Origin of the sequence: Stappia sp. TSB10P1A (assembly GCF_900185725.1) — a bacterium.
Classification (GTDB): Bacteria; Pseudomonadota; Alphaproteobacteria; order Rhizobiales; family Stappiaceae; genus Stappia.
This window is the reverse complement of record NZ_FYAU01000035.1, coordinates 169,695-225,709: the sequence shown is the minus strand read 5'-3', so window position 1 is coordinate 225,709 and position 56,015 is coordinate 169,695. Positions and strand designations below refer to the sequence as shown.

Below are 56,015 nucleotides of genomic sequence, written 5' to 3'. Positions count from 1 at the left end.
ATCGACACGTTGAAGCGCGCCAACCGCAGGGCGGCGGAGATCGAGAAGATCAGCGCCGCAATCCAACCGATCGAACTCACCTCCTGCAGCAGCCACGAATAGAGGATCAGGGCCGGAGCGACGCCGAAATTGACGAAATCGGCAAGCGAATCGAGCTCGGCGCCGAACTTCGACGTGCCCTTGAGCAGCCGTGCCACCCGTCCGTCCAGCGCATCCAGCACCGCGGCGATGACGATGGCGCCGATGGCATAGTCCCAGCGCTCCTCCAGCGCCATGCGGATGGCGGTGAGGCCGGAACACAGGGCGAGCAGGGTCACCAGGTTGGGCAGGATCAGGCGCAGCGGCACCCGGCGGAACCGCGGGGCACGGCCACGCCGGCGGCGTGTCGGACCGGGATCGTAAGGGGCGAAGGGACCTGTCATCTGCGACTGCTCGCTCAACTGACGCGGGTCAGGACGGTGCCGCGCGTCTCGGCGCCAAGTTCCGCAACAACGGTCTCGCCGCCCACCATGGTCTGGCCGACGGCCACCTTCACGCCGGCGTTGTCCGGCAGGTAGACATCGAGACGCGAGCCGAAACGGATCAGTCCAAACCGCTCACCTGCGCCGATGTTCTCGCCCTCGCGCACGAAGCAGACGATGCGCCGTGCCACGAGGCCAGCGATCTGCACCACGCCGATCCGGGTCTCGCCGCTCTCGATGACCAGGCCGTTGCGTTCGTTCTCCTCGCTCGCCTTGTCGGATTCGGCATTGAGGAAGCTGCCGGCACGATAGGCGACGCGGGTGATGCGGCCACCATAGGGGGCACGGTTCACGTGGCAGTTGAAGACATTCATGAAGATGCAGACGCGCATCATCGGCGCGCTGCCGAGATCCAGTTCCGGCGGCGGCACCGCCTGCCCCACCTGGCAGACCACTCCATCGGCGGGCGAGACGACGATGTCGTCGTCGATCGGCGTCACCCGCTGCGGATCGCGGAAGAAATAGGCGACCCAGGCGGTCAGGATCAGGCCGATCCAGAACACCGGAGAGGAAAACCAGCCGATGATCAGCGTCGCCGCGCCGGCTCCGGCAACGAAGGGCCAGCCCTCACGGTGGATGGGGACGAAGGTCTTGGTGATCGTATCGGTCAGCGACATGAGCGGTTCCGTTTGTGGCGGCCCGTCGCGGAAGGCGTGTCCCGCAGACAGGGCGAACCCGCCCCTTGTGCACCGGAGCGGGCCGGAAAATCAATCCATGCCGGCGTCAACGCCTCATTGAGGCGCCCTTCTCCCCCTATTCCGCCGGCCCTATTCCGCCAGCACGTCCTCGCCGGCGCGCGCGCCCCGGACGACGAAGCCGTCGCTGTCGGCGGTTACCGCCCGCAGCCGCTCCTCCGCCTCGCTCGCCTCCTGCTGACGCGCCCACATGGAGGCATAGAGACCCTCCCTGGCCAGGAGATCCTGATGCCGTCCGCGCTCGACGATCCGCCCCTTTTCCAGCACCAGGATCTCATCGGCATTGACCACGGTCGACAGCCGATGCGCGATCACCAGGGTCGTGCGGTTGCGCGAGACCTGGTCGAGCGCGGCCTGGATTTCCCGTTCCGTGTGCGTATCGAGCGCAGAGGTCGCCTCGTCGAGGATCAGGATCGGCGGCGCCTTCAGGATCGTGCGGGCGATCGCCACGCGCTGCTTCTCGCCGCCCGAGAGCTTGAGCCCGCGTTCGCCCACCTCCGTGCGATAGCCGTCCGGCAATGCCTCGATGAAGCCCGCGATCTGCGCCATGCGGGCCGCCTCGCGTATGTCCGCCTCACTCGCCCCGGGCCGGCCGTAGCGGATATTGTAGGCGATCGTGTCGTTGAACAGCACCGTGTCCTGCGGAACCATGCCGGTTGCCCGGCGCAGGCTCTCCTGCGTCACGTCCCGCACGTCCTGTCCGTCGATGGTGATGCGCCCGCCACTGACGTCGTAGAAGCGGAACAGCAGCCGCGAGATGGTCGACTTGCCGGCCCCCGAGGGCCCGACGATGGCGACCGTCCGCCCGGCCGGAACCTCGAAGCTGATGCCCTTCAGGATCGGCCGGTTGGCATCGTAGTGGAAGGTCACATCCTCGAAGCGCACGGTGCCACCCGCGACAGCGAGCGGCGCTGCGCCCGGACGGTCGGTGATCTCCGCCGGCTGACCGAGCAGTTGAAACATCGATTCCAGGTCGGCAAGGCCCTGGCGGATCTCGCGATAGAGAAACCCGATGAAGTTGAGCGGGATCGACAGTTGCAGCAGCAGCGCGTTGATCATCACGAAGTCGCCCAGCGTCTGCGTGCCGGCCATCACCGCCCGCGCCGACATCACCATGCAGATCGCGGTGGCGACGCCGAGGATCACCGCCTGGCCGAAGTTGAGCCAGGCCAGCGAGGTCCAGGTCCGGGTCGCCGCCCGCTCGTAGCCGGCCATCGACCGGTCGAAGCGTTCCGCCTCCATCTGCTCGTTGCCGAAATACTTCACCGTCTCGAAATTCAGCAGGCTGTCGATCGCCTTGGAATTCGCCTCGGTGTCGTTGTCGTTCATCTCCCGGCGGATGGCGATGCGCCAGTTCGAGGTATGCACCGTGAACCAGGTGTAGGCGACGATCATCACCGCGACGACGGCGACGTAGATCCAGCCGAACTGGTACCAGATCACCGCCGCCATCACGCCGAATTCCATCACGGTGGGGATGCCGTTGAGGATGGTGAAGCGAACGATGTTCTCGATACCCTTGACGCCGCGCTCGATCACCCGCGACAGGCCGCCGGTGCGCCGGGCGAGATGAAAGCGCAGCGACAGCGCATGCAGGTGGCGGAAGGTCAGGAACGCGAGCTGCCGCACCGCGTGCTGGCCGACACGGGCGAACAGCGCGTCGCGAAGCTGGTTGAAGCCGACGAACAGCACCCGCGCGACATTGTAGGCGATCACCAGCATCACCGGCGCCACCAACCAGGCCGGCAGCACATCGAGGCCGAGCGTGCCGCCGGCTGCCGACGTATCGCCCTGCTGCAGGGTGAGCGCATCGGTCGCCCATTTGAAGAAATAGGGCGAGAGCACCGTGACGATCTTCGCCACCACCAGCGCCAGCACGGCCAGGGCGACCCGCGCCTTCAGGTCGGGACGGTCGGAGGGCCAGATATAGGGCCAGAGCTGGCCGAGGGTGCGGAAGGTGGAGACCTCGTCCGCCGATATGCGCGGGGCGGGGCCGGAAACGCCGGAGCGGCGGCTGGTCATTCCGTGTCCTTTCGACAGGCTCCCATGCGTGCGGCGCGGCCGCCCGCCTCTTCCGGCTCGCCGCAGCAGGCGGCGGCGAAGAGCCCGGCCACCGCGCCCTCCACCAGCGCACGGGCGCCGGCGGTCAGACGGTAGTGGCAGCAGCGGCCGTTTTCTTCCGCCTCGATCAGCTCCGCCTCGCGCAGGATGGCGAGATGCTGCGAGACGGTCGACTGCGCCAGCGGCAGGCCGCGCACGATGTCGCCGCAAAAGGCGCCGGAGCAGGCGGCGAGCGAGGAGACGATCTCCACCCGCACCGGATGCGCCAGGGCCTTGAAGATGCGGGCGAGACGCTCGCTCTCGACGGCGGCGGCGGGATAGCGTGCCGGCCCGTTGCGGAGCTTGGCGGCGGCGCGGCTTTGCATGGGATGCCCATTCATCGTTATTTACCGATGAATGGGTTCTAGCTCTCCCCGCCGCCCCCGGCAAGCGGCAACAGGGCTTTTGTCTACCCGCGCGAGCGCTCGTGCCGCAGGATGGTGTCGGTGGTGAAGATCGCCAGCGACACCCAGATCAGGGCGAAGGTCGCAAGCCTGACCGGCTCGACCTCCTCGCCATACACATAGATCGCCAGAACGAACTGGATGCTGGGGGCGATGTACTGCATCAGCCCGACGGCCGTCAGCGACAGCCGCCTTGCGCCGGCGGCAAACAGCGCCAGCGGCACCGCCGTCACCACGCCCGTGCCGATCAGCAGCAGGAACAGGCCCGGCCGGTCCACCGGCAGCACGTCGGCCATCGCCGCCCCGCCCCCGGCAATGCCCGCATAGACCAGATAGGCGAAGGCCAGTGGCGCCAGCACGATCGCCTCGACCATCAGCCCCGGCGAGGCGCCGACCGCCACCGTCTTGCGCAGATAGCCATAGGCGCCGAAGGAAAAGGCCAGCGCCATCGACACCCAGGGAAATCCGCCCAGCGCCACCGCCTGCACCGCCACCGCGACGACGGCAAGCGCGATGGCGATCGACTGCCAGCGGCTCAGCGTCTCCTTCAGCACGATCAGGCCGAGAGCGACCGAGACCAGCGGATTGGCGAAATAGCCGAAGCTCACTTCCAGGATGCGGCCGCGCTCCACCGCCCAGATGAACACCAGCCAGTTGATCGAGATCACCGAGGCGGACAAGGCCAGCTTCGACAGGGTCGCCGGGTCGCGCAGGATCGCCCCGACCTCGCCGAGCCGCCCGCGCAGCCCCAGGAAGATCGCCAGGAACAGCACCGACCACAGGATCCGGTGGGCGACCACCAGATCCGCCGGGATCGCCGCCGTCCACTTGTAATAGGCCGGCAGGAAGCCCCACAGCAGGAACGCAGAGAGGGCGAAGGCAAGCCCGAGGCGCCGCTCGGCATCGGCCGCCGCGGCTGTCGGTTGGGAGGTCATGATCGCGTGGTCCGCTGGGCTGCGAGGCTGCCCGTCAGAGCCCGGCCTTCAGCAGCGTGTAGGTGTGGGAATCGATAAGCGCCTGGAACGACGCATCGACGATATTGCCCGAAACGCCGATCGTGAACCAGCGTTTGTGCGTCTTCCTGTTGTGGCTCTCGATCAGCACGCGTGTCACCGCATCCGTGCCGCCATTGAGGATACGCACCTTGAAGTCGGTCAGTTCCATCTCATCGACGACCGACTGGTAGCGGCCGAGATCCTTGCGCAGGGCCGTGTCGAGCGCGTTGACCGGGCCGTTGCCCTCGCCCACCGACATGTGCACCTCGCCGTCGATGTCGATCTTCACCACCGCCTCGGAAACGGTGACGAGTTCGCCGATGGCATTGAAGCGCCGCTCCACCATCACCCGGAACGACAGCACGTCGAAATAGCGCGGCACCTCGCCGAGCCGCCGGCGCGCCAGCAGCTCGAACGAGGCATCCGCCGCTTCATAGGCATAGCCCTGCGCCTCGCGCTCCTTGACGTCGGCCAGCAGCGCATCGAGCCGCGGGTCGGCCTTGTCGACGGCGATGCCGAGCCGCGCGAGTTCGCCGATCAGGTTCGACTTGCCGGCCTGGTCGGAGACCAGCACCCGGCGCCGGTTGCCGACGCTTTCCGGCGGCACATGCTCATAGGTCTCCGGCTCCTTCAGGATCGCCGAGGCATGAATGCCGGCCTTGGTGGCAAAGGCACTCTCGCCGACGTAAGGGGCGTGCCGGTCGGGGGAGCGGTTGATGATCTCGTCGAAGGCGCGCGAAATCGCCGTGATCTCGGCCAGCGCCCCCTGGCTGACCCCGAGCTCGAACGTCTCCCGATAGGGCGCCTTCAGCATCAGGGTCGGCACCAGGGTGATCAGGTTGGCATTGCCGCAGCGCTCGCCGATGCCGTTGAGCGTTCCCTGGATCTGGCGCACGCCGGCCGCGACAGCCGCCAGCGAATTGGCGACCGCATGCCCCGTGTCGTCATGAGCGTGGATGCCCAGATGCGCGCCGGGCACATGCTTGGCAACCGCCGCGACGATCTCCATGACCTCCTGTGGCAGCGTTCCGCCATTGGTGTCGCACAGCACCACCCAGCGCGCGCCGGCCTCATAGGCGGTCTTCGCACAGGCCAGCGCATAGTCGGGATTGGCCTTGTAGCCGTCGAAGAAATGCTCGCAGTCGATCATCGCCTCGCGGCCGCTCGCGGCCACCGCCTGCACGCTCTCACGGATCGAGGCGAGATTCTCTTCGTTGCTGCAGCCCAGCGCCACGCGCACATGATAGTCCCAGCTCTTGGCAACGAGGCACACCGCCTCTGCCGCCGAGCCGAGCAGCATCTGCAGCCCCGGATCGTTGGCGGCCGAGCGCCCTGCCCGCTTGGTCATGCCGAAGGCGGTGAAGGTCGCACCCGCGGTGCGCTTGACCTCGAAGAAGGCCGTGTCGGTCGGATTGGCGCCCGGATAGCCGCCTTCCACATAGTCGACGCCCAGCCGGTCCAGCAGTTCGGCAATCACGATCTTCTCCTCCACCGAGAAGTCGATGCCGGCCGTCTGCGCTCCGTCGCGCAGCGTCGTGTCGAACAGGTAGAGGCGTTCGCGGGTCATGGTCTGGTCCTTGGGTCGCCGGCCTTTGCGGCCGGTCTTCGTGGATGGGGGCCGGCACCTGGCCGGTCAGGCTTTCCCGGGGTTGCGTGGCAGGTGAGAGGGAGCGTTCGACCAGGCGTCCTGCGGCCACTCGGCGGGCGGCCAGCTTTCGGTCTCATGGTCGGGATGCTGGTTGGAGCGGATCGAGGCGAGGAAGGAGGCCGCCTCCAGGTCGTCGAGCGTATCGCGCCGCGGCAGCGCCGAAACCGTATCGACGTAAGGCAGCTTCGCCTCGACGCCGAACTGGATCGTCGGGACGATCTCCTCCGGATGATCGAAGGCGCCGATGGCCAGCGCCAGCTTGTCGTCCGGCTCCTCATAGGTGAGCGGCGTCCCGCAGGACGGGCAGAAGCCGCGCGTCACATGGTTGGAGGAGCGGAAATGCGCCGGCTCCCCCCGCGTCCATGTCAGTTGCGGCCGCTCGATCGCGACCAGGGGCGCGTAGAAGCCGCCGAACGCCTTCTGGCACATTCGGCAATGGCAGACAGAGGCCGTGCCCAGCGCGCCCTCGACCCGAAAGCGGATCGCCCCGCACTGGCATCCGCCGGTATGAACCACAGCGTCATTCATCTGCTGTCTCCTCTTCGGCTCCGCCGGCATCTCCCCCTCAAGGGGGGAGACTGGCGCGTGGGTCCAGCATGAGACTTTTCGGCGAATCTTGAGCGAGATGCCACGATCATTGCGCCAGTTCCCAGGTCGTCACGCGCTTGCCGGTCGCCGGGTCCTTGCCGTCCTTCAGCAGGACGCCGGCATCGGCCAGCTCCGCGCGAATGCGGTCGGCCTCACCCCAGTCCTTCGCCTCGATAAAGGCGAGCCGCTCGGCGATGCGCGCGTCCACCTTCGCCACCAGGTCCGGATCAGCCGCCGCTTCCTGCGCCGCTTCCACCGCCGCACGGATTTCGGCAAGGTCGAAGCCGAGAAAACCGAGCGCATCGGCAAGCGCCTGAGCGGCGGCCGCATCCCCGCCGCGTGCCTCACGGGCAAGCCCATGCAGGGCGGCGATCGCGCGCGGCGTGTTGAGATCGTCGCACAGCGCCTCGATCAGCGCCTCCGGCGGCCGCGCCTCCGCTGCCGGCTGCACGCCGGCACGGGTGATCAGCTCGTCCCAACGCTGCAGCAGCCCTTCCGCCTCCTCCAGAGCTTTCTCGGTGAAGTCGAGCGGCTGGCGGTACTGGGTCATCAACAGCACCAGGCGGATCGCCATGCCCGGCCAGGTGCGCCCGCCCACCTTCTCCGTCTGCAGCAGGTCGTGCAGGGTGATGAAGTTGCCGAGCGATTTCGACATCTTCTCGCCTTCCACCTGCAGGAAGCCGTTATGCAGCCAGTAGCGCGCCATCAGCTTGGTGCCATGGGCGCAGCAGGACTGGGCGATCTCGTTCTCGTGATGCGGGAAGATCAGATCGAGCCCGCCGCCATGGATGTCGAAGACAGGGCCCAGGTGATGGGCGCTCATCACCGAGCACTCGATATGCCAGCCGGGGCGCCCGCGCCCCCACGGGCTTTCCCAGCCCGGCTCCTCGTCGGACGAGAGCTTCCACAACACGAAGTCGCCGGGGTTCTTCTTGTGGGCGTCGACCGCGATCCGCGCGCCCGCCTTCTGGTCCTCCAGATTGCGCTTGGAGAGTTCGCCATAGGCCGGCATCGAGCCGGTATCGAACAGCACCTCGCCTTCCGCCTCGTAGGCATGGCCCTTGGCGATCAGCGTGCCGATCATCTCGATCATCCCGCCGATATGGGCGGTGGCGCGCGGCTCGTGGCTGGGCGGAAGGCAGCCAAGCGCCTTCACGTCGGCATGGAACTGGTCGGCGGTCTTGCGCGTCACCCGCGCGATGGCCTCGTTCAGCGGCAGCTCGGGATAGTCGCGCAGCGCCCGCGCGTTGATCTTGTCGTCCACGTCGGTGATGTTGCGCACATAGGTGACATGGGCGTCTCCATAGAGATGCCGCAGCAGGCGGAACAGCACGTCGAACACCACGACGGGCCGGGCGTTGCCGATATGGGCGTAGTCGTAGACCGTCGGCCCGCACACATACATGCGCACGTTCCCGGCGTCCTCCGGCTCGAAGTCCTCCTTCGCCCGGGTCAGCGTGTTGGTCAGTTTCAATCGATGAGCGGACAGCATGATCGGTCGTCTCCTGGCCGGCTGGCCGGGGCGTCCGTCTCATCTCCCTTGTCGGAGAGCTTCGCGCATGAGGGGAACGGCCACAGCCAGCTTTGTCGCTAGCTGCAAATAATGAGAATCGAAATGATCTTCCGATGGGCCGTGTGCATGGCAAGTGTTCTGACCGGTTTGCCCTGCCCGGTCAAGCGGCAATAGACGTCTTCGCGCGCCCCGGCAGGGCTTTTTACTGGCGTTCGCCGCGTGTCCTGCATCACACTGGCGTTGAGGAGGCTGCGTCATATTAGGGCTGCGGCTCCGCCGTATGACGGGGGCCATATGTGGGAGAATGTGATGAGCCCGATCGCCAGTGAAACCCGGTTCCGGCCGGGTGTTTTTGCGCGCCTTGCCCTTGCCGGCACCGCGCTTGCCATGACCGCCCTGCTGACGAGCGCCGCGACCCCGGCGCGTGCCCAGTCGACCCTGCCGGTGGAAAGCACCTCGATCGTCGTTGGCGAGGCGCATTTGCCGACCGACCCGCTCGCCATGGCGATCGCCCGTGAGCTTTCGGTCAACACCACCGTGATGCTCGACGCGGCGATCAATGCCGGCAGCGAGGACGAGTTGGAACTCGGCATCCAGGGCTTTTACCAGGGCCGGGTGTTCCAGCCGCTCTGGGTCAGCGAGCAGGGGCTCAACCCGCATGGCGAGATGCTGCTCGCGGCCTTCGAGCGGGCGGGCGAGCATGCCCTCGATCCGCAGGACTACGCGCCCGACCGGCTGCGCGACCTCGCCGGTGCGGCGCGAGACACCGCCGCCCTCGCCGAACTGGAAGTGGCGATCTCCAACACCTTCGTGATCTATGCCAATCACCTGACCGCCGGCCGGGTCAAGCCCAACGAGGTCAACCGCTCGCTCAACCTCTTCCCCAAGGCCCCCGATCCGTCCGTCGTGCTGGAATATGTCGAAAGCTCCGAGGACTTCGCCACGGCGATCGACGGCCTCTCTCCCAATACGCCCAATTATGCCCGACTGAAGACCGCGCTCGCCGACTATCGGGCAAAGGAAGCCGCCGGCGGCTTCACCCCGGTCCCCGAGGGCGAGACCCTCAAGCCCGGCATGACCGACGCGCGACTCGACACTCTGCGCCAGCGCCTCGCGGAGCAGGACCTGTTTTCGCCCGGCAGCCATTCCGGCGCCGTCTATGACGGGGCGCTGGTCGAGGCGGTGAAACTGTTCCAGGAGCGCCACGGGCTGGAGGTCGACGGCATCATCGGCAAGGCGACGCTCGCCGAGATCAACGTGCCGATCTCGACGCGCATCGGGCAGATGGAGCTCAACATGGAGCGCCGGCGCTGGATGCCGGACGATCTCGGGCCCCGCTATGTCTTCGTCAACCTCGCCGACCAGAACCTCAAAGTGGTGGAGGACGACAAGACCGTCCACACCACCCGCGTGGTCGTCGGCAAGCCCTTTCATGCCACGCCGGTCTTCTCCGACGAGATGACCTATGCGGAGGTGAACCCCTACTGGACGGTGCCCTATTCCATCGCCACGACGGAATACCTGCCGATGCTGCAGCGCGACCCCGGTGCCTTGCAGGGCAAAAACATCCGCGTCTTCTCCGGCAACCGCGAGATCGATCCCTGGTCGGTCGCCTGGAGTTCCTACAGCCGCGCCAGCTTCCCCTTCACCCTGCGCCAGGATCCGGGCGAGGGAAACGCGCTCGGGCGCATCAAGTTCATGTTCCCGAACAAGTTCAACATCTACATCCACGACACGCCGTCGAAGTCGCTGTTCTCCCGCGCCCAGCGCTCGTTCAGCCATGGCTGCATCCGCGCCGAGGCCCCGTTCGACCTCGGCGAGGCGCTGCTTGGCCCCGACGGCTGGACCAAGGCCAAGCTGGAGACGGTGCGCGACAGCGGCGAACGGCGGGTGATCAAGCTGTCGAAGCCGCTGCCCGTCCACCTCACCTATCTGACCGCCTGGGTAAACAAGGACGGCTCGGTGCATTTCCGCAGCGATATCTATGAGCGCGACAAGGTGCTGGCCAAGGCGATTGCCCAGCTCCGTCCGGCCAATCTGTAGCGACGGCGTTCGCCCGCCACTCGCAGGACCGACCAAGGCAAACTCAACGGCGTCGCCCACCGGGCGGCGCCTTTACCAATCTGAACGGCGCATAAAGGCGCGCCTCAGCACGGGTTCAGTCGCCCCGCTGCATGATCGGCACAGTTCAAGGCCAGAGTATTCAAGGCCCAGCGTATCGGAGCCCGTGCCATGCAGACGACCTTCTCGACCCGTTCTTCCAGCGCCCGCAGCGCCCTCCTCCGCCAGATCGTCGCCGCCTCGCTGTTCGGCGCGCTGATGCTGGCGCCTGTCGCGGGCTTCGTTCTCGCCACCGACTTCACCGCGCGCGGCCACGACCGGATCGCCCTCAGCACCCAGGGCGCGAACACCTATCCCCTGTGCCGCGCTGGAGAAATCGGCTGCGTCACACATCAGTCGGGTCGAAGCCTGACTTTTAGCAATCGCTGATATCTTGCACTGAAGGAATTGTTCCCGTCTAATGTCGCGACTTCGAATTGCAGACGATAGGGATTCCCCTTAAGGGAATTCCAGTATCGTTGCGGCTCGAAGCCGGTGTGTCGCGCAGGTGCGGTATCGGGACCGCCCCTTGCCCCCATCGGCATTCGGGAAGGAAAGACATGATCGACGCGCTTCAGGAACGGGCTGAGGACGCGGCGAGTTTTCTCAAGATGCTCGCCTCCGCTCCCCGCCTCATGCTGTTGTGCCACATGGCCAATGGCGAAACCAATGTCGGCCAGCTTGCCGAACTTACCGGCATGCGCATGCCGACCGTCTCCCAGCAGCTAGCGCTGCTGCGGGCCCAGGGACTGGTGCGCACGCGCCGCGAGGGCACCACGATCTACTACACGCTGGACAGCGAGATTGCGCAGGACGTGCTGTCGCTGCTGGAGAAGCATTTCTGCCCGCCGGAGACGACCGCGCGGGCACGCAGGCGGCTGGAGACTGCGGGCGCCGGCTGACCGGCGCCGCAGACGACTTCTCGCCGGGCCCGCCCTTTCCCCCTACCTCGACAACCAGTCGGCGCAGCGCGGCGCCTCCGCCTCGCCCCAGGGCATGATCGGCACGGTCGAGGTCGAGTTCTTCGGGCTGCCCTCGATGATCTTGTCGGAATAGACGAGATAGACCAGCACGTTGCGCTTGGTGTCGCAGCCCCGCACGATCCGCATCTTCTTGAACAGGAACGAGCGGCGCTGGCGGAACATCTCCTCGCCCTGCTCGAATTTGGCCTTGAAGGTCACCGGCCCGACCTGGCGGCAGGCCAGCGAGATATCGGAGACTTCCTCCGCGACCCCGAGCCAGCCCGAGACGCCGCCCTTTTCCGGCACGGTGAAATGGCAGGCGACGCCGTCGACCAGCGGATCGTCCACCGCATAGGTCGCCAGCTTGTGGTCGGGCGTCAGGAACTTCCACACCGTCGACTTCTTGAAGATCAGATCCGGCTCGTCGGCGGAAACAGCCGGCTGCGCCAGCGCCGCCAGCGCGGTCACGGCAAGAACGGCGGCACCCAGGAAGGATTGCATCGTCTCGATCTCCAGATCTGTCCGACCGGCATATGGGAGCCGCCGCTCCCGGCCGCAAGCTCGCTCACCTCAGATCAGGAGCTTGCCCACGTGCACGACCGCCACCAGCGGCGACGGCGTCGAGAACAGCAGAAGAGCGGCAAGGCTGAGCAGGCCCAGCCCCAGAGAGGCCGCGGCCAGCCGCCTCTCCCCGGCGCGCGCCGCAAGACGCCAGCACGCGCCGTGGGTCAGCACGACAAGCAGCCCCAGCAGCGCTGTGATCAGCAGGCCGTCGCCATGCAGAAGGCCGGCGCGAAACGCCAGCATCGGCGCGAATGCGCCCGCCAGCGGCAACAGCAGCACATGATTGAGGACAAGCCAGACCAGCGCCGGGCTCTGCGGCTTGGGTGCCGCCGGCGCGCTGTCCGTCTGCCGTGCCGCCCTGCCCTTCCGTCCTGCCGCCTTCGCCATCCTGCCTGCCATCCTTTCGCGATTTCCTGCCGGGTCATCTGCCCGCGCATGCGTCTGACTGCCACGCCGCGTCGCCGGCCGCAAGCAGGACCGGCGCAACCCTGTGTCGCACCTTGCCGGCCCTTTCCCGATCGTTACAATCGCAATCACCTCCGCGGGGCGCATCGCAGCGGCCCGTCGCGCCTCCCCTGCAACCGCTGAAAGCGAGCCCTCGATGCGCAACGACGACAGGCCTCTCGAGCTGGAGGGCTTTCTGCCCTATCGGCTCAATGTGCTGGCCGAGACGGTCAGCCAGTCGCTGGCCGGCATCTATCGCCGGCGCTATGCGATCAGCGTCCCGGAATGGCGCGTCATGGCGACCCTCGGCCAGTTCGGTACGATGACGGCCAAGGAGATCGGCGAGCACAGCCGCATGCACAAGACCAAGGTGTCGCGCGCGGTCGCCAGCCTCGAGCAGCGCCGCCTGATCCTGCGCACCCCCAACACCCGCGACATGCGCGAGAGCATCCTGCAGCTTACCGATGCCGGTACCGATGCCTATCGCAAGCTGGTGCCGGAGGCGCGCCGTTTCTCCGACGCCTTGCTCGCGCCCCTCGATCCGTCCGACAGGGAGGTGTTCGACAAGGTGCTGGACCAGCTCGCCAGGCGCGCGCAGGACCTGAGCCTTCACCTGCAGCGCGACGACCCGCCCGCCGCCGGTTAGGCGTGAGTTTACTAAAAGTCGAGCATTTCCTTGTGCCGGGGCGGAGCCTGGCGCCATAGTCGAGCGCAGGAGACCCGGCCCCGGCCGGGCCAGTGTGTTTGCGTGGACGGATCCGGCCGATGGCTCTTGGACAAGGCAGAGGACAGACGCTGCTGCGCGGCCTTGCGGTCGCCGGCGCCCTCCTGGCCGCGCCCGGCCCGGCCCAGGCGACGACCTGCGCGGATCTTGGCGCCGAGTTGCGGCAGGTGACGGCCGGCGCGTCCCGCTCGCCCGAATATGCCAGATGGGACGAGGCCCATCGCGCCCAGTCGCAGGCCCTGTCGCTGGCCGAGCGCGACTTCCGCCACCTCGGGTGTTCGGGCGCGGCGGCGGCGCCCTCCTGCCAGGGGCTCGGCCCCAAGATCGAGAGCATGCGCGCCAATCTCGCCAAGATCGAGCGCCAGCGCGCCCGTCATGCCGGCGCGCGGACCAACGCCCGCGAGGCCGAATTGCGCCGTGCCATGGCCCGGCAGAACTGCGATGCCCCGCGCACGGCACAGGCCCCCGCCCCAACCGGCATCCGGGCGGCTCCGCCGTCCGGCGGCGGCTTCCTGTCGCTGTTCGGCATTGGTCGCGGCAATGAGGCCATCCCCCAGCAGGTGAGCGTGGACGCGGCCCGCAACGAGCCTCGCATGCGCTCCACCGTGCGCGTCGGCTCCAGCGACAGCAGCGCCACCATCGCTCGCCGGCCCTCCGGCCCGACCTATCGGACCATGTGCGTGCGCATGTGCGACGGCTTCTTCTTCCCCGTGAGCTTTGCGACCGGCGAGGAAGGGTTCGGCCGCGACGCCGCCGTGTGCCGCTCCATGTGTCCGGGCGCCGAGGCAGAGCTGTTCGTTCACCGCAATCCGGGCGAGAGCGTCGAGAACCTCGTCTCGGTCACCGGCATGCCCTATGGCGATCTGGAGAATGCCAACCGCTTCCGCACCGCCTATGTCGAAGGCTGCGGCTGCCAGCCGAGCGCCGACCGCCAGACCATGGCGAGCCTGATCCGCAGCGGCGACGACGAGGCCGCGTCCTACCTGCGCGACGTCACCGCCGGTGCGTCCCGCGACTTGCGCACCGGCCTTGCTCCCGACGGCCTTGGCGAGGACGCACAGGACGCCATCGAGGCCCTGCAGCTCCAGGATCCGGACACCCGCCTCAACATGGAACTTGGCTATTCGCCGGTGCGCCAGGGGCCATCGCTGCCCGTTCTCGGCATGCCCTCACGGCGGACACCGCCCGAGGCCGCCCGGGAGCCGGAGACGGCCACATCCGATGCGGCAGACCCGTCCGAGGCGCCGCAGGAGCGCACCGTCAGGATAGTCGGGCCGCGCTATTTCGTTGCCCAATAAGCGGTAGCAACGCCTTCATGTCCGGCCCGTGCTCCTCGCCCGTCAGCGCCTTGCGCAAGGGGAGGAACAGCCCCCGCCCCTTGCGGCCCGTCCGTTCCTTAAGCGCGCCGGTCCAGGCGCCCCACGTCGTCTCGTCGTAAGGCTCCTGCGGCAGCAGGTCCGCCGCCTCGACAAGAAACGCCCGATCCTCTTCGGCCACCGGCAGTGGCTGCGGCGCGGTCACCGCACGCCACCAGCGCGCGGCATCCGCCACCGTCTCGCAATTCTCCCGCACCGCCAGCCAGAAGGCTTCGCCTCCCGGAGGCGCATCAAGGATGCCCATCGCGGACAGCCGCGCGGCGACATCCGCATAGGACAGGGCATGCACCAGCTTCGCGTTGAGCGGCCGCAACTCCTGCGGATCGAACTTCGCCGACGAACGCGACACGTCGGCAAGGTCGAAGACCTCCGCCAGCCGCGCCAGGCTTTCCGCCGGCTCCACCGCATGACTGGTGCCGGTCAGAACCGCGAGCGAGGCGACCGCCATCGGCTCGACCCCCTCCTCGCGCAGCGAGCGCAGCGACAGCGCGCCCTTGCGCTTCGACAGGCCCTCGCCGGACACCGTCGTCAGCAGGTTGTGGTGCCCGAAGGCCGGCGGCGCTGCCCCCAGCGCCTCGAAAATGGCGATCTGCACACCGGTGTTGGCGACATGGTCCTCGCCGCGAATGACATGGGTCACCCCGGCGGCGATGTCGTCGACGATGGAGGGCAGCGTGTAGAGATAGCTGCCGTCCTCGCGCACCAGCACCGGATCGGACAGGGAGGCAAGGTCGATGTTCTGCGCCCCGCGGCACAGGTCGTCCCAACTGCGCTCCACCCGCCGTGTGACGAAGGGATCGCCGTCATGGTTCGGCAGCAGGAAGCGCCAGTGCGGCCGCCGCCCTTCGGACTCCAGCCGCGCCCGTTCCTCATCGCCGAGCTTCAGAGCGGCCCGGTCGTAGACCGGTGGGCGACCGAGCGCCCGCGCCCTGGCACGCCGCCGCTCCAGCTCGTCCGCCGTCTCAAAGCAGGGATAGAGCAGCCCGGCCGCCTTCAGCTTTTCGGCCGCCGCATCGTAGAGCGGCAGCCGGTCCGACTGGCGGAAGCTCTCATGCGGCGCGATGCCGAGCCAGCCGAGATCCTCCGCGATCGCGGCGGCGAATTCCTCGCTCGAGCGCTCCTTGTCGGTGTCGTCGTAGCGCAGGATGAAGCGCCCCTCGCGGCGCAGCGCGAAGAGCCAGTTGATCAGCGCCGGGCGGGCGTTGCCGATATGCAGGAAGCCCGTCGGTGACGGGGCGAAGCGAACGGTGACGGTCATGGCCCCCTCTTAGCCGGAAGCCGGAGCGCTCGCAACGGCGCCTTCCCCCTGCCGCTGGCGCACATGGCGCGAGACCAGCGTCAGCGCCAGCGCCGCCAGCAGGCAGTAGAGCGCCATGGCATAGGCCTGCAAGGAATAGGACACGCCGGCATCGATCAGATAGCCGGTGAGGCCCGGCCCCAGCGCCGAGGCGAAGACCATCATCGCCACCGTCACCGAGCGGATCGACCCGAGGTGGCGGACGCCATAAATCTCCGGCCACAGCGCGCCGAACAGCGTCGAGCTGAAGCCATAGCTGATGCCGAGCAGCGCCATGAAGCCGAAAGCCGCAAGCGGGTGCGCCACCGCGCCCAGCAGCACGCAGGCGAGCCCCAGCGGCAGCAGGAAGGTCGGCAGCAGTCGCAGCGCCGTCACCTTGTCGACGAGGTGGCCGGCCAGCAGAGCGCAACTGATGGTCATTGCCGACATGGCCATGAAGGCGGAGGCGAACAGCTCCATCGACCAGCCGCGCAGCTCCACCAGATAGACCTGGTGGAAGAAGATCGTCGTGCCGATGAAGGGCGGCGCCAGCGTGCCGGCGGAGATGATCCAGTAGGCCGGATCGCGCAGCACCTCGGCGCGGGTCCATTGCCGCTGCGCCACCGGCCGCTCGTCGGTGAGCACGGTCCCGCGCGGCACCCGCTCCACCTTCAGCAGCAGGAGCAGCGCCGGCAGCGCCACCAGCACCAGCACGGCGACACCCAGCCACCACGTGCCGCGCCAGCCGAGCAGCCCCGCCAGCGTCACGAAGACCAGCGGCAGGCTCGCCTCGCCGCACTGGATGCCGAGCGAGGCGATGGAGACCGCGCGGCCGCGCTGCGCGTCGTACCAGCGGCCCATCGCGGTCATAGCCACATGGGTCATCATGCCCTGGCCGAACAGCCGCAGCCCGTAGAGCACCACGAACAGCATGGCGACCGAGGAGACGCTGGCCATGCCGGCGGTGAACAGGGCAAGCCCCGCCACCACGCCGCCGGCGACCAGTGCCAGCGGGAAATTGTCGACCGCCTTGCCGACAAAGGTCAGCGACAGCGCCGAGCACAGCGTCGCGGCCATGTAGAGCCCGCCGAACGCGCCGTGGCTGAGGCCGAATTCGGCCCTCAGGTCGCCTGCCACCAGCGAGATGAAATAGGTCTGCCCGAAGCTGGAAAAGAAGGTCAGCAGCAGCCCGGCACTGAGCCAGCGGAGATTGTCGCGCAGGAAGATGAAGAACGGCATGGCGGCGATCCGCGGCAAAGGTGGCAGGTGAGCAGGCCGGCACGCCCGCGCCCGCGTCAGCCGGGGCCTGGCGCGAGACGAAAGGCGGTGCGACCGCAGTTCGATCAGGTGGAGCGCGGGCCGGCGGCACCGGTCGCAGGACCAGGAAAGAGCCGTCAGGATAGAGAAGTTTCTCCCCCGGCGAAAGAGAGGGCGCTTTCCGACGAGGCGCTCCGGCACAGCCGCTTCAGACCGGGCTTGCGCCTGCCGGCTGCTTCCATGCCAGGACGGTGAGGCAGGCAAGCGCGGCCAGCGCCAGCATCGCCAACCCCGAAGCGTAGAGCACCACACCCGCCACACCGGCGCCGTCCAGCACCACGGTCACCAGCAGCGGCCCCGTCGCCATCGCGATATTGCTCGGCAGCGACAGGTTGGCCGCCGCCCGCGCATAGCGGCTCGCTGAAAAGAAGCTGAGCGGCAGCAGCGCCCTTGTCAGCGCCGAAATGCCCGATCCGAACCCGTAGAACGCGATGAACAGATAGAGCAGCGAGGCCTGCCCGTCGGCGAGGAGCAACAGCACGGGAGAGCCCACCAGCAGCGCGGCGGCGACAAGGCCGGAGGTCAGCGGCGTCGCGAACCGCCCCGCCAGGACATCGGCAAGTCGCGCCGTGATGCCGAGCACCGAGCGCAGCGCGCCGAGTTCCAGGGCCAGCGCCGGCGAGGCGCCCGACATCTGCAACAGGGCAATCAGCGAAGGCGCGAGACCCGTGGTCACCAGGCTGAAGACGATGGAGACCAGCGCGATCAGCAGGAAGGCAAGACGCGCCCGCGCCTGCGTCAGCCGCAAGGGTTCCACCGCGGCCGCCGCGGCCCGTGCGGCGCCTCCGTCCTCGTCGCGCGGCGACGGCAGGGCGAAGAGATAGAGCGGGCACAGCACGAGTTGGGTACCGGCGGCCGCCAGCATCGCCATGCGCCAGCCGATCGCCCCTTCCAGCAGGCTCCACAGCGGCCAGGCGACGGCGGCCGACAGGCCGGTGAAGATCATCAGGATGCCGATGGAGCGCCGGGCGCCCGCCCCTTCCCGCTCGACCACCGCCGCATTGCACGGCACGGTCAGGCCGAGTGCGCCGCCGATCCCCATCACCAGCCAGGCGGCGTAGTAGATCAGAACGCCCTGCGCCAGGCTCATGGCGAGCAGCCCCGCCGCCATGGTCGCAGCTCCCGCCGCCAGCACCCGTGCAGCGCCATGCCGCTCGATCAGCCGTCCGGTCCAGGGGCCTGCAAAGCCGCCCAGCAGCATCATCGCCGTCAACCCGCCGAAGGCGAGCGCGTTCGACATGCCGAGCTCGGCGGCGATCTGCCGCCCCAGCACGCCGGGCATGTCGAAGGTCGTTCCCCAGCCGACGATCTGGCCGGCGGCAAGGATGGCGACCAGGCGGAGCCTGTCGAGGCGCATGATCCCTCGCGTGAGGGCTCGTGTGGCGGGAACGGCGGCAGCCCGGTCCGGGATGTCGCCGCCGGAAAAGCGGCCTAGCTGCGGTCGCGGAAGCGGTTGGTGATCGGGTAGCGGCGGTCGCGGCCGAAATTCTTGCGGGTGATCTTCACGCCCGGCGCCGACTGCCGGCGCTTGTACTCGGCGATATAGAGCAGGTGCTCGATGCGGTGGATCAGCGCGCGGTCATGGCCGCGCGCCTCGATGTCGCCGACCGACATCTCGTTCTCCACCAGGCACTCGAGGATGTCGTCGAGCACGTCATAGGGCGGCAGCGAATCCTGGTCGGTCTGGTTCTCGCGCAGTTCCGCGGTCGGCACTTTGTCGATGATGTTGACCGGGATCACCTCGCCCGCCGGCCCGAGCAGCCCGTCCGGCCGGTTGGCGTTGCGCCAGGCGGCGAGCCGGTAGACCTGCGTCTTGTAGAGATCCTTGATCGGGTTGAACCCGCCATTCATGTCGCCGTAGAGCGTCGCGTAGCCGACCGACATCTCCGACTTGTTGCCGGTGGTCGCGACCATGGCGCCGAACTTGTTGGAGATCGCCATCAGGATCGTGCCGCGCGCCCGCGACTGGAGATTTTCTTCCGTCACGCCGCTTTCGGTGCCGGCGAACAGCGCCGACAGCCCCTCGGCAAAGCCTTCCACCGCCGGGGCGATCGCCACCGTGTCGTAGCGCACGCCGAGCGCCTTCGCACAGGCCTCGGCATCCACGAGGCTCTCCGTCGAGGTGTAGCGATAGGGCAGCATCACGCAATGGACCTTGTCAGCCCCCAGCGCGTCGACGGCCATGGCCGCAACCACCGCGCTGTCGATGCCGCCGGACAGGCCCAGCACCACGCCCGGGAAGCGGTTCTTGTTCACATAGTCGCGAAAGCCGAGAACGCAGGCCTGCCAGCGCGCAGCATCGTTGTCCGGCAGCTCCGCCTTCGGCCCGCTCTCGCAGACCCAGCCGCCGTCCGCATCGCGATGCCAGTCGGTGATCGCGATCTCCTCGAGGAACTCAGCCATCTGGAAGGCAAGCCGCCGATCGGCCTGCAGCGCGAAGGACGCCCCGTCGAACACCAGTTCGTCCTGGCCGCCGAGCTGGTTGCAATAGACCAGCGGCAGGCCGGTCTCGACCACCCGCGCCACCATCACCTGCAGCCGCACATCCGGCTTGCCGGCGTGAAAGGGCGAGCCGTTCGGCACCAGCAGCAGCTCCGCGCCGGTCTCCTCGAGACACTCGCAGACCTCCTCGGTCCACGCGTCCTCGCAGATCGGCAAGCCGAGGCGGATGCCGCGAAAGCCGACCGGCCCCGGCAAGGGACCTGCCTGGAACACGCGCTTTTCGTCGAACTCGCCATAATTCGGCAGGTCATACTTGAACCGCACGCCCTCGATGCGCCCGCCGTCGACCAGCGCCACCGCATTATGCAGCTTGTCTCCCTCGCGCCAGGGCAGGCCGATGACGATGCCCGGTCCGCCGTCGGCCGTGTCCGCCACCAACTCGTCCAGCGCCGCCCGGCAGGCGGCAACGAAGGCCGGCTTCAGCACCAGATCCTCCGGCGGATAGCCAGACAGGAACAGCTCGGACAGCAGCAGCAGATCGGCTCCGCCGGCGGCGGCCTGCGCGCGGGCACGGCGCGCCAGCGCCAGGTTGCCCTCGACATCGCCGACGGTCGGGTTCATCTGCGCCACCGCCAGGCGCAGCCTGTCAGGGAGGGCCGAAGAGCCGGTTTTCGGGGAAGATTCGGTCGGGGTCGCGCTCATGCCAAACGGTGTAGCCCGGCCCTTGCGCCTGCGCAATCGGCGAGAACACACGCCGCGGCCAAGTTCGCAAGCGACCGGCAGGCTCAGAGAAAATAGGTGTTGCGCGCCGCCGGTGTCGCCAGGGCCGCTGCCGCGACGGCCGGAGACGGCCGTGCCGACGCCCGCATGCAGCCGCGCGGTGCCGGCCGCAACCGCCCGCCGCTGCGCAGGAACGGACGGTGCTCGGTCAGCACCCGCTGCAAGCGGTGGTACAGCATGGCCGGCGCCAGCGGCTTTGCCAGAAACTCGTGGATGCCAAGGTCGACCGCCTCCAGCACCACCGGCTTGCGCGCGTCGGCACTCGCCAGGATCACCGGGGTGGTCGCCACGCCCATGTCGGCGTCCGCGCGCAGGAGCGCCAGAAACTCGGCACCGCTCAACGGAGACATTACCCAGTCGCAGATGACGACGTCCGGTTTCCTGTCCACAGTTGTCGCGAACCCTTCCGCTCCATCCACCGCATCAAAGATGCGGCGCACACCGAAGCCGCCAAGGATCGCCCGAAACAGGCTGCGCATATGCGAATTGTCGTCGATGACGAGCACCGACACTGCTGAAAGATCTAAAACCATGCCGCTCGGTCCCCTCCCGATGCGCCCATACTTAAAAATATGCGAAATACGGAAAAATTTCCTTACGTAAGTTTTTCCGGTGCAACCCCGCCGTGAAATGTCCGGCGCGGCGCGCATGACCCTTACCTCAGGACATGTTTCCGAAAAACTACCAAGGGTGGGAAACGAAACCGCCGCCGGCTGCAAACCGGCGGCGGGTATCGTTACCTCGGCTTCACGGGCCGGCTACAGTCAGGCGATGGCCGCCTCGCGCTCCGGATTGCTCCGCTGATCGCGCTCCTTGCGGACGTTCTCGGCCACCATAAAGGCAAGCTCGATCGCCTGCTCGGCATTGAGCCGCGGATCGCAATAGGTGTGGTAGCGGTCGGCGAGATCCTCCGCCGTCAGCGCCCGGGCCCCGCCCGTGCACTCGGTGACGTTCTTGCCGGTCATCTCCACATGGATGCCGCCGGCATAGGTGCCTTCCGCCCGGTGCACGGCGAAGAAGGCCTCGACCTCGCGCATGATCCGCTCGAACGGCCGCGTCTTGTAGCCACCGGCGGTGACCGTGTTGCCATGCATGGGATCGCAGGACCACACCACCTTCCTGCCCTCGCGCTCGACCGCGCGCACGAGCTGCGGCAGGTGCTCGAACACCTTGTCGGCGCCGAAGCGGCAGATCAGCGTCAGCCGGCCGGCCTCGTTGGCCGGGTTCAGCATGTCGATCAGGCCCAGCAACTCGTCGGCCTTCAGGCTCGGGCCGCACTTCAGCCCGATCGGGTTCTTGATGCCGCGGAAGAACTCCACATGCGCATGGTCCGGCTGGCGGGTGCGGTCGCCGATCCACAGCATGTGGCCGGAGGTGGCGTACCAGTCGCCGGAGGTGCTGTCGACGCGGGTCATCGCCTGCTCGTAGCCGAGCAGCAGCGCCTCGTGGCTGGTGAAGAAATCCGTCGAGCGCAGTTGCGGCGCACTGTCCGGATCGATGCCGCAGGCCCGCATGAACTCCAGGCTCTCGGAGATGCGGTCGGCCAGCGCCTGATAGCGGTGGCTCTGCGGGCTGTCCTTGACGAAGGACAGCATCCAGCGGTGCACATGGTCGAGATTGGCGAAGCCGCCCTGCGCGAAGGCACGCAAGAGGTTCAGCGTCGCGGCCGACTGGCGATAGGCCATGACCTGGCGCTGCGGATCCGGCTCGCGGGTCTCCGGCGTGAAGGCGATGTCGTTGACGATGTCGCCGCGGTAGCTCGGCAGCTCCACGTCGCCCTGCTTCTCCATCGGCGCGGAGCGCGGCTTGGCGAACTGGCCGGCGATGCGGCCGACCTTCACCACCGGCTGCGCCGAGGCATAGGTGAGCACGACGGCCATCTGCAGGAAGACGCGGAAGAAGTCGCGGATATGATCCGCGTGATGCTCCGCAAAGCTCTCCGCGCAATCGCCGCCCTGCAGCAGGAAACCGCGTCCTTCGGCCACTTCGGCGAGCTGGGCCTTCAGCTTTCTCGCCTCACCTGCAAAAACGAGCGGCGGAAAGTCGGACAGGCGGCGCTCCACTTCCGCGAGCGCGTCCGCGTCGCGATACTCGGGCACCTGCACGATCGGCTTCGACCGCCAGCTATCCGGTGTCCAGTTCTGCGCCATTGCTCCAACTCCGTGTAAAAGACCTTCGGCAAGATCTTGTGCCAGCAGGCATCCGCTCCGGTTGCGTGTTTCGTTTGCCTCGTCCGTCCGCTCGCCATGCCAAACGGATGTCGCGCGGACGGCAGGTGCCGGGCGTTATACACGCGCCGGCGAGACGAGGCCACAGATAACGTCGCGGGCGCCTGCCACAACGCCGCACCGCGCTTTTGCGCATTGCCCGCGAGCGCGCGACCTGAAACTCTCTGCAAGGATCAGCAAGCCACGACCTGCCAGCCACCCGCAGGAGAGCCAGCCGGATGCCACTCGAACACGATCACTCCGCCGCCGCCATCGCGGCGCGCCTTGCCCGCGGCCCGCGCATCAGCTACCTGCGCGACTGGATCTATGGCGGCATCGACGGCGCCATCACCACCTTCGCAATCGTCGCCGGCAGCGTCGGCGCGAACCTTTCGGCCCGCGTCGTGCTGATCCTCGGCGTCGCCAACCTGATCGCCGACGGCTTCTCCATGGCCGCCGCCAACTATTCCGGGACCAAGGCCGAACACGACGACTACCGCCGGCTCAAGGCGATGGAAGAGCGCCATATCGACAAGGTGCCGGACGGCGAGCGCGAGGAAATCCGCCAGATCTTCCGCGGCAAGGGCTATGACGGCGCCGAACTGGAGCAGATGACCGAGCTCATCACCTCCCGCCGCGCCGTCTGGGTCGAGACCATGCTCGCCGAGGAACATGGCGTTTCCGGGGGCCTGCGCGATCCCTTGCGCGCCGCGCTTGCCACCTTCTCCGCCTTCGTGCTGTGCGGCGCGGTTCCGCTCGTCCCCTTCCTCGCCGGACTGGAGGCCTCCGCCACCGCCGCCGTGGTGGCGACCGGCGCGGTCTTCTTCGCCATCGGTTCGGCCAAGTCGATCTGGTCGACGCAGGGCTGGCTGCGCTCGGGCGCGGAGACGCTCGCCATCGGCCTTGGCGCTGCCGCCCTCGCCTGGGCGATCGGCTTTTTCCTGGAGCGGCTGCTGACCTGAGCGGCCCTGCGACCCGCCTCAGACGGCGATGCGGCGCAGGCCGGTCTGGGCCAGCAGCCGGTCGAACAGCCCGAGCAGGTCCGGCTCGATCTGCTGTGCGCGCGGATAGCGCGGCGCCGCCCGGTCGGCCAGCATCGGCGCGTCCCAGCCGTCCGTCGTCTCGATGAAGTGACGCACGCCCTCCTCGCCCCAGAAGGCGTGAAAGCCGGCGAGCACGCAGTCGACATAGCTCTGCAGGATCGGATGATCGTCGTCGCCGGGACGGCGGATCTCGCTGTCCGCCTCGTAGAGGAAGGCCCCCGCCGCGCCGCTCGCCCCGTCGCCGTCGCGGCGGAAGGACGGGCCGATGCCGTCGATCCGGCGATAGCGCCGCTCGCGCGCGTCGAGCTCGGCAAGCCGCTCGGCCGGCTCGCTCACCATCACGCCGCGGATCGTCGTATCCTCCGCCCGGCGCACGGTCAGCGTACACACCTTCGGCAGGTTTTCCGCCCCTACTGGGCGCCACCAGGCGCGCCACTCGCGCCGCCAGCCTGCGAGCGTTCCGGCCTCCGCCCGCGCCTGCGGACCCAGCGTCCGGGTGTTGACGAGCGATCCGTAACCGAAATACGTGATGGTCATGCGTTTCGTTCCCGTGGCGCACCGCCCCCGCGGCTCCCCCCGCGCGCCTCTCCCTTCTGCCTAAAGGATCGCCCGGCCGATGACCACCCTTCCCTATGTGCAATCCCATGGCTGGACCGACGCCGATACCGCGCGTCTGCGGATCGACACGCCGGCCGCCAGCCGGCTCGTTCATTTCAACAACGCCGGCGCCAGCCTGCCGCCCGCCCCGGTCCTTGCCGCCGTCAAGGCGCATCTCGATCTGGAGGCGGAGATCGGCGGCTATGAGGCCGCCGACCGGGCGGCGTCCATGGTCGCCGACTTCTATCCGGCCGTTGCCGCGCTGCTGGGCGCTGCCCCGCACGAGATCGCCTATGTGGAGAATGCCACCCGCGCCTGGGACATGGCCTTCTACTCGATCCCGTTCCGCCCCGGCGACCGGGTGATCACCGGCCGCGCCGAATATGTCTCCAACTATGTGGCGCTGTTGCAGATGAAGGCCCGCGCCGGCATCGAGATCGACCTGATCGACGACGATGAGACCGGCCAGATCGACCTGAAGGCGCTGGAGGCGGCGATCACCCCGAAGACCCGGCTGATCGCCCTCACCCATGTCCCGACCTTCGGCGGGCTGGTCAATCCGGCCGAGGAGGTCGGCGCCATCGCCCGCCGCCATGGGCTGCTCTATCTGCTGGATGCCTGCCAGTCCGCCGGCCAGATCGCGCTCGACGTGACGCGCATCGGCTGCCACATGCTCTCCGGCACCGGGCGCAAGTATCTGCGCGGGCCGCGCGGCACCGGCTTCCTCTATGTCTCGGATGCCGTGCTCGACCAGCTCGAGCCCGCCTTCATCGATCTGGAATCGGCCGAGTGGCTCGACGCGGCGAGCTACCGCCTCGTCGACGGCGCGCGCCGCTTCGAGAACTGGGAGCGCTATTTCGCCGGCCAGATCGGCCTCGGCGTCGCCGTGCGCTATGCGCTGGAAGTGGGCGCGCAGCGGCTGGAGGACCGCATCTGCGCCCTTGCCGCCCTGCTGCGAGAGGAACTCGTGAAGCTCCCCGGCGTCGCCGTGCATGACCGCGGCACGCGCCGCTGCGGCATCGTCACGCTGACGGTGGCGGGCGAGGCCCCGGCCGCGACGAAGGCCCGTCTCACGGCTGCCGGCATCAACACCTCCGTCTCCACGGCCTCCTCCGCGCGCATCGACCTGCCGCGTCGCGGTCTCGACGCGGTCCTGCGCGCCTCGCTGCACGCCTACAACACGGAAGTGGAGATCGAGACCCTGCTGAAGGCACTGCGGGAGGGCTGAGAAGGTCAGTCAGGGTTTACGGAGAGGTGGCGCCCAGGCCCCGGCGGACGGAGGCGCGGCTCCGACCACCCCTCCCCGCGTCCTCCTGCACGCAAGCCTCTCTTTCGTCACCCCGGCCAAGCGAAGCGCGAGCCGGGGCCGGCGAGCCGAGGGCCTGTCGGCCGCGCTCCGGAAGGACACCACTGGCGCCGTGGCTCTCCGGTCCCGGATCGTCGGCCTTCGGCCTCGTCCGGGAAGACGCAGGCGAAGGTATGTGCGACAAACGCTCGCTGAGGGTACCTCTGGTTCCCGGCTCGGCACTACGCGCCGTCCGGGAGGACGCAAGGAGAGGTTCATGCCCGCCCTCCGGCGCCGTGCTTTTGGGCCGTTCGGCATCGCGGCCGGGAATGCAAGCGCAAGGCTTACTTTCAGGCCCCGAACGCCTCAGCGTCGGCCTCTTTCAGCGAGACGGATTCGCCGCAGCCGCAGGCGGAAACCTCGTTGGGATTGCGGAACACGAAGCCGGAGCGGAACTTCGTCACCTCGTGATCCATCTCCGTGCCGAGCAGGAACAGCGCCGCCGACGGTTCGATGAAGATCCTGACGCCCTTGTCGTCGATCACGTCGTCGCCCGGCTTTGCCTCCTCGACGAGGCTCATGTCGTATTCCATGCCGGCGCAGCCGCCCTTCTTGATCCCGACGCGCAGGCCGAGAACGGGCCTGGCCGAATTGTCGATGATCTCGCGCACGCGCTCGGCGGCGGCGTCCGTCAGTTTCAGGACCTGGAATCTGGAAGCCATATCCGTTCCCCGGTTCTACTAGCGTTTGGCGGGGCCCGAAGCCTCCGCGTTAGCCGTCAATATAGGGCCGAGCGGCGCTCAATACCAGTTGAGCGCCACCTTGGCCTCTTCCGACATGCGCTCGGGCGTCCACGGCGGATCGAACACCATCTGCACGTTGACGTCGCCGACGCCCGGAACCGCGCTGACGGCGTTCTCCACCCAGCCCGGCATCTCGCCGGCGACCGGGCAGCCCGGCGCGGTCAGCGTCATGTCGATGGCGACCGAGCGGTCGTCCTCGATGTCGACCTTGTAGATCAGGCCCAGCTCATAGATATCACAGGGAATTTCCGGGTCGTAGACGGTCTTCAGCGCCCCGACGATGTCGTCGGTCAGGCGCTTCAGCTCGTCTTCGGAAAAGGCGGAGCCGGTCGCCGAAATCTCGGCCTGGGCGTCCTCGTCCTGGATCAGTTGGTCTTCGATCATCTCGCCCTCATGCGAAAAAGTCGTGGGCCTTCTGCAACGCCTCGACCAACCTGTCGACCTCGTCGAACGTGTTGTAGAGGCCGAAGCTCGCCCGGCAGGTTGAGGTCACGCCGTAGCGCGCCAGCAGTGGCTGCGCGCAGTGTGTGCCTGCCCGCACGGCGACGCCCTCGCGGTCGATGACCATCGACACGTCATGAGCATGCACCCCCTTCATCTCGAAGGCGATGATGGCGCCCTTGCCCGGCGCCTCGCCGAAGATGCGGATCGAGTTGATCTGCTTCAGCCGCTCCTGCGCATAGTCGCGCAGCGCCGCCTCATGCGCGGCGATCCGCTCGCGTCCGAGCCCGTCCATGTAGTCGAGCGCGGCGGCAAGGCCGATCGCCTGCACGATCGGCGGCGTTCCGGCCTCGAAGCGGTGCGGCGGGCTGTTGTAGGTCACCATCTCCTCGGTGACGTCGAGGATCATCTCGCCGCCGCCGTTGAACGGACGCATCCGCTCCAGGTGCTCCATCCTGCCCCACAGCACGCCGATGCCGGTCGGGCCGTAGACCTTGTGGCCGGTGAAGACGAAGAAGTCGCAGCCGAGGTCCTGCACATCGACCGGCATGTGCACCGCCGACTGGCTGCCGTCGACCAGCACCGGAATGCCGCGCGCATGGGCGATGCGGCACAGGTCACGGATCGGCACCACGGTGCCGAGCACGTTCGACATCTGGGTGATCGCCACCAGCTTGGTCTTCGGCGACAAGGCCGCCTCGAAGGCCTCAAGGTCGAACGAGCCGTCCTCGCGCACATAGACCCATTTCAGCACCGCGCCCTGCCGTTCCCGCAGGAAGTGCCAAGGCACGATGTTGGAGTGGTGCTCCATGATCGATAGCACGATCTCGTCGCCCGCCCCGATCCGCTCCACGCCGAAGGTCTGGGCGACCAGGTTGATCGCCTCGGTGGTCGAGCGGGTGAAGATCACCTCGTCCACCGACGGCGCATTGAGGAACCGGCGCACGGTCTCGCGCGCGGCCTCGAAATTCTCGGTCGCCGTGTTCGACAGGTAGTGCAGCCCGCGATGGACATTGGCGTATTCGTGCGAATACGCCTTCGTCACCGCGTCGATCACCGCCTGCGGCTTCTGGGCCGAGGCGCCATTGTCGAGATAGACGAGCGGCTTGCCATAGACCTGGCGCGACAGGATCGGAAAGTCGCGGCGCACAGCCATCACGTCATAGGGGGCGCTTGCAACGGCACCGGGATCGGGCATCGACGTCATCTGCGTTCTCCCGCTTCGCCGGGGCGCCTGCCCCGGCCTGTACGGTGCTGCCGGGGCTTTGCGCCCCGGAAGCCTTTGCGTCGGGGCCCTGTGCCCCGGAAGCACGCCGGGCCAGGGCTTACGCCCCGGCGGCCAGCCATGCGCGGATACGCTCCTCGAAGGCCTCCACGACGATCTCCTCGCCGATCTCCTCGACCGCTTCCGACAGGAAGGCGAGCACCAGCAGCGTGCGGGCCTCGGCCTCCGGAATGCCGCGCGAGCGCAGGTAGAACAGCAGATCCTCGTCGATCTGGCCACTCGTTGCGCCATGCGCGCACTGCACGTCGTCGGCGAAAATCTCCAGCTCCGGCTTCAACGACATCTCCGCGTCGTCCGACAGCAGCAGCGACTGGGTCATCATCTGGCCGTCGGTCTTCTGCGCATGCGGGCGGACGATGATCTTGCCCTGGAAGATGCCCTTGGCACCGTCTCCGACCACGGTCTTGAACAGCTCGCGGCTGTCGCAATGCGGCACCGCATGGTCCACCACCAGCGTCTGGTCGACGTGCTGGCCGGCCCGCACCATGGTGATGCCGAGCAGGTCGGCGCGCGACCCCTCGCCGGTGAAGGCGATGAAGGACTGATGCCGGGCAAAGCCCGCGCCGATGCCGGCGCCGATCAGCTTCACCTTGGTTTCGGCTCCGAGCGTCACCACGGCACTGCCGACATGGGTGGTGCCGGCCGCCTCCGCCTGCAGGCGGGCGACGGTCACCTCCGCCTCGTCGCCGGCGCGAATGTCGGTCAGCGTGTTGGAGAAGCTCCCTTCCGCCCCGCCGACGAAGGTCTCCAGCACGGTCGCCCTGGCACCCTTGGCGGCCGCCACGATCACCCGCTCGCTGGTCGAGACGGCGCTCGCCGACAGCGCGTGGACGATCTCGACCGGCTTGTCGAGCGAATTGCCTTCCGGCAGCGACAGCACGAGGCCGTCGGCGCAGAAGACGGCGTTGAGGCCCGTCGCCGCATCGCCGGCGGCGATCTGCGGCAGGCGCATCAGGCTCTCGCCCTCCTCGACAAGCGCCTCGGCGAGCGGGCACACGCGCACGCCGGCCTCGGCCAGCGCGGCAACGTCGGAGAGGCCGGCATGGAAATGGCCGTCGACGATGACGAGCCGGTAGCGGTCGGCCGCGCCATAGACGTCGTCGAGCGCGGCGAGCGCCGCCTTGGCGTCATCGTCGCTGCGGCGCGCGGCGAAGGCCGGAACGCTCTTCAGCCTCGCGCGCAAGTCGGAGTACTTCCACTCCTCGACCCGGCGATGCGGCAGCCCGCTCCTGCGGAAGGCGTCGAAGGCCGACTTGCGGATCCCGGCGACCGCCACTCCGCCCGGCAGAGCGTCGCGGTCGCGGTAATAGGCCTCGGCCAGGTCGGTTTCGGCCCTGGTCTCCAGGGTGCGTGGTTCGATGGTCATCTCGTGTTCCTGACCTCTCACGCGGCCGCGTCGACAAAGTCGGCGTAGCCCTTCTGCTCCAGTTCCAGCGCCAGCTCCGGGCCGCCGGTCTTGACGATGCGCCCCTTCGACAGGACATGCACCACGTCCGGCACGATGTGGTCGAGCAGGCGCTGGTAGTGGGTGATCACCACGAAGGAGCGATCAGGCCCGCGCAGGCGGTTGACGCCGTCCGACACCACCTTCAGCGCGTCGATGTCGAGGCCGCTATCGGTCTCGTCGAGCACGCAGAGCGAGGGCTGCAGCAGGGCCATCTGCAGGATCTCGGCGCGCTTCTTCTCGCCGCCGGAGAAGCCGACATTCAGCGGCCGCTTCAGCATGTCCATGGTGATCTGCAGTTCGGCCGACTTCTCCTTGACCCGCTTCATGAACTCGGGCGTCGACAGCTCGTCCTCGCCGCGCGCCTTGCGCTGCGCGTTGAGCGCCGTCTTCAGGAAGGTCATCGTCGCCACGCCCGGGATCTCGATCGGGTACTGGAAGGCGAGGAAGACGCCGGCGGCGGCGCGCTCGTCCGGCGCCAGGTCCAGGAGGCTCTGGCCGTTGTAGACGATGTCGCCTTCGGTCACCTCGTAGTCGTCCTTGCCGGCGAGGATATAGGACAGCGTCGACTTGCCGGAGCCGTTCGGGCCCATGATGGCGTGCACTTCTCCCGGCTTCACGACAAGGTCGATGCCGCGCAGGATCTCGGTGCCGTCTTCGGCGATGCGGGCGTGCAGGTTCTTGATCTCAAGCATTTTGGTATCCGTCGGTCTTTCAGGATGTTCGGTATGCGAGGCGGTCGGCCGGCGTTAGCCGACCGAGCCTTCGAGCGAGATGGAGATCAGCTTCTGCGCCTCGACGGCGAACTCCATCGGCAGTTGCTGGATCACGTCCTTGACGAAGCCGTTGACGATCAACGCCACCGCTTCCTCGTCGGAGAGCCCCCGCTGCTGGCAGTAGAACATCTGGTCGTCGGAGATCTTCGAGGTGGTCGCCTCGTGTTCGAACACGGCCGTCGCGTTCTTCGACTCGATATAGGGCACCGTGTGGGCGCCGCAATCCTGGCCGATCAGCAGGCTGTCGCACTGCGTGAAGTTGCGCGCGTTCGACGCCTTGCGATGCGCCGAGACGAGGCCGCGATAGGTGTTCTGCGACTTGCCGGCCGAGATGCCCTTGGAGATGATGCGGCTCGACGTGTTCTTGCCGAGATGGATCATCTTGGTGCCGCTGTCGATCTGCTGATAGCCGTTCGACACCGCGATCGAGTAGAACTCGCCGCGCGAATTGTCGCCGCGCAGGATGCAGGACGGATACTTCCAGGTGATCGCCGACCCGGTCTCGACCTGGGTCCAGGAGATCTTGGAGTTCTTGCCACGGCAATCGCCACGCTTGGTGACGAAGTTGTAGATGCCGCCCTTGCCTTCCTTGTCGCCCGGAAACCAGTTCTGGACGGTCGAATACTTGATCTCGGCATCGTCCAGGGCGATCAGCTCGACCACCGCCGCGTGCAACTGGTTCTCGTCGCGCTGCGGCGCCGTGCAGCCCTCCAGATAGGAGACATAGGCGCCCTTCTCGGCGATGATCAGCGTGCGTTCGAACTGGCCGGTGTTCTTCTCGTTGATGCGGAAATAGGTCGACAGCTCCATCGGGCAGCGCACGCCCTCCGGCACGTAGACGAACGAGCCGTCGGTGAAGACCGCCGAATTCAGCGTCGCGTAGAAGTTGTCGGTAACCGGCACCACGGAGCCGATATACTTGCGCACCAGTTCGGGGTGCTCGCGCAGCGCCTCGGAAATCGAGCAGAAGATGACGCCGGCCTTCTTCAGCTCTTCCTTGAAGGTGGTGACCACCGACACGCTGTCGAACACCGCATCCACCGCAACCCGGCTCTTCGGCTCGACGCCGGCCAGAATCTCCTGCTCGCGCAAGGGGATACCCAGCTTCTCATAGGTCCTCAGCAATTCCGGGTCGACCTCGTCGAGGCTCTTCGGCCCCGGCGCGGACTTCGGCGCGGCGTAGTAATAGATGTCGTTGAAGTCGATCTTCGGGTACTCGACGCGGGCCCAGGTCGGCTCGGTCATGGTCAGCCAGCGCCGATAGGCCTCCAGCCGCCATTCCAGCATCCACTCCGGCTCGTTCTTCTTGGCCGAGATGAAGCGGATGATGTCTTCGTTGAGTCCCTTGGGAGCCTTTTCGGACTCGATGTCGGTGATGAAACCGTACTTGTATTGATCGACGTCGATCGACCGGACACGGTCGATCGTCTCCTGAACTGCAGCCATGCGTGTCTCCATCCACTGCGGTGTCAAGGACCGCGGGTTGTCGCACTATGTGATGGGCGCGGCCGCCGGCCGCTCCCGGTCATTCTTCCGTTCTGGACGCGGCCAACGCCACGTCCGGGTCTTGCTGGACGCAGCCGAGCCGCGTCCGGGTCGTGACGGGGCGCAGGCCGCGCCCCTTATCGCTCGTGTGGTCCGGATCCCGTCAGGCGGCGCGGCCCGCGCCTGTCTGCCTGATCCGTCCCGATATCCGCCGCCATGCGGCAAGAAACATCTCGATCTCATCCGGCGCGGTGTTGCGCCCGAGGCTGACCCGGATGGCGCCGCGCGCCAGATCCCGCTCCACGCCCATCGCCGACAGCACCGGCGAGACACCGACCTTGCCGCTGGAGCAGGCGGAGCCGGACGACACCGCGATGCCCTCCAGATCGAGGGCGATCAGCGCGGTCTCCGCCGCCACGCCCGGCACCGCGAAGCAACTCGTGTTGCCGAGCCGCGGTGCGCCGGCGCCGAAAACCACTGTGTCGGCCCATATATGGCGAAGCTGCCGCTCCATGCCATCCCGAAGGGCCGTAATTTCGTCCCATCCAACCAGTTCCGCCGCCGCCAGTTCCGCCGCAAGGCCGAAACCGGCGATCGCCGCGACATTCTCCGTGCCCGCGCGGCGCCAGTTTTCCTGTCCGCCGCCGGTGAGCAAGGGGGCCGGGTGCAACCCTGCCCTGCGCACCACCAGCGCGCCCGCGCCCTGCGGGCCGCCGATCTTGTGGGCCGACAGCGCCAGGCTGTCGGCGCCCCAGGCCTCCATGTCGATGGCGATGCGGCCGGCCGCCTGCACGCCGTCCACATGCAGCACCGCGCCGCTGCCCTTGAGCGCCGACGAAATCTCGCCCAGCGGCTGCAGCACGCCGGTCTCGTTGTTGGCCGCCATCACCGCCACCAGCAGGCTCTCGCCCGCCGCCGTCAGTTCGCCGACGCGCGCGCTCAGCGCCGCGACATCGACGAGGCCCTCGCCGTCGACCGGGACGCTCTCGCGCGCCTCGGCCGGAAAGCGTCCGCCGGCCGCGACCGAGGGATGCTCGCTCGCCGCCACCAGCAGCCGGGTGAACCGCCGCTCGCCGCGCCCGTCCTTCCAGACCGGCGACAGCGCCGTCACGTTCGCCTCGGTGGCGCCGCTGGTAAAGGTGACCTGCGCGCCCGGCACGCCGCACAGCCGGGCGACCTGCGCCCGCGCCGTCTCGATCGTGCCGCGCGCCCGCCGGCCCGGCCCATGCACCGACGAGGCGTTGCCGGTCTGGGTCAGCACCCGGCAGACAAGCTCGGCCACCTGCGGGCGCAATGGCGCGCCTGCATTGTGATCGAGATAGATGCCGGCCCCTGACGTCATGACCCTCGTACCGTCTGCGCCGAAAACACGCCGCCCAAAACTGCTCCGCCGGACCGTCCGTCCGACAAAAAAACCGACCCGGCTGTCATCTTGCGCGATGCAATTCTTGCAATTCCGCGTGGAGATCGGTTTAAGACATCCCTATATACCACGCTGGCCGGACGGACAGATCGACACGACTGGTCGACCGGGCCGCCGACGTGAACCGGACGAGACGCGGCCTCCGCCGTCAACTTTCGAACGATTCTAAAGAAGTTGTAGGAACCAGGGCCAGCCGAGTCAAGTCGGACTACGCAATTGCCCTGAGCTTCGCAACCCCGCGCGGCCCGGCGAACGGCAAGAAAAGTTAAGGAACGAATGCCCCATGAACGAGGTGGTCCATGCCTGAAGTGATTTTCAACGGTCCGGCCGGCCGGATCGAAGGCCGCTTTCAGCCGGCGAAATCGCGGACGGCCCCCATCGCCCTGATCCTGCACCTGCATCCGCAGTTCGGCGGGACGATGAACAACCAGATCGTCTATCAGCTCTACTACATGTTCGCGAAGCGCGGCTTCGCCGTGCTGCGGTTCAACTTCCGCGGCGTCGGGCGCAGCCAGGGCTCCTTCGACCATGGCCAGGGCGAGCTTTCGGATGCGGCGGCCGCCCTCGACTGGGTGCAGACGGTGCATCCGGACGCGCGCTCCTGCTGGATCGCCGGCTTCTCCTTCGGCGCCTGGATCGGCATGCAGCTCCTGATGCGCCGGCCGGAGGTGGAAGGCTTCATTTCCGCCGCTCCGCCGGCCAACCTGCATGATTTCTCGTTCCTGGCCCCCTGCCCCTCCTCCGGCCTGATCGTCCATGGCGATGCCGACAAGGTGGTGCCGTCGAAGGACGTCCAGACCCTGGTCGACAAGCTCAAGACGCAGAAGGGCATCGTCATCGATCACAAGGTGATTCCGGGCGCCAACCACTTCTTCGAGAACCATATGGAAGAGCTGATGGCCGAGTGCGGCGCCTATCTCGACAAGCGCCTCGGCGTCACCAGCGAGATGGCCTGAGCCTCAAAAACAAGCCAAACCCTTGAAACGCCGGCCGCCTTGGCCGGCGTTTCGCTTTCGGGGCGCGCCCCAGAATTTGCGACGGATTTTGCAAAATCCCGTCTCAAAACGGCCGAATCTTGCGACACTCGCGCAAAGGCACAGGGCCCGGCCGGAGGGCGCCCTGTGCGCCTGTCGCCGCCGGGCCGCCGCGACGCCGCCCCGTTATCCCCCTTCCCCACGGGCAAGCGGCGCGGGTATAAGCCCCCGAACAGCCGTCGCAGCCTCCAGGAGCCGCCCATGCCCTCGCCCGCCCTCGTCTTCGATCTCGACGGCACCCTGGTCGACACCCGCCACGACCTTGCCGCCGCGGTCAACGGGGTGATGCGCGAGGAGGGCCTCGGAGAAGTCGGTCTCGATACGTTCGGACACCTCTATGGCGTCGGCGCCCGGCCGCTGCTCGCCAAGGCGCTGCTGGAGAACGGCATCGCCGACCCCGATCCGGCCGAGATCGAGCGGCTGTTTCTGCGCTTCATCGCGCTCTACCGGGCCGACATCGCCGGCCTCAGCCTGCCCTTTCCCGGCATCCTGGATCTGCTGGTCGCCTTCCGCGCCGAAGGCTGGCGGCTGGCCGTGTGCACCAACAAGTCCGAGCCGATCGCCCGCCAGCTTCTGGAGCATCTGAAAATGCTGGACCTGTTCGACGCGCTGGTCGGCGGCGACACCTTCGCGCGGTCGAAGCCCGACGCCATGCCGGTGCTCGGCGCGATCGAGCGCGCCGGCGCGCGGCTTGCCGGCTCGGTGATGATCGGCGACAGCCGGGCCGACATCGACGCAGCCCGCGCCGCCGGCATTCCGGTGGTCGCCGTCACCTTCGGCTACACCGCCGTGCCGGTGCGCGAGCTTTCGCCCGACGCGGTCATCGACCATTTCGACGAATTGCGCTCCGCCCTCGACCGGATCGGCATCGGCCTCGACCTCGCCGTCGGCTGAACCCCGAGCCCAGGACCGGGCGCCGGACTGGTGCCGGACTGGTGCCGCTCCCGTCAGAAATCGGTGAGCAGGCGCGACCAGCTTTCGGACGACAGGCCTTCCGCATAGAGCAGCTCCTGTTCCACCGCCCGGTGCAAAGCCGGCAGCCGGCCGGCAACGCAGAAAAAGCCGCGATGGCGGAACGTTACGTGAGCCATCGCCTGCAGCGCCGGCATCAGGAAGGGCTGCGTCATGCCGCGGGCCTCTGCATATCCCTGCCGGTCGAGATCGGCCAGCAGCGCCGCGACGCTCTCGCGCTCCCGCCCTTCGAGACACAGGAGGTTGAGCACGGTCGCCCGCCCGCGCCCGCTGCCGCAATAGGCGGCGGCGCCGATGATCGCGCCGCCGGCATCGGTCACCAGACAGAAGCGCAGCGCTCCAAGGCCCGGATTGCTCTCCACCATCCGCATCAGCCAGGCGAACTCCGCCGGATCCCAGTCGGGACGGACGCTGAACCGCCCCAGCATCGGCCGGGCCTCGAACAGGAAGCGCGCCGGGCCGACGGCCTCAACGGCAAGGCCCTCCGGCATTCTGGCGACAAGGCGCCTGTGGCGGCGGCGCAGGCCCGCATCGAGCAGTCGGAGCGGCGCCAGCGCGATCTGCCCCGCCCTGCTCCGCAGGGCGCGGTGCAGGCGCGGCACCTCGGCGGCCAGCGGCCGGAACAGGCGGCGCCACTCCAGGCTCTGGATCGGCAGCACATGCCCCCCGGCGGCCCGCCAGTGGTGGGAACTGGTCTCGACGGCCGTATCCGAGAACAGGAAATCGTGCCGCTTGCCGCGAAAATAGCGGGAGAGGCTGGCCGCCCCGCGCGACCCCGCCTCGCCGGAGGCCATGAAGTTGCACAGGAGCCGCGCCGTCACCAATTGGCCCTCGACGCGAAAACGCATCGGCACCGACAGGATTGCCGCGCGGACGGTGCCGCTCTCGTCCTCGAACACCCGGCTGCCGTTGTCGGACGACAGATGCGGGCTGCCGAAGCACAGCGCCTCCAGATAGGCCTCCAGCCCCGGCGCCTGCCGGCCGTTGCGAAAGGCGCTCGCGAAAATCGCCGCGACGCCGGCCACGTCCCGTCGTTCCATCGGCCGACTGCACTGTTGTGTCGCGCTGCGCACCATACTGCTTCTGACGATATGTCCGTGCATTCGCAAAACCGCCCTCTGTTTCCGGCGACTATGCCGGCAGGGCCTTGAACGAGACTTTATTCCGGGACCAAAAACGCCCTGCGGCCTAAAAAAATGCCGATGAAGTAAACCATTCGCAAATGCGGCCGCGCGGCGCACAATGACGCAGGCACCGTCTGCCCGATCGCGGAAGACTGCGCGTTGAGACCGCAGCCGCAAGGCTGGTCGCGAAAACGATGAAGGACAGGACGCCCGCGAGCGCCGGAGGACGGCCGAAACGGCCGGGCTGCGGGAAGGTCCAAACTGCGGGAAGGACCACACGGCGGAAACAGCCAGGCTGCGGGAAGCAGCAGACTGTGGGAAGGACCAAAATGCGGGAAGGAATGGTGGGCGATACTGGGATTGAACCAGTGACCTTTCCGGTGTGAACGGAACGCTCTCCCGCTGAGCTAATCGCCCATGGCCTGTCGGCTGGTGAGGGGTATCTAAAGGAGCGGGCCGGCTTGCGCAAGGCGGAATTTGGACGCCTGTGGATTTTCCCCATGCCCGACGCCGGCAGCATGTCGCACCCGCGCATCGCCATGACGTTTTGTTGACCCCGCCCCGCTTTATTTCATGTCTGCCGGCATAATTTCGCCATACATGTATTCGCCGCCGTTTTTATTTGACAAGATTGACGGCTACTCACAAACTGCCCGCAAATAGAAGCAAAAACCTTCCATTGGACTAGGGGTCAGCCCCTCGCAGCCCGGGCACAGTGCGCATGGCAGATCAGACCACCTCCACCGAACAGCAGACGGTGGCCCTTATCCTTCTGGATCAGTTCTCGCTGATCGCCTTCACCTCGACGATCGAGCCGATCCGCATCGCCAACCGGGTGCTCGGCCAGGAGTTCTATTCCTGGAAGACCTATTCGGTGGACGGCAACCCGGTGCAGGCCAGCAACGGCTGCCATCTCTCGGTCCAGGGGTCGATCAACGACCTTGAGGACGCCGACATCACCTTGATCTGTTCCGGCGTCGACGTGGAGCGCGTGCCGCTGCCCAAGGAACTGGGGACGCGGCTGCGCAAGCTGAACGCGCGCGGGCGCACCTATGGCGCGGTCTGCACCGGCTCCTATGTGCTCGCCCGCTACCATCTTCTCGACGGCCGCCGCTGTACGATCCACTGGGAGAACCTGCGCTCCTTCCGCGAGGAGTTTCCCGAGATCGAGGTCTCGGGCGACCTCTTCGCCATCGACCGCAACTGCATCACCTGCGCCGGCGGCATGGCCGCGCTCGACATGATGCTGCGCGTCATCGCCATCCAGCACGGCGCCTATCTGGCGCATGAAGTGGCGGAGGTGGCGCTCTATCAGAACATGCGCTCGGGCGAGAGCGCGCAGCGCCACGATCTGGAAAGCCGCACCGGCATTTCCAACGTCAAGATCCTCGACGCCATCCGCATCATGGACCTGCATATCGAGGATCCGCTGTCCTGCCAGCAACTGGCGATGACGGTCAACCTCAGCCCGCGCCAGTTGGAGCGGCTGTTCCGCCGCCATTTCGACTGCACGCCCGGCCAGTATTATCTCAAGCTGCGGCTGGAGACGGCGCGCGACCTGCTGCGGCGCACCAACCGGCCGGTGCTCGACGTCGCCATCGCCTGCGGCTTCGCCTCCACCTCGCATTTCACCAAGTGTTACCGGGAGCGCTACAACTGCACTCCGACGGAGGAGCGCCAGTCCTATTTCTGGGCGCAGGGCGGGCGCAAGCAGAGCGCCCGCATGGCCGGCCGGGCGCGACTGGTCACCTCGCACTGACCCGCCCGCGACGGGCGGGACGAGCAAAGGGGCGGCGGCCACGCATCGGCGCGCGGGACGCGCCGCCCTCCTTTTGCGTCCTCCCGCGCTCGTCCGTCTCCGTGCGTCCTCCCGCGCGCCCTCGCGTTCGTCATCCCGCGCGCCGCCTTCGCGTTTCGTCCGCCCGCGCGCCCTCTCTTTTCGTCATCCCGGGCAAGGCGCAGCCGCGACCCGGGACCGGCGAGCCGAGAGCCTTTCGGCAGCACTCCCGGCCCTCCCCACGAACGTTCGTGGCTCTCCGGTCCCGGATCGTCGGCCTTCGGCCTCGTCCGGGAAGACGCGGGGAGAGGCATGTGCGACAAATATCCGCTGAGGGCGCCAATGGATCCCGGCGCTGCGCTGCGCGCGGCCGGGATGACGGCCTGAGAATGAGGCGCGACCTCGCCCCATCTCGGAGGTCTCCCCCGGTCGCGCGCAAGCACGCGCCGGTCACCCAACCCACGGATGTCACCCCGGCCGCAGGCGAAGCCGGAGAGCCGGGGTCTATTGGCTGCCAGAGCGGCGGCGAGGACGCGCCCGCACTAGCCCCACACTCGGCCTGTCGTCCCGGTTTCGGCTTGCCGAAGACCGGGACCCAGTAACCACAGGTCGCGAGGCTCAAGCTTCGGCGCTGCCGCCGGGCGGTCGGAGGCTGCCGCCGTCACGCCACCACCAGCCCCAGCGGATACTGGATACCTGCCTTCGCAGGTATGACAGCCGTGGAATGGAGCGAACGCCTTCCGTCTCACATCCGCCTGACGGCGCTTGCCGTGTCCGTTCCTGCCCCCCTTCATCCTCCGGCACAGCCCCTCCCCGCGTCCTCCCGGACGGCGCGTCAGCGCCGAGCCGGGACCGGCGAGCCGAGGGCCTGCCCGAAACGCTCCCGGCCCTCCCCAAGAACGTTCGTGGCTCTCCGGTCCCGGATCGTCGGCCTTCGGCCTCGTCCGGGAAGACGCTAGAAGAGAGGCATGTGCGACAAATGTCCGCTGAGGGCGCCAATGGGTCCCGGCGCTGCGCTGCGCGCGGCCGGGATGACGGCCTGAGAATGAGGCGCGACCTCGCCCCATCTCGGAGGTCTCCCCCGGTCGCGCGCAAGCACGCGCCGGTCACCCAACCCACGGATGTCACCCCGGCCGCAGGCGAAGCCGGAGAGCCGGGGTCTATTGGCTGCCAGAGAGGCGGCGAGGACACGCCCGCACTAGCCCCACACTCGGCCTGTCGTCCCGGTTTCGGCTTGCCGAAGACCGGGACCCAGTAACCACAGGTCGCGAGGCTCAAGCTTCGGCGCTACCGCCAGGCGGTCGGAGGCTGCTGCCCTCGCACAATCATGCAGCCCCAGCGGATACTGGATACCTGCCTTCGCAGGTATGACAGCCGTGGAATGGAGCGAACGCCTTCCGTCTCACATCCGCCTGACGGCGCTTGCCGTGTCCGTTCCTGACCCCCTTCATCCTCCGGCACAGCCCCTCCCCGCGTCCTCCCGGACGGCGCGCCGAGCCGGGACCGGCGAGCCGAGGGCCTGCCCGAAACGCTCCCGGCCATCCCCACGAACGTTCGTGGCTCTCCGGTCCCGGATCGTCGGCCTTCGGCCTCGTCCGGGAAGACGCCGGGAGAGGCAGACGCCGGGAGAGGCAGGCGCGCATGGCGGAACGGCGGGCACGCGCCCACCCTCGCAGGTAGGACGCGGACGGAGCGACACGCCCCCCCACCGGCACCGGAGGAAGCAGTGAAGAACGGCAGCCAGCCGGCGGTCATGCAGAACGCATTAACGATTGGCTGTTTAGGCTCGCTGCCGAGTTGGCTGGACCGCAAGATCGGGTCCGCAGCGGGAAATGGACGCCGAATGATGAAATCGTTTCTCGGTTTCGCCGAAAATATACGGTTCTCGCTGCAGGAAGCGTTCATCGCGCTGGTGCCCATCATCGTCCTGATCTCGGCGCTGCGGCTGATCGATTTCGCGCTCCTGTATAGCGGCCTCGCCATCCCCTTCCTGCCGTCGGAGACGCTGGCCGAGGTCACCAATGTGCTCGACATCGCCATGCCGGTGGTGCTGGCGATCTCGGTGGCCTACCAGCTCTCCATCCTGTTCAGGATCGACCGGGTGACCGGCGCGGCTCTGGCGCTCGCCGTGTTCTTCTTCGACAGCTACGGCACCACCGGGATCAGCAATCCGCAGGCCACGGCCCTTGCCTCCCTCAACGCGGTGGTCGCGCCGCTGCTGGCGCTGCTGATGCTGCGCGCCTGCGCCCGGCTGCCATTCCCGCGCCTCCAGCACGGCGCGCTGAGCTACAACCTCCAGAACGCGCTCAACATGGCGCTGCCGGCGCTGATCGGCTTCATCGCCACGCTCGGCCTCCTGAACCTGCTGCACGAGGCGGCGGCCATCGCCTATGGCTGGCTCGCTCCGAGCTTTCTCGGCTTCGGTTCGGAACTGGCGCTGACGCTCTATCTCGCCGGCTCGCAGGCCATCTGGTTCTTCGGCCTGCACGGCACCAACCTCGCCTATCTCGCCGTGCCGCCGGACTTCGGCTCGGCCGAGATCGTCGGCGGCCTGACGCGCGACATGTTCATGACCTCGTTCGTCAATCTCGGCGGATCGGGCACCACTCTCGGCCTGGCGCTGGCCATCCTGCTGTTCTCGCGCCACCCGCACATGCGCTCGATCGCCCTCGTCGCCCTGCCCTTCACGCTGTTCAACATTTCGGAAGTGCTGGTCTTCGGCCTGCCGATCGTGCTGAACCTGCGCCTGCTGCCGCCCTTCGTGCTGGTGCCGATCGCCTGCCAGGTCGTCGCCATGACCGCGATCACCCAGATCGGCCTCACCGCCTTTTCGGCCGAGGTTCCCTGGGTGACGCCGCTGTTCCTCAACGTCTACCTGCAGACCGGCGAGGCCTGGACGGTGCTGCTGCAGATGGGCCTGCTGGCGATGAGCACCCTGCTCTACGCGCCCTTCGTGCTGCGCTACGGACGGGCCCGCGGCGGCGTCCAGGACCAGGCACTGCTCAATGACGGCGCCGATTTCGACGACCATCTGCGCCGCCAGCACGGCCGCACCGTGCTCGACCAGCAATCGACGCTGCTGCGCAACAGCGAGGCCGCCCGCGACGCCGTCGACTTCGTGCGCGAGAACCAGCTCGCCCTGCATTACCAGCCGGAGATCGACGCACGCACCGGTGCCTGCATCGGCTTCGAGGCGCTGCTGCGCGTCTGGGTCGAGGGGCGCGGCTTCGTCGGCCCGTATTTCCTGGAAACGCTGGAAAACGCCGGCTTTGCCCATCTGATCGACCGCTGGGTCTGCCGCCAGGTGCTGCAGGACCTGCCCGTGCTGCTGCAGACGGATCGCGACATGGTGCTCTGCATCAACCTGCATCCCGACACGATCGCCGACGGCGCCGCGGTCGACTGGCTGGTGCGCGCCTTCACCGGCATGCCGGTCAGCTTCGAGATCATCGAGCGGGGCCTGCGCAACGATCCGGCGATCGTCGACAACCTGCAGCGTCTCGCCGATGCCGGCCTCAGCGTCGCCATCGACGATTTCGGCGCCGGCCACTCCAACTTCAACCTGCTGGCGGACCTGCCGGTCGGCACCGTCAAGTTCGACCGCTCGCTGCTGCTCAGCGCCGCCGACGAGCGCGGCCGCATCGTCTACCGCAAGCTCACCAGCCTGTGCCACGACCTCGGCTACAAGGTGGTCGCCGAAGGCGTCGAGACGCAGGACCAGGCCGACCTCGTCACCGCCTGCGGCGTCGACATCATCCAGGGCTGGTTCTACGCAAGGGCGATGCCGCTCGAGGAGGCCCTCGCCTTCGCCGGGAGACTGGAAGCAAACACGCTCGCGGCGGCCGAGGCGGTCGCGCTGCGCCCCTCGCTGCCGCCCCGCTGAGGAGGGACCGCGGCGGCCCGAACGGCCGGCGTAGGAGCCTAATGAAACTCAGTATTTCCCCTAGGGAACAAAAAGACATTGTTAAGCCAGATGACGGTTTCCGCTTAGAATCACCGCGAGTTTTGTTCAGACTGTATTTCGGGAAGGACCAACTCGACGATGAGGCTGTCACTTGCGTCATTTCATCCGGAAGGGAAGCTCCGAAAGCGCCGTACTCCGGCATCTCCTGGCGACGATGCATCAGGGGATCACCGTGATGGACCCGCAACTGCGCCTGGTTCTGGTCAACGAGACGGCCTGCCGGCTGCTCGACCTGCCGCAGGAGCTGATCGAGAGCACCCCCGATCTGGAAGAAGTCCTGCGCTTCGTCGCGCAGCGCGGCGAATACGGTCCCGGCGACCCCGAGGAGCATGTGCGCCAGCGCCTTGCCCTGGCCCTCAGCCGGGAGATGTTCGACTTCGAGCGCCGGCGCCCCGACGGGACGGTGCTCAGGGTCCAGGGCACGCCGATGGCCGACGGCGGCTTCGTGACGATCTACACCGACGTCACCGAGGCGCGGCGGCGGAACGACGCCGTCGCCGAGGCGCGCGACATCCTGGAGGAGCGGCTGGAGGAACGCACCGCCGAGTTGCGGCGCGGGCGCGACCTCCTGGTCAGCACGATCAATGCCGTCAATGACGGCCTCGTCGTCGTCAGCGACAACGGCCGCATCATGCTCACCAACGACACGTTCGACCGGCTGTTCCCCAGCGAGACCCCCTGGAAGGACGCCAATGCCGATATCGTCGAGGTGATGCAGCGGCTCGGCCCGGCCGGCCTGGCCGAAGCCCTCGAGGGCCTGGAGGACGATCCGGAGATCCCGTGCGAGTTCGCCTTCGGCGATAGCTGGTTTCGCGTCAGCCGCCGTGCGACGGGCAACAACGGCACGTTGATCTACCGCTTCGCCGACATCACCACCTACAAGATCCAGCACCGGACGCTGCAGCAGCACACCGACAAGCTGGTCAAGATGCTGCGCAACGAGCAGCACATCAACGAGATGCAGCGCGAGTTCGTGTCGATGGCCTCGCACGAGTTCCGCACTCCGCTCGCCATCATCGACAGCAACGCCCAGCGGCTGCGCCGTCTGCTCGACCGCTATGTCGAGCTGGTCCCCGAGCCGATGCCCGACACCGACGCCCTGGTCAAGCGCCTGACCAACATCCGGGAATCGGTCGACCGGATGCAATATCTGATCAACCGCTTCCTCAACTTCACCAAGCACCAGTCGGGAACGCTGGAGATCCAGCGCAAGGCCACGCCGCTGCGCCAGATGATCGAGGAGATCTGCCGCCGCCAGCAGGGGCTTTGCGCCACCCACCGGATCGACATCGATGTCGACCGGCTGCCGGAGAGCGCCAGTATCGACAGCCGGCTGATCGAGCAATGCGTCGGCAACATCCTGTCCAACGCCATCAAATATTCGCCCGGCCGCAGCGAGGTGCGGGTGCGCGGCTTCACCGAGGGCCGCTTCGCCGTCCTGCGCTTCGAGGATGACGGCCTCGGCATTCCGGCCGACGAGATCCCGAAGATCTTCAACCGCTATTACCGGGCGTCCACGTCCAGTGGCATTCCCGGTACCGGCATCGGCCTGCACATGACGGACATGGTCGTGTCCGAGCATCGCGGCCGATTGACCGTCACCAGCGAGGTGGGCAGCGGCACGGTCGTCGAGATCCGCCTGCCCCGCACCCCCGCCCGCGCCGGAACCGTCACCGAAAAGGAGGCCGTCAGATGACCCGCAAGCCGAGGATCCTGTGCGTCGAGGACGAGACGCTGCTGCTGGACGATCTGCAGGAGGAACTTCAGGACGCCGGCTACGAGGTGCTCGGCGCCGGCAACGGCAAGGAGGCGCTGGACTGCCTGCGACGGCAGACGCCGGACCTGATCCTGTGCGACATGATGATGCCGGTGATGAGCGGGCCGGAACTCCTGTCCTGCGTCCGCAGGGAGCTGCCGCAGCTCATCCGCGTGCCGTTCATCTTCCTCACCGCCCTTGCCACGCGCGAGAACATCATCAAGGGCAAGAAGCTCGGCGCCGACGACTACCTGACCAAGCCGCTCGACTTCGACATGCTGCTGGCAACGGTGGAGGCGCGGCTGAAGGAGGTCGACCGCATCAACAGCGCGCACCGGGCGCAGCTCATGCAGATCGAGCAGGCCATCCGCCAGACCCGGCAGTCGCGCGGCCCGCTGCGCGTCGCCATCATCAGCGGCTTGCCGAAGGTCATCGAGCCGATCCGCGCGGCGCTGGAGGAACTGGGCTGCGAGATCACCCTGGTGCCGGAGGACAAGCTGAAGCACAAGAGCTACAACTTCGACAGCCAGGACATCGTCCTGCTGGTCTACAGCAAGATCGTCCACTTTTTCCTGCAATACATGACCCGCACGGGGGTGCGCCCGCCGCAGGGCAAGATGGTGCTGCTGGCGCCCGCCAGCATGAACGACTCGCTGCGCGCCGGCCTGATGGAGACCGGCATCGACGGCTTCCTCGACTATCCGTACCGGCCCGTCGATGTCTTCAAGCTGCTGATGGACCGCCTGCAGCCGGCCTGACCGGGGCGCAGTGGAGCGGCGATGGCGGCGCGGGCCTTGCGGCCCCCAAAACGAAAAGGCGCGGGCCTTGCGGCCCCCAAAACGGAAAAAGGCGCGGGCCTTGCGGCCCCCCCGAAACGAAAAAAGGCGCGGGCCCGCGGCCCGCGCCTTCTCCGTTCCCCGATGCCCCCCATCTGCATGGCGAGCACCCGGCGCCGCCCCCCGACAGCGCCAGGCGACCCGGCGTCAGTGCAGGATCTGGCTGAGGAACAGCTTGGTCCGCTCGTGCTGCGGATTGGTGAAGAACGGCTCCGGCTCGTTCTGTTCGACGATCTGGCCGGCATCCATGAAGATGACACGGTTGGCGACCTGGCGGGCGAAGCCCATCTCGTGGGTGACGCAGAGCATGGTCATGCCCTCCTCGGCGAGGCTGACCATCACGTCGAGCACTTCCTTGATCATCTCCGGATCGAGCGCCGAGGTCGGCTCGTCGAACAGCATGATCTTCGGGCTCATGCACAGCGAGCGGGCGATCGCCACGCGCTGCTGCTGGCCGCCGGACAACTGGCCCGGATACTTCTTCGCCTGCTCCGGGATCTTGACCCGCTCCAGGTAGTGCATGGCGATTTCCTCGGCCTTGGCCTTGGGCATCTTGCGCACCCAGATCGGCGCCAGCGTGCAGTTCTCCAGGATCGTCAGATGCGGGAACAGGTTGAAGTGCTGGAAGCACATGCCGACCTCGCGGCGGATCTCGTCGATCTTCTTGAGGTCGTCGGTCAGCTCGATCCCGTCGACGATGATCGAGCCCTTCTGGTGCTCCTCCAGGCGGTTGATGCAGCGGATCATCGTCGACTTGCCGGACCCGGACGGGCCGCAGATGACGATGCGCTCGCCGCGCATCACCTTGAGGTTGATGTCGCGCAGCACGTGGAATTCGCCGTACCACTTGTTCATGTTGGTGATCTCGATGGCGACGTCGGTCTCCGACACCGTCATCTTGCTGCGGTTCGCATGGATCTCGGCAGCGTCGATAGCGTTTTCAGTCATGACCAGCTCCAAACGTTGTGTCGGCTTCGCGGGGCCGCGCGCGTCAGCGCGCGTGGCCCCTGTGCAGGCGGCGCTCCATGTAGATGGAATAGCGCGACATGCCGAAGCAGAAGATCCAGAAGACGAAGGCGGCAAAGACGAAGCCCGTCGCCGGCGTGTTGGGCGAGGCCCAGTTGGCGTCCGAGAAGTTCAGCGAGACGATGCCGAGCAGGTCGAACAGGCCGATGATCAGCACCAGGCTGGTGTCCTTGAACAGGCCGATGAACGTGTTGACGATGCCCGGAATGACCAGCTTCAGCGCCTGCGGCATGATGACGAGGCCGATGCCCTGCCAGAACGACAGGCCCATGGCGTCGGCCGCCTCGTATTGCCCCTTCGGGATCGCCTGAAGGCCGCCGCGCACCACCTCGGCCATATAGGCGGAGGCGAAGAGCGCGACGCCGATCAGCGCCCGCAGCAGCTTGTCGAAGTTGACCCCGTCGGGCAGGAACAGCGGCAGCATCACCGAGGACATGAACAGCACGGTGATCAGCGGCACGCCGCGCCAGAACTCGATGAAGATCACCGAGACCAGCTTGACCGCCGGCAGCTTCGACCGCCGTCCCAGCGCCAGCAGGATGCCGAGCGGGAAGGAGGCGACGATGCCGACGATGGCGACGACCAGCGTCACCAGCAGCCCGCCCCAGAGCTGCGTCTCCACCGACCTCAGGCCGAAATCGTAGGAGATGACGGCGAAGACCAGTGCCAGCGCCAGGTAGAAGCCGGCGACCACCGTCAGTGGCGAGGCCGGCGCGATCCCGGCATTCCGGCAGATCAGCGCCACCACGGCCAGCGACAGCGCCGCCAGGACGGCGAGGCCGATCCAGAAATTGCCCGAGAGGCCGACATTGCCGCCGGTCAGCAGGATGAAGCCGGCGATCGGGAAGACGACGAGCAGGTAAAGCACCGTCTCGCGCTTGAACGGCACCCGCGGGATCGCCGCCGGCACCAGGCCGGCGATCAGCAGCAGGCCGGTGAGATCCACCCGCCAGCGTTCGGCGATCGGGTAGCGGCCATACATGAACTGGGCGAACTTGGCGTTGACGAAGGCCCAGCAGGCCCCCGCCCCTTCCACGACGCAGGCCTCCCGGTTCGAGCCGGTCCACACCGCGTCGATGAACAGCCAGTTGATCGTCGGCGGCAGGATCAAGGCCAGCATGGCGATGCCCAGCACCGTCATGATGGCGTTGCCGACGCTGTCGAACAGGTTCTGCCGGACCCAGCCGACAACCCCGGTCTCGGAGACGGGCGGCGGCATGCGCGGCGCCTCGTCGGTTCGCACATAGGCGATTTTCGACACGCTCATCGCCCTACCTCTCCACCAGCGCCATGCGCGAATTGTACCAATTCATGAAGCCCGAGGTGAGCAGCGACAGGGTCAGGTAGACCAGCATGGTGATGATGATCACCTCCACCGCCTGGCCGGTCTGGTTCAGCACCGTGCCGGCGAACACCGCGACAAGGTCCGGATAGCCGATGGCCACCGCCAGCGAGGAGTTCTTGGTCAGGTTGAGGAACTGGCTGGTCAGCGGCGGAATGATCACCCGCATCGCCTGCGGGATGATGACGAGCTGCAGGGTGCGCCGGGGCCGCAGACCCAGCGAATAGGCCGCCTCGGTCTGGCCGTGCGAGACGGCGAGGATGCCGGCGCGGACGATCTCGGCGATGAACGCCGCCGTGTAGAGCGCAAGGCCCAGCAGCAGGGCCATGAATTCCGGGATGATGACGACGCCGCCGCGGAAGTTGAAGCCCGCCAGTTCCGCATAGGCAAGGTCCACCGGCATGCCGGTGACCAGGAAGACCAGCAGCGGCAGGCCGATGATCAGCCCGAGCCCGACGAAGACGCTCGGGAACTGCTGGCCGGTCGCCTGTTGCCGCTTGCGCGCCCAGCGGGAGATGCCGATGGAGGCGGCAATGGCCGCAAGCAGCGCCCACAGGATGGCGGACGAGCCCGGCTGGCCGATCACCTCGGGAAGGATCAGGCCGCGATTGTTGAGATAGACCCCCGATATCGGCTCCAGCGACTGGCGCGGCGAGGGCAGCACGGAAAGCACCGCCTTGTACCAGAACAGCAGTTGCAGCAGCAGCGGGATGTTCCGCAGCATCTCCACATACCAGGTGGCGATCTGGCGGATCAGGAAGTTCTTCGACAGCCGCGCGATGCCGACGATGAAGCCGAGCACCGTGGCAATCACGATGCCGATCACCGCCACCAGCAGGGTGTTGAACAGCCCGACCAGGAAGGCGCGGAAATAGGTGCTGTCGTTGGAATACTGGATCAGCGACTGGGAGACGTCGAAGCCGGCGCGCTCGGAGAGAAATCCGAGGCCGGAGGCGATCCCCGCCCGTTCCAGGTTGATCTTCGCGTTCTGGGCGAAGTAGGCAAGCATCCCCAAAAGGAAGGCGACGACCAGGACCTGGAAGACAATGCCGCGCACGCGCGGATTGTAGAACCAGGATGCGCCGGATCCGCCGCCTGCTTGCTCGCGCTCGGCAGAGCTTGCAGGTGTCATGTCAGACAGGTTCCCCTCGCCGGTTCGCTGTGTTCAGCGTTACCCGAAATCCGCTGTTCTCAGCGCAACCCCTAAATCACCGGCCCGTTTTCGGGCCTGGCCGGTCCGGTGTTCCGAACTCGGTCACGTGGTGTGCATCCCGGTGTGGCGACTTTGAACCACGCCTCGTTTGGCGGCGACCGCCAGAGCGTCTGTCAAACTCGAGAACCGCACCGGAACCGTAAACTTGCCGGTCGCCCTTTTCATCCGGCTCGTTGCGAGCCTGCCGCCAAACGGGACGACCTTCGGATGCGGGTGACCACAGCGGAAGAACCCGGCGCGAGGATCGCGCCGGGTCCGGTCATCGTCTTAGCGGATCGGCGGAGCGTATTGCAGGCCGCCCTTCGACCACAGCGCGTTCACGCCGCGGGCGATGCCGAGCGGGGTCTCCGGACCGACGGTCTTGTCGAAGACTTCGCCGTAGTTGCCGACATGCTTGATGATGCGGGCCGCCCAGTCGTTGCTGAGGCCGATCGACTCGCCGAAATTGCCTTCGGTGCCGAGCAGGCGGCGCACGTTCGGGTCCTCGGACCCCTTCATCTCCTCGACATTGGCCGAGGTCACGCCGAGTTCCTCAGCGTTCAGCATGGCGTAGTGGACCCACTTCACCAGGTTGAACCACTGGTCGTCACCCTGGCGCACGGCGGGGCCGAGCGGCTCCTTGGAGATGATCTCCGGCAGCACCATGTGCTCGCCCGGATCGGTGAGTTGCAGGCGGATCGAGTAGAGGCCCGAGGCGTCGGTCGTGTAGACGTCGCAGCGGTTGGCGTCGTAGGCGGCGTTCACCTCCTCGAGCTTCTCGAACACGACCGGATTGTACTCCATGCCGTTGGCCCGGAAGTAGTCGGTCAGGTTCAGCTCGGTGGTGGTGCCGGTCTGCACGCAGACGGAGGCGCCCGACAGCTCCAGCGCCGAGGAGACGCCGAGCGACTTGCGGACCATGAAGCCCTGGCCGTCATAGTAGTTGACGCCGGTGAAGTTCAGGCCGAGCGTCGTGTCGCGGCTCATCGTCCAGGTGGTGTTGCGCACCAGCACGTCGACTTCGCCGGTCTGCAGCGCGGTGAAGCGCTCCTTGGCGGTCAGCGGGGTGAACTTGACGGCGTTGGCGTCGTCGAAGATCGCCGCGGCAATGGCCCGGCACATCTCGACGTCAATGCCGGTCCACTCGCCCTTGTCGTCCGGAGCGGCAAACCCGGCGAGGCCGGTGTTGGAGCCGCACTGCAGGAAGCCCTTCGCCTTGACGTCGTCGAGCGTCGCGGCGGACGCAGCGGTGGCCGTCAGGCCGAACGCCGCGCCGAGCACGATCGGAAGCAGTTTATGCGTCATGGATATGCAGCCTTCTCTTTTGCCCTGTCTATTCTGGGTTTTTTCGAGATCACGCGCGCGGGATACAGGATGCGGCCATGTTGCGTCTGCGAAAAGCAGTGTCGGCACAGGATACCCCCTCCCGGCATGTCCGCAGCCTTGTTGTTATCTGGCCGTCGGAAATGCCACCGTCATCTCATGAGTGCATTCGATGGCATTTATCGCTAAGGGTCAAGAGCCCGACGCACCGTAAGGTACGATTTGCGAAAAATTTTTCGCTATCTGAAAATCCAGTCAACATCCCGCGAAAGGTAGTGCATGTCTGCGTCCCAGTCGAACCGCGCCCGTGGTCTTGCCACGAAGCTCTCTCACGCAGGTCGGGAGCCCAGTGCGTTCCACGGATTCGTCAATCCGCCGGTGGTTCACGCCTCCACCGTGCTGTTTCCGGACTGCGCGACCATGCTGTCCGGCGGTCAGACCTATCACTATGCCCGGCGCGGCAATCCGACCACCGATGCGCTGGAAGAGGCACTCGCCGAACTGGAGGGCGCGGCCGGCGTGCGTCTTGCCGCCTCCGGGCTCAATGCGGTCGCGGTGGCGCTGCTGTCCTGCCTGTCGGCCGGCGACCATGTGCTGATCACCGACAGCGCCTATGGCCCGACGCGCCACTTCGCCGACACCACCCTCACCCGCTTCGGCGTCGCCGTCGACTATTATGACCCGGCGCTCGGCGCCGGCATCGAGGCGCTGTTCCGGCCCAACACCCGCGCGGTGTTGACCGAGGCGCCGGGCTCGCTCAGCTTCGAGATGCAGGACATTCCGGCGATCGCCAGTGTCGCCCATGCGCGCGACGCGCTGGTGATCATGGACAACACCTGGGCAACGCCGGTCTTCTTCGATGCCATCGGCCATGGCGTCGACCTGTCGGTGCAGGCCGGCACCAAATATCTGATCGGCCATTCCGACGCGATGCTCGGCACGGTGGCGGCGAGCGAGCGGGCCTGGCCGCGCCTGAAGGAGACCCACGGCGCGCTCGGCATGCATGTCGGACCGGACGACGTCTATCTGGCCTTGCGCGGCCTGCGCACGCTGGAAGTGCGCCTGCGCCGCCACATGGAGAACGGGCTCGAGATCGCCCGCTGGCTGGAAGAGCGCCCCGAGGTCGCCCGCGTGCGCCATCCGGGGCTGGAGAGCGATCCGGGCCACGCCATCTGGAAGCGCGACTTCACCGGCGCCTCCGGCCTCTTCGCCTTCGACTTCGTCGACAGCGTCAGCGAGGCGCAGAGCCACGCCTTCCTCGACGCGCTGGAGCTGTTCGGCCTCGGCTATTCCTGGGGCGGTTTCGAAAGTCTCGCCATTCCGGTGCGGCTCAAGGGCGCGCGCACGGCAACGCCGCTGCCGACCGGGGGCCCCAGCGTGCGCCTGCATATCGGCCTGGAGGACACCGCCGACATCCGCGCCGATCTGGAAGCGGGCTTCGCGGCGCTGCGCGGCTGAGCCGCACGGGCCTCAAGAAACCCCATGTGAGGGGGCGGCAACCGCCCTCTCGCGCGCCTCAGATGTTCGGGTCCTGCCGCTTCTCGCGGAAGATCAGCCAGATGTTGCGGAAGTAGATCACCAGCCCCAGCCCCTGCCCGGCGATGAACACCGGATCGCCGGCCTGGATCGCATAGACCAGCAGCAGGCTGCCGCCGGCGATGGAGAAGAACCAGAAGGCCACCGGCACGATCGACCGGCCGACCCGCTCCGAGGCGATCCACTGCACCACGAAGCGCATCATGAACATCGCCTGGGCGACGAAGCCGAGCGCCACCCAGCCGTCGAATCGCTGGATGAACACCAGATGGAACCAGGCGAGAAGATCGCTCAGCATGCCAGTCATATCCCTGTTTCCTCAGGCATCGCCCGGTCGCGAACGGTGATCTCGCTGACCTGCGGCACCCGCTTGCGGCGGCGGCGCAGCCACCACACGCCGTAAAGGTCGAGCACGCCGACCAGCGCCCGGTCGAGAATGCCGTATTTGGAAGTGCCGTGCCGGCGGTGCCGGTCGACGATGTCGACATGGGTGACGCCGTAGCCCTCGCGCAGCACCAGGGCCGGCAGGAAGCGGTGCCAGCTATCGAAATAGGGCAGCCGCAGGAACACCTCGCGCCGCACCGCCTTCAGCCCGCAGCCCGAATCGCGCGTCTGGTCCTTCAGCAGCCGCCCGCGCAGCCCGTTGGCAAGGCGCGAGGCCTGCCGCTTCGCCCAGCTTGCCTTGCGCCCGGTGCGCTGGCCGGCGGCAAGCGCGACGCCGTCGCCGGCAGCCTCCAGTGCGGCGATCAGCGCCGGGATATAGGCCGGATCGTTCTCGCCGTCGCCGTCGATGGTCACCACCACCGCGCCGCGCGCCACCTGCAACCCGCTGCGCACCGAGGCGCTCTGGCCGCAGGACACCGCATGCCGCAGGGCGCGCAGGAACGGGCGGCTGCGCATCAGCTCGGCGAGCACCTCGCCGGTGTCGTCGCCCGACCCGTCGTCGACGACGATCACCTCGAAGCCGCGCCCGTCCAGCGCCGCGGCGATCTCCTCGATCAGCTCCGGCAGGTTGTCGCGCTCGTCCTTGGCCGGCACGATCACCGAGATGTCCGGCGCCGGGATCTCCGGCGCCGGGGTCTCCGGAACCGCGGTCTCCGGCGCGCTGGCGCCGGATGTGGAAGCCGTCATGGTCAGTCCGCCTCTTTGCGGGTCTCGGAAAGGATCGGCGCCGGCACCGCCCGGCGCCAGCCGCGCCGGCCGGTCGCCCCCTGCCACAGCCCCGCCAGCGCCAGCCCGGCGCTCCGCCGTCCGGCGATCGGCTCGATCGCGCCGTGCTCGTCGAAATGGAAGCCGAGGCGCCGGCGCGCCATCCAGCGCCCCATCGCCAGCGCGATGGTCAGGCCGAGCAGGGTTCCGGCGATCACGTCGCTCGGATAATGCGCGCCGACCATGATGCGGCTGAAGGCGATCCAGAAGGCGCAGACCGCGATCAGCCAGCGATAGGCCGGGAAGATCAGCGCCAGCGCCGTGGCGAAGGCGGCGACCGTCGTCGAATGGCCGGAGGGAAAGCTGGTATAGGCGCCCTTGAACGACAGCACGTCGAAATACACCGGCCCGACCTCTTCATACAGCTTCGGGCGGGCCCGGCCGAGAAGCCATTTCAGCAGCAGCACGGCGATGCCGCTCGCCGCCACCACGGAGAAGATGAAGGCCGCATGGGTCCACACGAGGGCCAGCGCCGCGCGCACCCGGAAGCGCAGCCGGTCCCAGTCGAGCGCCAGCGTCAGCAGGCAGTAGAGCCCCGTCGTCCACAGGATCCAGTGGCCCTTGCCGAGATCGGTGATGGCGGAGAAGGCCTGCTTGTACTCGTCCGGCAGCGACCGCAGCCAGGGATAGGTCGGAATGTCGAGGGCGATCGCGGCGATGCCGACGGTCAGCAGCATCACCGCCAGCACGTCCTGCGGCCGGTGTCCGGGCCGCAGCGCCCGCCGCGCCCCGGCGGCGCGCTGCGACCGTCCGCGCAGGATCGCCCGCACCCGCAGCGCATTGCCCTTCATCCGCCGCAAGTGGCGCAGCGCCCACGCGCCTGCCTGCTCGACAGGCCCCGTCTCTCCGGAAGGTCCCGTCTCGCCCGGCGCCAGCCCCGACCGGTCCTGCATGCGTGTCTCCGTCATTGGGACAGGTCCGCGGCGCGGTAGATGCCGAAGTCGAGCCGCTTGCCGCCATTGATGTTGAAGCCCTGCAGCCGGATCGCCGGCTCGGCACCGGCAAAGCCCTGCTCGGCCATCGCGTCGAGGAAATTGCGCTCCTCGCGCCCCTCGACCACCGCCACCCGGCAGCGCTCGCCGCGCTCCGCCGCCCCGCGCCCCGCGATCAGGAAGCCGGCGGCGTCCTTGACGGAGGCCGGCAGCGTGTCGGTGCCTTGCAGGAAGATGTAGCTCGGCTCGTTGAAGCCGACATTGGTCACCTGCGGGGCGTCGCAACCGGCGACCTCCCGCACCGTCTCGGCCAGCCGCGGGCTGATCCAGATCGGCGACAGGCCCGGCAGGGTGAAGCCCCAGGTGGCGATGATGACGAGGATCGCCGCGCCCAGCGCCGAGGGCAGCGCGGCCACGGCGGCCCCGCGCGCCAGATGGCGCATCGCCGCCAGCCCCGGCACCAGCGCGATCAGCGCGATCACCACCCCCGGCGGCGACGGCCAGACGCCGAGCAGCGGCGCCAGCGCGAGACTGGCCACGGCGACGCCGGCGACCGGGATGATGAACAGCGCCGCCGCGCCGATCCGCCAGGCTTTGCCGGGCACCTCGCCCGCCTCGTCGAGGCGCGACAGCAGCAGCGCCGTCAGGATCGCGATGGCCGGCAGCAGCGGCAGCGTGTAATGCGGCAGCTTGGTCGCGGTCAGTTCGAAGACCAGCCAGGACGGCACGATCCAGCACAGCAGGAACACCACCGCCGGGGCGCGCCGCAGGCCCGCCAGCATCGGCAGCGCCAGCAGCGTGAAGGCCGGCAGCGGCCAGAAGGTGGCGAGCGCGGCGGCCAGATGGGTCAACGGCGGCGCGCCGTGGCTCTCCTGGCCCGAGCCGACCTTGGCCAGGAAGTCCTTGCCCACCGCCTCGGCGAAGAAGGCGCCGCCCGACTGCAGCGCGATGGCGATGAACCACGGCAGCACCAGCAGCACGAACAGGGCAAGGCCCGGCAGCGGATAAAGCCGCTTCAGCCAGCGGACCTCGCGCCCGACGAGGCAGAGCGCGACGAGGGTCAGGCCCGAGACCAGCGGCCCGACCGGCCCCTTGACCAGCACCGACAGCGCCATCGCCGCCCAGAAGATCGCCGCCAGACCCTTGTGCCAGCCGCCCGCCCGGTCGAGCCAGATCCGCGCCAGCGCCCCTTGCGCGGCCAGGATCGTCGCCAGCAGCATCGCGTCGGTCTTCGCCAGCCGCGCCTCGACCCCCAGCAGCAGCGTTACCGCCGTCAGCGCCCCGGCGAACAGCGAGATCACCGGCCCGGCAAAGGCGCGGGTGCACCAGTAGGTCAGCAGCACCGCCAGCACCGCGCCGAGCTGCGAGGGCAGCCGGTAGACCCAGATCGGCGCGTTCGAGCCGAGCCCGCTGATCTCCACGGCCGCCGATTGCAGCCAGTAGATGCCGACCGGCTTCTTGTGCCGCGCCTCCTCCTGGAAGCGGATGTCGACGAAGTCGCGGCTCTCCAGCATCTGCTTGGAAGCCTGGGCAAAGCGCGGTTCGTCGCGGTCGAGCGGCGGCACCTGGACAAGGCCGGGCAGGAAGACCACCAGCGACAGCAGCAGCAGCGCCAGCGGCGCCAGGCCGCGATGGCCGAGCCGGCGCAGCCAGCGCCCGCCGGCGCCGGAGAAGCGCCCGGTGAAGGTGCCGGCGAACATGCCCGTGAACGCGCCCTCCGGCGTCCCCGGATTGCGCGTCGGAGTATCTGTGGATTGACCGGCCGGTGTATCCGTCATGTCAAGATCGCCTGCTAGAGCCGCCTGGCGTGCGGCCGCGTTGCCCTCTCGCGCGTTTCCTACAGGAGCGCGGGCAAAAGGGAAACCGTCCACGCGCACGGCATCCCGCCGCATTCCTCTTCCTCTCGCGCGGACGCAGGACATCCGTTAAATCGGACGAGCGCGTTCCCCGCATCCCGACTGCCTCACGGAGACCTTGATGACCCTGATCGCCCAGATCACCGACCTGCATGTGCGCCCGAGCGGACTGGCCTGCTACCGCGTCAGCGAAACCAACATGCTCGCCCGCCGCGCCGTCGAGGCGCTGAACGCGCTCGACCCGCAACCCGACGCCGTGGTGATCACCGGCGATCTCGCCGACGGCCCGGACCTGCGCGAATATGCCGGCGTGCAGCGGCTGATCTCCCGCATCAAGGCGCCGGTCTATGTGCTGCCCGGCAACCATGATTCGACCGCGATGATGCGCGAGACGCTGATCGGTGTTGGCCCGATCAACGAGGGCGAGAACGGCAAGATGCACTATGCCGTCGATATCGGCGACGTGCGCCTGGTCGCGCTCGACAGCGCCGTGCCCGGCGCGCCCCACGGCACGCTCGGCGAGGCGCAGCTCGCCTGGCTCGATCAGGCGCTCTCCGCCAGCGACCGGCCGACGCTCATCGCCCTGCACCACCCGCCGGCACGCACCGGCATCGGCCACATGGACAGGATCGGCCTCACCGATTCCGATGCCTTCGCCGAGGTGATCTCCCGGCATTCCCATGTTCAGCGCGTGATGTGCGGCCATGTCCATCGCACCATCGTCGCCGCTGTCGGCAACACCATCATGACCCTGTGCCCGAGCACCGCCCATCAGGTGGTTCTCGACCTCGCCGACCGGGGCGAAGGCCAGTTCGTGATGGAGCCGCCGGCCTTCTTCCTGCACCGCCACACGCAAGACAGCGGCGTCGTCAGCCACCTGGCCTATGTCGAGAGCCAT

General features: G+C 67.7%; 48 protein-coding genes and 1 tRNA gene (2 of these 49 cut by a window edge). 15 read left to right on the top strand and 34 right to left on the bottom strand.

What is annotated here, in order from left to right; genetic code table 11:
• The 8 genes from pssA to cysS form a co-directional block, all read right to left on the bottom strand.
• On the bottom strand, positions 1-422 hold the 5' end (the start) of the coding sequence (gene pssA / locus TSB10P1A_RS18330) for a CDP-diacylglycerol--serine O-phosphatidyltransferase (protein ID WP_186389380.1). 478 nt of this gene lie to the left of the window's left edge; 422 of the gene's 900 nt are visible here — the first part of the coding sequence; the start codon lies at positions 420-422; the stop codon falls past the left edge of the window.
• 14 nt (positions 423-436) lie between these two features.
• On the bottom strand, positions 437-1,138 hold the full coding sequence (locus TSB10P1A_RS18325) for a phosphatidylserine decarboxylase (protein WP_186389379.1): 702 nt from the start codon (positions 1,136-1,138) through the stop codon (positions 437-439).
• 150 nt (positions 1,139-1,288) lie between these two features.
• Positions 1,289-3,238 carry an ABC transporter ATP-binding protein/permease gene (locus TSB10P1A_RS18320; RefSeq protein ID WP_186389378.1) on the bottom strand — a complete coding sequence of 650 codons (1,950 nt, stop codon included), beginning with the start codon at positions 3,236-3,238 and terminating at the stop codon, positions 1,289-1,291.
• Positions 3,235-3,642 carry a helix-turn-helix transcriptional regulator gene (locus TSB10P1A_RS18315; protein ID WP_186389377.1) on the bottom strand — a complete coding sequence of 136 codons (408 nt, stop codon included), beginning with the start codon at positions 3,640-3,642 and terminating at the stop codon, positions 3,235-3,237. The genes TSB10P1A_RS18320 and TSB10P1A_RS18315 overlap by 4 nt, the downstream gene beginning before the upstream one ends.
• Before the next feature lie 83 nt (positions 3,643-3,725).
• Positions 3,726-4,655, bottom strand: coding sequence for an EamA family transporter RarD (gene rarD / locus TSB10P1A_RS18310; RefSeq protein ID WP_186389376.1), 930 nt, complete (start codon positions 4,653-4,655; stop codon positions 3,726-3,728).
• Positions 4,656-4,689: 34 nt separating this feature from the next.
• Complete coding sequence (gene cimA / locus TSB10P1A_RS18305) at positions 4,690-6,282, bottom strand: citramalate synthase (protein ID WP_186389375.1); 1,593 nt, start codon at positions 6,280-6,282, stop codon at positions 4,690-4,692.
• 66 nt (positions 6,283-6,348) lie between these two features.
• Entirely contained in the window at positions 6,349-6,891 is a 543-nt protein-coding gene (locus tag TSB10P1A_RS18300) for a GFA family protein (RefSeq protein ID WP_371515142.1), read from the bottom strand.
• A gap of 106 nt (positions 6,892-6,997) precedes the next feature.
• Complete coding sequence (gene cysS, locus TSB10P1A_RS18295) at positions 6,998-8,443, bottom strand: cysteine--tRNA ligase (RefSeq protein WP_186389373.1); 1,446 nt, start codon at positions 8,441-8,443, stop codon at positions 6,998-7,000.
• Between the two features lie 330 nt (positions 8,444-8,773).
• Between cysS and TSB10P1A_RS18290 the strand changes: the two genes are divergently transcribed.
• The 3 genes from TSB10P1A_RS18290 to TSB10P1A_RS18280 all read left to right on the top strand — a co-directional run bounded on the left by TSB10P1A_RS18290 (position 8,774) and on the right by TSB10P1A_RS18280 (position 11,466).
• Positions 8,774-10,507 carry a murein L,D-transpeptidase gene (locus TSB10P1A_RS18290; protein WP_208985152.1) on the top strand — a complete coding sequence of 578 codons (1,734 nt, stop codon included), beginning with the start codon at positions 8,774-8,776 and terminating at the stop codon, positions 10,505-10,507.
• A gap of 189 nt (positions 10,508-10,696) precedes the next feature.
• Positions 10,697-10,954 carry a hypothetical protein gene (locus TSB10P1A_RS18285; protein WP_186389372.1) on the top strand — a complete coding sequence of 86 codons (258 nt, stop codon included), beginning with the start codon at positions 10,697-10,699 and terminating at the stop codon, positions 10,952-10,954.
• 170 nt (positions 10,955-11,124) lie between these two features.
• Positions 11,125-11,466: a helix-turn-helix transcriptional regulator gene (locus TSB10P1A_RS18280; protein ID WP_186389371.1), complete on the top strand. Its 342-nt coding sequence runs from the start codon at positions 11,125-11,127 to the stop codon at positions 11,464-11,466.
• A gap of 42 nt (positions 11,467-11,508) precedes the next feature.
• Here the strand turns inward: TSB10P1A_RS18280 and TSB10P1A_RS18275 are convergent, their stop codons facing one another.
• Positions 11,509-12,027, bottom strand: a complete 519-nt coding sequence (locus TSB10P1A_RS18275; protein ID WP_186389370.1) for a CreA family protein — start codon at positions 12,025-12,027, stop codon at positions 11,509-11,511.
• 69 nt (positions 12,028-12,096) lie between these two features.
• Positions 12,097-12,477: a hypothetical protein gene (locus TSB10P1A_RS18270; protein ID WP_186389369.1), complete on the bottom strand. Its 381-nt coding sequence runs from the start codon at positions 12,475-12,477 to the stop codon at positions 12,097-12,099.
• A gap of 214 nt (positions 12,478-12,691) precedes the next feature.
• Between TSB10P1A_RS18270 and TSB10P1A_RS18265 the strand changes: the two genes are divergently transcribed.
• On the top strand, positions 12,692-13,180 hold the full coding sequence (locus tag TSB10P1A_RS18265) for a MarR family winged helix-turn-helix transcriptional regulator (RefSeq protein WP_186389368.1): 489 nt from the start codon (positions 12,692-12,694) through the stop codon (positions 13,178-13,180).
• Positions 13,181-13,299: 119 nt separating this feature from the next.
• A complete protein-coding gene (locus TSB10P1A_RS18260) occupies positions 13,300-14,556 on the top strand; it encodes a DUF2865 domain-containing protein (protein WP_186389367.1) in 1,257 nt (418 codons plus the stop codon).
• On the opposite strand, the gene TSB10P1A_RS18255 is transcribed toward TSB10P1A_RS18260, so the two are convergent.
• The 6 genes from TSB10P1A_RS18255 to TSB10P1A_RS18230 form a co-directional block, all read right to left on the bottom strand.
• The gene (locus tag TSB10P1A_RS18255; protein ID WP_186389366.1) at positions 14,519-15,892 is read right to left on the bottom strand and encodes a glutamate--tRNA ligase; all 1,374 of its coding nucleotides are present in this window, start codon (positions 15,890-15,892) and stop codon (positions 14,519-14,521) included. The genes TSB10P1A_RS18260 and TSB10P1A_RS18255 overlap by 38 nt on opposite strands.
• Before the next feature lie 9 nt (positions 15,893-15,901).
• Positions 15,902-17,149 carry an MFS transporter gene (locus tag TSB10P1A_RS18250; RefSeq protein WP_186389365.1) on the bottom strand — a complete coding sequence of 416 codons (1,248 nt, stop codon included), beginning with the start codon at positions 17,147-17,149 and terminating at the stop codon, positions 15,902-15,904.
• A gap of 226 nt (positions 17,150-17,375) precedes the next feature.
• Complete coding sequence (locus TSB10P1A_RS18245; RefSeq protein WP_186389364.1) at positions 17,376-18,584, bottom strand: MFS transporter; 1,209 nt, start codon at positions 18,582-18,584, stop codon at positions 17,376-17,378.
• Positions 18,585-18,658: 74 nt separating this feature from the next.
• Entirely contained in the window at positions 18,659-20,371 is a 1,713-nt protein-coding gene (locus TSB10P1A_RS18240) for an NAD+ synthase (RefSeq protein WP_186389363.1), read from the bottom strand.
• A gap of 83 nt (positions 20,372-20,454) precedes the next feature.
• Entirely contained in the window at positions 20,455-21,099 is a 645-nt protein-coding gene (locus tag TSB10P1A_RS18235) for a response regulator (protein ID WP_208987135.1), read from the bottom strand.
• A 114-nt stretch (positions 21,100-21,213) separates the two neighbouring features.
• Positions 21,214-22,599 carry a class II 3-deoxy-7-phosphoheptulonate synthase gene (locus TSB10P1A_RS18230; protein ID WP_186389362.1) on the bottom strand — a complete coding sequence of 462 codons (1,386 nt, stop codon included), beginning with the start codon at positions 22,597-22,599 and terminating at the stop codon, positions 21,214-21,216.
• A gap of 296 nt (positions 22,600-22,895) precedes the next feature.
• On the opposite strand from TSB10P1A_RS18230, the gene TSB10P1A_RS18225 reads away from it, so the two are divergent.
• Complete coding sequence (locus TSB10P1A_RS18225) at positions 22,896-23,618, top strand: VIT1/CCC1 transporter family protein (RefSeq protein WP_186389361.1); 723 nt, start codon at positions 22,896-22,898, stop codon at positions 23,616-23,618.
• Between the two features lie 18 nt (positions 23,619-23,636).
• Here the strand turns inward: TSB10P1A_RS18225 and TSB10P1A_RS18220 are convergent, their stop codons facing one another.
• The gene (locus TSB10P1A_RS18220) at positions 23,637-24,236 is read right to left on the bottom strand and encodes a gamma-glutamylcyclotransferase (protein ID WP_186389360.1); all 600 of its coding nucleotides are present in this window, start codon (positions 24,234-24,236) and stop codon (positions 23,637-23,639) included.
• Positions 24,237-24,315: 79 nt separating this feature from the next.
• Here TSB10P1A_RS18220 and TSB10P1A_RS18215 point away from each other — a divergent pair, with 79 nt between their 5' ends.
• A complete protein-coding gene (locus TSB10P1A_RS18215; protein ID WP_186389359.1) occupies positions 24,316-25,524 on the top strand; it encodes an aminotransferase class V-fold PLP-dependent enzyme in 1,209 nt (402 codons plus the stop codon).
• A gap of 407 nt (positions 25,525-25,931) precedes the next feature.
• Here TSB10P1A_RS18215 and TSB10P1A_RS18210 read toward each other — a convergent pair whose 3' ends face one another.
• The 7 genes from TSB10P1A_RS18210 to TSB10P1A_RS18180 all read right to left on the bottom strand — a co-directional run bounded on the left by TSB10P1A_RS18210 (position 25,932) and on the right by TSB10P1A_RS18180 (position 33,157).
• The gene (locus TSB10P1A_RS18210; protein ID WP_186389358.1) at positions 25,932-26,303 is read right to left on the bottom strand and encodes an iron-sulfur cluster assembly accessory protein; all 372 of its coding nucleotides are present in this window, start codon (positions 26,301-26,303) and stop codon (positions 25,932-25,934) included.
• A 78-nt stretch (positions 26,304-26,381) separates the two neighbouring features.
• Complete coding sequence (locus TSB10P1A_RS18205; RefSeq protein ID WP_186389357.1) at positions 26,382-26,768, bottom strand: SUF system Fe-S cluster assembly protein; 387 nt, start codon at positions 26,766-26,768, stop codon at positions 26,382-26,384.
• Between the two features lie 7 nt (positions 26,769-26,775).
• Positions 26,776-28,023, bottom strand: a complete 1,248-nt coding sequence (locus tag TSB10P1A_RS18200) for a cysteine desulfurase (protein WP_186389457.1) — start codon at positions 28,021-28,023, stop codon at positions 26,776-26,778.
• 127 nt (positions 28,024-28,150) lie between these two features.
• Positions 28,151-29,476: a Fe-S cluster assembly protein SufD gene (gene sufD / locus TSB10P1A_RS18195; protein WP_186389356.1), complete on the bottom strand. Its 1,326-nt coding sequence runs from the start codon at positions 29,474-29,476 to the stop codon at positions 28,151-28,153.
• 17 nt (positions 29,477-29,493) lie between these two features.
• Positions 29,494-30,249 (bottom strand): Fe-S cluster assembly ATPase SufC, encoded by a 756-nt coding sequence (sufC, locus tag TSB10P1A_RS18190; RefSeq protein WP_186389355.1) that lies wholly within the window; start codon positions 30,247-30,249, stop codon positions 29,494-29,496.
• A 54-nt stretch (positions 30,250-30,303) separates the two neighbouring features.
• Complete coding sequence (gene sufB / locus TSB10P1A_RS18185; protein WP_186389354.1) at positions 30,304-31,776, bottom strand: Fe-S cluster assembly protein SufB; 1,473 nt, start codon at positions 31,774-31,776, stop codon at positions 30,304-30,306.
• Between the two features lie 202 nt (positions 31,777-31,978).
• Entirely contained in the window at positions 31,979-33,157 is a 1,179-nt protein-coding gene (locus TSB10P1A_RS18180; protein WP_186389353.1) for a cysteine desulfurase family protein, read from the bottom strand.
• Positions 33,158-33,537: 380 nt separating this feature from the next.
• Here TSB10P1A_RS18180 and TSB10P1A_RS18175 point away from each other — a divergent pair, with 380 nt between their 5' ends.
• Together TSB10P1A_RS18175 and TSB10P1A_RS18170 are read left to right on the top strand one after the other, a co-directional pair.
• Positions 33,538-34,194 carry an alpha/beta hydrolase gene (locus tag TSB10P1A_RS18175; protein WP_186389352.1) on the top strand — a complete coding sequence of 219 codons (657 nt, stop codon included), beginning with the start codon at positions 33,538-33,540 and terminating at the stop codon, positions 34,192-34,194.
• A gap of 279 nt (positions 34,195-34,473) precedes the next feature.
• Entirely contained in the window at positions 34,474-35,166 is a 693-nt protein-coding gene (locus tag TSB10P1A_RS18170; RefSeq protein ID WP_186389351.1) for an HAD-IA family hydrolase, read from the top strand.
• A 53-nt stretch (positions 35,167-35,219) separates the two neighbouring features.
• Here the strand turns inward: TSB10P1A_RS18170 and TSB10P1A_RS18165 are convergent, their stop codons facing one another.
• Together TSB10P1A_RS18165 and TSB10P1A_RS18160 are read right to left on the bottom strand one after the other, a co-directional pair.
• Entirely contained in the window at positions 35,220-36,284 is a 1,065-nt protein-coding gene (locus tag TSB10P1A_RS18165) for a GNAT family N-acetyltransferase (RefSeq protein WP_186389350.1), read from the bottom strand.
• A 426-nt stretch (positions 36,285-36,710) separates the two neighbouring features.
• Positions 36,711-36,785: transfer RNA gene (locus tag TSB10P1A_RS18160), tRNA-Val, on the bottom strand.
• 304 nt (positions 36,786-37,089) lie between these two features.
• Between TSB10P1A_RS18160 and TSB10P1A_RS18155 the strand changes: the two genes are divergently transcribed.
• The 4 genes from TSB10P1A_RS18155 to TSB10P1A_RS18140 all read left to right on the top strand — a co-directional run bounded on the left by TSB10P1A_RS18155 (position 37,090) and on the right by TSB10P1A_RS18140 (position 44,623).
• Complete coding sequence (locus TSB10P1A_RS18155; protein ID WP_186389349.1) at positions 37,090-38,127, top strand: GlxA family transcriptional regulator; 1,038 nt, start codon at positions 37,090-37,092, stop codon at positions 38,125-38,127.
• Positions 38,128-39,991: 1,864 nt separating this feature from the next.
• Positions 39,992-42,028 carry an EAL domain-containing protein gene (locus TSB10P1A_RS18150; RefSeq protein ID WP_186389348.1) on the top strand — a complete coding sequence of 679 codons (2,037 nt, stop codon included), beginning with the start codon at positions 39,992-39,994 and terminating at the stop codon, positions 42,026-42,028.
• 172 nt (positions 42,029-42,200) lie between these two features.
• Positions 42,201-43,805 carry a PAS-domain containing protein gene (locus TSB10P1A_RS18145; RefSeq protein WP_256376696.1) on the top strand — a complete coding sequence of 535 codons (1,605 nt, stop codon included), beginning with the start codon at positions 42,201-42,203 and terminating at the stop codon, positions 43,803-43,805.
• Positions 43,802-44,623, top strand: a complete 822-nt coding sequence (locus tag TSB10P1A_RS18140; protein ID WP_186389346.1) for a response regulator — start codon at positions 43,802-43,804, stop codon at positions 44,621-44,623. The genes TSB10P1A_RS18145 and TSB10P1A_RS18140 overlap by 4 nt, the downstream gene beginning before the upstream one ends.
• Positions 44,624-44,848: 225 nt before the next feature.
• Here TSB10P1A_RS18140 and TSB10P1A_RS18135 read toward each other — a convergent pair whose 3' ends face one another.
• From TSB10P1A_RS18135 to TSB10P1A_RS18120, 4 genes are all read right to left on the bottom strand, one after another.
• Positions 44,849-45,649: an amino acid ABC transporter ATP-binding protein gene (locus TSB10P1A_RS18135; RefSeq protein ID WP_371328866.1), complete on the bottom strand. Its 801-nt coding sequence runs from the start codon at positions 45,647-45,649 to the stop codon at positions 44,849-44,851.
• Positions 45,650-45,692: 43 nt separating this feature from the next.
• Entirely contained in the window at positions 45,693-46,994 is a 1,302-nt protein-coding gene (locus tag TSB10P1A_RS18130; protein ID WP_186389344.1) for an amino acid ABC transporter permease, read from the bottom strand.
• A 4-nt stretch (positions 46,995-46,998) separates the two neighbouring features.
• Positions 46,999-48,201, bottom strand: a complete 1,203-nt coding sequence (locus TSB10P1A_RS18125) for an amino acid ABC transporter permease (RefSeq protein ID WP_186389343.1) — start codon at positions 48,199-48,201, stop codon at positions 46,999-47,001.
• Positions 48,202-48,549: 348 nt separating this feature from the next.
• Positions 48,550-49,566 carry an amino acid ABC transporter substrate-binding protein gene (locus TSB10P1A_RS18120; protein ID WP_186389342.1) on the bottom strand — a complete coding sequence of 339 codons (1,017 nt, stop codon included), beginning with the start codon at positions 49,564-49,566 and terminating at the stop codon, positions 48,550-48,552.
• 297 nt (positions 49,567-49,863) lie between these two features.
• Here TSB10P1A_RS18120 and metC point away from each other — a divergent pair, with 297 nt between their 5' ends.
• Complete coding sequence (metC, locus tag TSB10P1A_RS18115) at positions 49,864-51,042, top strand: cystathionine beta-lyase (RefSeq protein ID WP_186389341.1); 1,179 nt, start codon at positions 49,864-49,866, stop codon at positions 51,040-51,042.
• A 58-nt stretch (positions 51,043-51,100) separates the two neighbouring features.
• Here the strand turns inward: metC and TSB10P1A_RS18110 are convergent, their stop codons facing one another.
• From TSB10P1A_RS18110 to TSB10P1A_RS18095, 4 genes are read right to left on the bottom strand one after another with little or no spacing between them, the layout of a single operon-like run.
• The gene (locus TSB10P1A_RS18110) at positions 51,101-51,427 is read right to left on the bottom strand and encodes a lipid-A-disaccharide synthase N-terminal domain-containing protein (protein ID WP_186389340.1); all 327 of its coding nucleotides are present in this window, start codon (positions 51,425-51,427) and stop codon (positions 51,101-51,103) included.
• A complete protein-coding gene (locus TSB10P1A_RS18105) occupies positions 51,424-52,251 on the bottom strand; it encodes a glycosyltransferase family 2 protein (protein WP_186389339.1) in 828 nt (275 codons plus the stop codon). Before TSB10P1A_RS18105 ends, TSB10P1A_RS18110 begins: the two co-directional genes overlap by 4 nt.
• 2 nt (positions 52,252-52,253) lie before the next feature.
• The gene (locus TSB10P1A_RS18100; protein WP_208987134.1) at positions 52,254-53,237 is read right to left on the bottom strand and encodes a phosphatase PAP2 family protein; all 984 of its coding nucleotides are present in this window, start codon (positions 53,235-53,237) and stop codon (positions 52,254-52,256) included.
• The gene (locus TSB10P1A_RS18095) at positions 53,234-55,039 is read right to left on the bottom strand and encodes a glycosyltransferase family 39 protein (RefSeq protein ID WP_186389338.1); all 1,806 of its coding nucleotides are present in this window, start codon (positions 55,037-55,039) and stop codon (positions 53,234-53,236) included. The genes TSB10P1A_RS18100 and TSB10P1A_RS18095 overlap by 4 nt, the downstream gene beginning before the upstream one ends.
• 199 nt (positions 55,040-55,238) lie before the next feature.
• On the opposite strand from TSB10P1A_RS18095, the gene TSB10P1A_RS18090 reads away from it, so the two are divergent.
• On the top strand, positions 55,239-56,015 hold the 5' portion of the coding sequence (locus TSB10P1A_RS18090) for a phosphodiesterase (protein WP_186389337.1). It continues 45 nt past the right edge of the window; the window shows 777 of its 822 coding nt (coding positions 1-777); it begins with the start codon at positions 55,239-55,241; its stop codon lies off the right edge, out of view.

Bases quoted from the DNA above. Each gene is read 5' to 3' on its own strand.
- TSB10P1A_RS18285 (WP_186389372.1), top strand. From the start codon at position 10,697: ATGCAGACGACCTTCTCGACCCGTTCTTCCAGCGCCCGCAGCGCCCTC.
- TSB10P1A_RS18140 (WP_186389346.1), top strand. From the start codon at position 43,802: ATGACCCGCAAGCCGAGGATCCTGTGCGTCGAGGACGAGACGCTGCTG.
- TSB10P1A_RS18230 (WP_186389362.1), bottom strand. From the start codon at position 22,599: ATGGCGCAGAACTGGACACCGGATAGCTGGCGGTCGAAGCCGATCGTG.
- sufC (WP_186389355.1), bottom strand. From the start codon at position 30,249: ATGCTTGAGATCAAGAACCTGCACGCCCGCATCGCCGAAGACGGCACC.
- TSB10P1A_RS18165 (WP_186389350.1), bottom strand. From the start codon at position 36,284: ATGGAACGACGGGACGTGGCCGGCGTCGCGGCGATTTTCGCGAGCGCC.
- TSB10P1A_RS18210 (WP_186389358.1), bottom strand. From the start codon at position 26,303: ATGGCTTCCAGATTCCAGGTCCTGAAACTGACGGACGCCGCCGCCGAG.
- cysS (WP_186389373.1), bottom strand. From the start codon at position 8,443: ATGCTGTCCGCTCATCGATTGAAACTGACCAACACGCTGACCCGGGCG.
- TSB10P1A_RS18170 (WP_186389351.1), top strand. From the start codon at position 34,474: ATGCCCTCGCCCGCCCTCGTCTTCGATCTCGACGGCACCCTGGTCGAC.
- TSB10P1A_RS18105 (WP_186389339.1), bottom strand. From the start codon at position 52,251: ATGACGGCTTCCACATCCGGCGCCAGCGCGCCGGAGACCGCGGTTCCG.
- TSB10P1A_RS18280 (WP_186389371.1), top strand. From the start codon at position 11,125: ATGATCGACGCGCTTCAGGAACGGGCTGAGGACGCGGCGAGTTTTCTC.
- TSB10P1A_RS18130 (WP_186389344.1), bottom strand. From the start codon at position 46,994: ATGAGCGTGTCGAAAATCGCCTATGTGCGAACCGACGAGGCGCCGCGC.
- sufB (WP_186389354.1), bottom strand. From the start codon at position 31,776: ATGGCTGCAGTTCAGGAGACGATCGACCGTGTCCGGTCGATCGACGTC.
- TSB10P1A_RS18245 (WP_186389364.1), bottom strand. From the start codon at position 18,584: ATGCGCCTCGACAGGCTCCGCCTGGTCGCCATCCTTGCCGCCGGCCAG.
- rarD (WP_186389376.1), bottom strand. From the start codon at position 4,655: ATGACCTCCCAACCGACAGCCGCGGCGGCCGATGCCGAGCGGCGCCTC.
- TSB10P1A_RS18110 (WP_186389340.1), bottom strand. From the start codon at position 51,427: ATGACTGGCATGCTGAGCGATCTTCTCGCCTGGTTCCATCTGGTGTTC.
- TSB10P1A_RS18150 (WP_186389348.1), top strand. From the start codon at position 39,992: ATGAAATCGTTTCTCGGTTTCGCCGAAAATATACGGTTCTCGCTGCAG.
- TSB10P1A_RS18200 (WP_186389457.1), bottom strand. From the start codon at position 28,023: ATGCCCGATCCCGGTGCCGTTGCAAGCGCCCCCTATGACGTGATGGCT.
- TSB10P1A_RS18225 (WP_186389361.1), top strand. From the start codon at position 22,896: ATGCCACTCGAACACGATCACTCCGCCGCCGCCATCGCGGCGCGCCTT.
- TSB10P1A_RS18135 (WP_371328866.1), bottom strand. From the start codon at position 45,649: ATGACTGAAAACGCTATCGACGCTGCCGAGATCCATGCGAACCGCAGC.
- TSB10P1A_RS18100 (WP_208987134.1), bottom strand. From the start codon at position 53,237: ATGACGGAGACACGCATGCAGGACCGGTCGGGGCTGGCGCCGGGCGAG.
- TSB10P1A_RS18155 (WP_186389349.1), top strand. From the start codon at position 37,090: ATGGCAGATCAGACCACCTCCACCGAACAGCAGACGGTGGCCCTTATC.
- TSB10P1A_RS18120 (WP_186389342.1), bottom strand. From the start codon at position 49,566: ATGACGCATAAACTGCTTCCGATCGTGCTCGGCGCGGCGTTCGGCCTG.
- TSB10P1A_RS18320 (WP_186389378.1), bottom strand. From the start codon at position 3,238: ATGACCAGCCGCCGCTCCGGCGTTTCCGGCCCCGCCCCGCGCATATCG.
- TSB10P1A_RS18275 (WP_186389370.1), bottom strand. From the start codon at position 12,027: ATGCAATCCTTCCTGGGTGCCGCCGTTCTTGCCGTGACCGCGCTGGCG.
- TSB10P1A_RS18325 (WP_186389379.1), bottom strand. From the start codon at position 1,138: ATGTCGCTGACCGATACGATCACCAAGACCTTCGTCCCCATCCACCGT.
- TSB10P1A_RS18240 (WP_186389363.1), bottom strand. From the start codon at position 20,371: ATGAGCGCGACCCCGACCGAATCTTCCCCGAAAACCGGCTCTTCGGCC.
- metC (WP_186389341.1), top strand. From the start codon at position 49,864: ATGTCTGCGTCCCAGTCGAACCGCGCCCGTGGTCTTGCCACGAAGCTC.
- TSB10P1A_RS18215 (WP_186389359.1), top strand. From the start codon at position 24,316: ATGACCACCCTTCCCTATGTGCAATCCCATGGCTGGACCGACGCCGAT.
- TSB10P1A_RS18270 (WP_186389369.1), bottom strand. From the start codon at position 12,477: ATGGCGAAGGCGGCAGGACGGAAGGGCAGGGCGGCACGGCAGACGGAC.
- TSB10P1A_RS18255 (WP_186389366.1), bottom strand. From the start codon at position 15,892: ATGACCGTCACCGTTCGCTTCGCCCCGTCACCGACGGGCTTCCTGCAT.
- TSB10P1A_RS18220 (WP_186389360.1), bottom strand. From the start codon at position 24,236: ATGACCATCACGTATTTCGGTTACGGATCGCTCGTCAACACCCGGACG.
- TSB10P1A_RS18205 (WP_186389357.1), bottom strand. From the start codon at position 26,768: ATGATCGAAGACCAACTGATCCAGGACGAGGACGCCCAGGCCGAGATT.
- TSB10P1A_RS18250 (WP_186389365.1), bottom strand. From the start codon at position 17,149: ATGCCGTTCTTCATCTTCCTGCGCGACAATCTCCGCTGGCTCAGTGCC.
- TSB10P1A_RS18180 (WP_186389353.1), bottom strand. From the start codon at position 33,157: ATGACGTCAGGGGCCGGCATCTATCTCGATCACAATGCAGGCGCGCCA.
- TSB10P1A_RS18265 (WP_186389368.1), top strand. From the start codon at position 12,692: ATGCGCAACGACGACAGGCCTCTCGAGCTGGAGGGCTTTCTGCCCTAT.
- TSB10P1A_RS18290 (WP_208985152.1), top strand. From the start codon at position 8,774: ATGAGCCCGATCGCCAGTGAAACCCGGTTCCGGCCGGGTGTTTTTGCG.
- cimA (WP_186389375.1), bottom strand. From the start codon at position 6,282: ATGACCCGCGAACGCCTCTACCTGTTCGACACGACGCTGCGCGACGGA.
- TSB10P1A_RS18260 (WP_186389367.1), top strand. From the start codon at position 13,300: ATGGCTCTTGGACAAGGCAGAGGACAGACGCTGCTGCGCGGCCTTGCG.
- TSB10P1A_RS18175 (WP_186389352.1), top strand. From the start codon at position 33,538: ATGCCTGAAGTGATTTTCAACGGTCCGGCCGGCCGGATCGAAGGCCGC.
- sufD (WP_186389356.1), bottom strand. From the start codon at position 29,476: ATGACCATCGAACCACGCACCCTGGAGACCAGGGCCGAAACCGACCTG.
- TSB10P1A_RS18125 (WP_186389343.1), bottom strand. From the start codon at position 48,201: ATGACACCTGCAAGCTCTGCCGAGCGCGAGCAAGCAGGCGGCGGATCC.
- TSB10P1A_RS18095 (WP_186389338.1), bottom strand. From the start codon at position 55,039: ATGACGGATACACCGGCCGGTCAATCCACAGATACTCCGACGCGCAAT.
- TSB10P1A_RS18300 (WP_371515142.1), bottom strand. From the start codon at position 6,891: ATGAATGACGCTGTGGTTCATACCGGCGGATGCCAGTGCGGGGCGATC.
- TSB10P1A_RS18235 (WP_208987135.1), bottom strand. From the start codon at position 21,099: ATGCGCGCCGCGCCGGACATTTCACGGCGGGGTTGCACCGGAAAAACT.
- TSB10P1A_RS18315 (WP_186389377.1), bottom strand. From the start codon at position 3,642: ATGCAAAGCCGCGCCGCCGCCAAGCTCCGCAACGGGCCGGCACGCTAT.